The sequence below is a fragment of the Micromonospora sp. NPDC048947 genome (assembly GCF_040649495.1).
Taxonomy (GTDB): domain Bacteria; phylum Actinomycetota; class Actinomycetes; order Mycobacteriales; family Micromonosporaceae; genus Micromonospora; species Micromonospora alfalfae.
The window spans coordinates 56079-108852 of sequence record NZ_JBEZFO010000024.1; the positions used below are offsets into that span (position 1 = coordinate 56079).

Annotated in this window: 57 protein-coding genes and 1 riboswitch; of the genes, 7 read left to right on the top strand and 50 right to left on the bottom strand. The window is 69.5% G+C overall.

What is annotated here, in order from left to right; all coding sequences use genetic code 11:
* Positions 1 to 171: 171 nt before the first annotated feature.
* The 4 genes from AB0B98_RS28430 (at position 172) to AB0B98_RS28445 (ending at position 5423) form a co-directional block, all read left to right on the top strand.
* The gene (locus AB0B98_RS28430; protein ID WP_357366605.1) at positions 172 to 957 is read left to right on the top strand and encodes an ABC transporter ATP-binding protein; all 786 of its coding nucleotides are present in this window, start codon (positions 172 to 174) and stop codon (positions 955 to 957) included.
* Positions 958 to 959: 2 nt separating this feature from the next.
* Positions 960 to 1910: an LLM class F420-dependent oxidoreductase gene (locus AB0B98_RS28435; RefSeq protein WP_357279082.1), complete on the top strand. Its 951-nt coding sequence runs from the start codon at positions 960 to 962 to the stop codon at positions 1908 to 1910.
* Positions 1907 to 2215: a cupin gene (locus tag AB0B98_RS28440; RefSeq protein ID WP_088987605.1), complete on the top strand. Its 309-nt coding sequence runs from the start codon at positions 1907 to 1909 to the stop codon at positions 2213 to 2215. The genes AB0B98_RS28435 and AB0B98_RS28440 overlap by 4 nt, the downstream gene beginning before the upstream one ends.
* A 76-nt stretch (positions 2216 to 2291) precedes the next feature.
* Entirely contained in the window at positions 2292 to 5423 is a 3132-nt protein-coding gene (locus AB0B98_RS28445; RefSeq protein WP_357366607.1) for a hypothetical protein, read from the top strand.
* A gap of 286 nt (positions 5424 to 5709) precedes the next feature.
* Here the strand turns inward: AB0B98_RS28445 and thiC are convergent, their stop codons facing one another.
* The 7 genes from thiC to thiE all read right to left on the bottom strand — a co-directional run bounded on the left by thiC (position 5710) and on the right by thiE (position 11595).
* Positions 5710 to 7302: a phosphomethylpyrimidine synthase ThiC gene (thiC, locus tag AB0B98_RS28450; RefSeq protein WP_145790332.1), complete on the bottom strand. Its 1593-nt coding sequence runs from the start codon at positions 7300 to 7302 to the stop codon at positions 5710 to 5712.
* Positions 7303 to 7319: 17 nt separating this feature from the next.
* Positions 7320 to 8105, bottom strand: coding sequence for a bifunctional hydroxymethylpyrimidine kinase/phosphomethylpyrimidine kinase (gene thiD / locus AB0B98_RS28455; protein ID WP_357366609.1), 786 nt, complete (start codon positions 8103 to 8105; stop codon positions 7320 to 7322).
* A complete protein-coding gene (locus AB0B98_RS28460; RefSeq protein ID WP_357366611.1) occupies positions 8102 to 8842 on the bottom strand; it encodes a thiamine phosphate synthase in 741 nt (246 codons plus the stop codon). Before AB0B98_RS28460 ends, thiD begins: the two co-directional genes overlap by 4 nt.
* Positions 8839 to 9618, bottom strand: a complete 780-nt coding sequence (locus tag AB0B98_RS28465) for a thiazole synthase (protein WP_238667544.1) — start codon at positions 9616 to 9618, stop codon at positions 8839 to 8841. The genes AB0B98_RS28460 and AB0B98_RS28465 overlap by 4 nt, the downstream gene beginning before the upstream one ends.
* On the bottom strand, positions 9615 to 9815 hold the full coding sequence (gene thiS / locus AB0B98_RS28470) for a sulfur carrier protein ThiS (RefSeq protein WP_238667543.1): 201 nt from the start codon (positions 9813 to 9815) through the stop codon (positions 9615 to 9617). Before thiS ends, AB0B98_RS28465 begins: the two co-directional genes overlap by 4 nt.
* Positions 9806 to 10972 (bottom strand): glycine oxidase ThiO, encoded by a 1167-nt coding sequence (gene thiO, locus AB0B98_RS28475; RefSeq protein ID WP_357366638.1) that lies wholly within the window; start codon positions 10970 to 10972, stop codon positions 9806 to 9808. The genes thiS and thiO overlap by 10 nt, the downstream gene beginning before the upstream one ends.
* Positions 10969 to 11595: a thiamine phosphate synthase gene (gene thiE / locus AB0B98_RS28480; protein ID WP_357366613.1), complete on the bottom strand. Its 627-nt coding sequence runs from the start codon at positions 11593 to 11595 to the stop codon at positions 10969 to 10971. The genes thiO and thiE overlap by 4 nt, the downstream gene beginning before the upstream one ends.
* Positions 11590 to 11699, bottom strand: a riboswitch (TPP riboswitch). Its footprint overlaps the gene before it by 6 nt.
* A gap of 313 nt (positions 11700 to 12012) precedes the next feature.
* On the opposite strand from thiE, the gene AB0B98_RS28485 reads away from it, so the two are divergent.
* Entirely contained in the window at positions 12013 to 17844 is a 5832-nt protein-coding gene (locus AB0B98_RS28485) for a ThuA domain-containing protein (protein ID WP_357366614.1), read from the top strand.
* 72 nt (positions 17845 to 17916) lie between these two features.
* Positions 17917 to 18471, top strand: coding sequence for a hypothetical protein (locus tag AB0B98_RS28490; protein WP_357366616.1), 555 nt, complete (start codon positions 17917 to 17919; stop codon positions 18469 to 18471).
* 176 nt (positions 18472 to 18647) lie between these two features.
* Here the strand turns inward: AB0B98_RS28490 and AB0B98_RS28495 are convergent, their stop codons facing one another.
* From AB0B98_RS28495 to AB0B98_RS28505, 3 genes are all read right to left on the bottom strand, one after another.
* On the bottom strand, positions 18648 to 19610 hold the full coding sequence (locus tag AB0B98_RS28495; RefSeq protein WP_357366618.1) for an aldo/keto reductase: 963 nt from the start codon (positions 19608 to 19610) through the stop codon (positions 18648 to 18650).
* A 142-nt stretch (positions 19611 to 19752) separates the two neighbouring features.
* Positions 19753 to 21432 carry an ATP-binding cassette domain-containing protein gene (locus AB0B98_RS28500; protein WP_357366619.1) on the bottom strand — a complete coding sequence of 560 codons (1680 nt, stop codon included), beginning with the start codon at positions 21430 to 21432 and terminating at the stop codon, positions 19753 to 19755.
* Positions 21433 to 21473: 41 nt separating this feature from the next.
* On the bottom strand, positions 21474 to 22079 hold the full coding sequence (locus AB0B98_RS28505; protein WP_357366621.1) for a methyltransferase: 606 nt from the start codon (positions 22077 to 22079) through the stop codon (positions 21474 to 21476).
* 102 nt (positions 22080 to 22181) lie between these two features.
* Here AB0B98_RS28505 and AB0B98_RS28510 point away from each other — a divergent pair, with 102 nt between their 5' ends.
* Positions 22182 to 23282, top strand: coding sequence for a hypothetical protein (locus AB0B98_RS28510; RefSeq protein ID WP_357366623.1), 1101 nt, complete (start codon positions 22182 to 22184; stop codon positions 23280 to 23282).
* A 12-nt stretch (positions 23283 to 23294) separates the two neighbouring features.
* Here the strand turns inward: AB0B98_RS28510 and truA are convergent, their stop codons facing one another.
* The 40 genes from truA to AB0B98_RS28710 form a co-directional block, all read right to left on the bottom strand.
* Positions 23295 to 24125 carry a tRNA pseudouridine(38-40) synthase TruA gene (gene truA, locus AB0B98_RS28515; RefSeq protein WP_238667535.1) on the bottom strand — a complete coding sequence of 277 codons (831 nt, stop codon included), beginning with the start codon at positions 24123 to 24125 and terminating at the stop codon, positions 23295 to 23297.
* A gap of 68 nt (positions 24126 to 24193) precedes the next feature.
* On the bottom strand, positions 24194 to 24751 hold the full coding sequence (gene rplQ, locus AB0B98_RS28520; protein ID WP_091402374.1) for a 50S ribosomal protein L17: 558 nt from the start codon (positions 24749 to 24751) through the stop codon (positions 24194 to 24196).
* Between the two features lie 34 nt (positions 24752 to 24785).
* Positions 24786 to 25808, bottom strand: a complete 1023-nt coding sequence (locus AB0B98_RS28525; protein WP_053653923.1) for a DNA-directed RNA polymerase subunit alpha — start codon at positions 25806 to 25808, stop codon at positions 24786 to 24788.
* A gap of 98 nt (positions 25809 to 25906) precedes the next feature.
* Positions 25907 to 26533, bottom strand: coding sequence for a 30S ribosomal protein S4 (gene rpsD / locus AB0B98_RS28530; RefSeq protein WP_030489600.1), 627 nt, complete (start codon positions 26531 to 26533; stop codon positions 25907 to 25909).
* A 13-nt stretch (positions 26534 to 26546) separates the two neighbouring features.
* On the bottom strand, positions 26547 to 26954 hold the full coding sequence (gene rpsK, locus AB0B98_RS28535) for a 30S ribosomal protein S11 (protein ID WP_030329919.1): 408 nt from the start codon (positions 26952 to 26954) through the stop codon (positions 26547 to 26549).
* Between the two features lie 87 nt (positions 26955 to 27041).
* Entirely contained in the window at positions 27042 to 27422 is a 381-nt protein-coding gene (gene rpsM / locus AB0B98_RS28540) for a 30S ribosomal protein S13 (RefSeq protein WP_030329917.1), read from the bottom strand.
* A gap of 267 nt (positions 27423 to 27689) precedes the next feature.
* Positions 27690 to 27803, bottom strand: a complete 114-nt coding sequence (gene rpmJ / locus AB0B98_RS28545; RefSeq protein ID WP_043965539.1) for a 50S ribosomal protein L36 — start codon at positions 27801 to 27803, stop codon at positions 27690 to 27692.
* A gap of 91 nt (positions 27804 to 27894) precedes the next feature.
* Complete coding sequence (gene infA / locus AB0B98_RS28550) at positions 27895 to 28116, bottom strand: translation initiation factor IF-1 (protein ID WP_007073013.1); 222 nt, start codon at positions 28114 to 28116, stop codon at positions 27895 to 27897.
* Between the two features lie 329 nt (positions 28117 to 28445).
* Positions 28446 to 28988 (bottom strand): DUF1707 domain-containing protein, encoded by a 543-nt coding sequence (locus tag AB0B98_RS28555; RefSeq protein WP_357366640.1) that lies wholly within the window; start codon positions 28986 to 28988, stop codon positions 28446 to 28448.
* A gap of 145 nt (positions 28989 to 29133) precedes the next feature.
* Positions 29134 to 29985, bottom strand: coding sequence for a type I methionyl aminopeptidase (gene map, locus AB0B98_RS28560; protein WP_357366626.1), 852 nt, complete (start codon positions 29983 to 29985; stop codon positions 29134 to 29136).
* Positions 29986 to 30072: 87 nt separating this feature from the next.
* Positions 30073 to 30726 (bottom strand): adenylate kinase, encoded by a 654-nt coding sequence (locus AB0B98_RS28565; protein ID WP_088950228.1) that lies wholly within the window; start codon positions 30724 to 30726, stop codon positions 30073 to 30075.
* The gene (gene secY, locus AB0B98_RS28570) at positions 30727 to 32055 is read right to left on the bottom strand and encodes a preprotein translocase subunit SecY (RefSeq protein ID WP_357366628.1); all 1329 of its coding nucleotides are present in this window, start codon (positions 32053 to 32055) and stop codon (positions 30727 to 30729) included.
* A 232-nt stretch (positions 32056 to 32287) separates the two neighbouring features.
* A complete protein-coding gene (gene rplO / locus AB0B98_RS28575; protein ID WP_030329906.1) occupies positions 32288 to 32731 on the bottom strand; it encodes a 50S ribosomal protein L15 in 444 nt (147 codons plus the stop codon).
* On the bottom strand, positions 32731 to 32913 hold the full coding sequence (gene rpmD, locus AB0B98_RS28580) for a 50S ribosomal protein L30 (RefSeq protein ID WP_007465262.1): 183 nt from the start codon (positions 32911 to 32913) through the stop codon (positions 32731 to 32733). The genes rplO and rpmD overlap by 1 nt, the downstream gene beginning before the upstream one ends.
* Entirely contained in the window at positions 32913 to 33527 is a 615-nt protein-coding gene (gene rpsE / locus AB0B98_RS28585; protein WP_074314587.1) for a 30S ribosomal protein S5, read from the bottom strand. The genes rpmD and rpsE overlap by 1 nt, the downstream gene beginning before the upstream one ends.
* Positions 33528 to 33560: 33 nt before the next feature.
* Positions 33561 to 33950: a 50S ribosomal protein L18 gene (rplR, locus tag AB0B98_RS28590; RefSeq protein WP_030329901.1), complete on the bottom strand. Its 390-nt coding sequence runs from the start codon at positions 33948 to 33950 to the stop codon at positions 33561 to 33563.
* Positions 33947 to 34489, bottom strand: coding sequence for a 50S ribosomal protein L6 (gene rplF / locus AB0B98_RS28595; protein ID WP_124860508.1), 543 nt, complete (start codon positions 34487 to 34489; stop codon positions 33947 to 33949). Before rplF ends, rplR begins: the two co-directional genes overlap by 4 nt.
* Positions 34490 to 34505: 16 nt before the next feature.
* Complete coding sequence (gene rpsH, locus AB0B98_RS28600) at positions 34506 to 34913, bottom strand: 30S ribosomal protein S8 (protein ID WP_007465270.1); 408 nt, start codon at positions 34911 to 34913, stop codon at positions 34506 to 34508.
* A gap of 116 nt (positions 34914 to 35029) precedes the next feature.
* A complete protein-coding gene (locus AB0B98_RS28605; protein ID WP_007465272.1) occupies positions 35030 to 35215 on the bottom strand; it encodes a type Z 30S ribosomal protein S14 in 186 nt (61 codons plus the stop codon).
* Position 35216: 1 nt separating this feature from the next.
* Positions 35217 to 35783, bottom strand: a complete 567-nt coding sequence (gene rplE / locus AB0B98_RS28610; RefSeq protein WP_091402385.1) for a 50S ribosomal protein L5 — start codon at positions 35781 to 35783, stop codon at positions 35217 to 35219.
* Complete coding sequence (gene rplX / locus AB0B98_RS28615) at positions 35783 to 36103, bottom strand: 50S ribosomal protein L24 (protein WP_172899047.1); 321 nt, start codon at positions 36101 to 36103, stop codon at positions 35783 to 35785. Before rplX ends, rplE begins: the two co-directional genes overlap by 1 nt.
* Entirely contained in the window at positions 36100 to 36468 is a 369-nt protein-coding gene (gene rplN, locus AB0B98_RS28620) for a 50S ribosomal protein L14 (protein WP_007465279.1), read from the bottom strand. Before rplN ends, rplX begins: the two co-directional genes overlap by 4 nt.
* Before the next feature lie 97 nt (positions 36469 to 36565).
* Positions 36566 to 36844 carry a 30S ribosomal protein S17 gene (gene rpsQ / locus AB0B98_RS28625; protein WP_030489590.1) on the bottom strand — a complete coding sequence of 93 codons (279 nt, stop codon included), beginning with the start codon at positions 36842 to 36844 and terminating at the stop codon, positions 36566 to 36568.
* Positions 36841 to 37077, bottom strand: a complete 237-nt coding sequence (rpmC, locus tag AB0B98_RS28630) for a 50S ribosomal protein L29 (protein ID WP_007465283.1) — start codon at positions 37075 to 37077, stop codon at positions 36841 to 36843. Before rpmC ends, rpsQ begins: the two co-directional genes overlap by 4 nt.
* Positions 37077 to 37502, bottom strand: coding sequence for a 50S ribosomal protein L16 (gene rplP, locus AB0B98_RS28635; protein ID WP_053653940.1), 426 nt, complete (start codon positions 37500 to 37502; stop codon positions 37077 to 37079). The genes rpmC and rplP overlap by 1 nt, the downstream gene beginning before the upstream one ends.
* 3 nt (positions 37503 to 37505) lie before the next feature.
* Positions 37506 to 38375, bottom strand: coding sequence for a 30S ribosomal protein S3 (rpsC, locus tag AB0B98_RS28640; protein WP_091402401.1), 870 nt, complete (start codon positions 38373 to 38375; stop codon positions 37506 to 37508).
* Entirely contained in the window at positions 38375 to 38833 is a 459-nt protein-coding gene (rplV, locus tag AB0B98_RS28645) for a 50S ribosomal protein L22 (protein ID WP_007465297.1), read from the bottom strand. The genes rpsC and rplV overlap by 1 nt, the downstream gene beginning before the upstream one ends.
* Positions 38834 to 38874: 41 nt before the next feature.
* Entirely contained in the window at positions 38875 to 39156 is a 282-nt protein-coding gene (rpsS, locus tag AB0B98_RS28650) for a 30S ribosomal protein S19 (protein WP_007465299.1), read from the bottom strand.
* A 12-nt stretch (positions 39157 to 39168) separates the two neighbouring features.
* Positions 39169 to 40008, bottom strand: a complete 840-nt coding sequence (gene rplB / locus AB0B98_RS28655) for a 50S ribosomal protein L2 (protein ID WP_053653944.1) — start codon at positions 40006 to 40008, stop codon at positions 39169 to 39171.
* 12 nt (positions 40009 to 40020) lie between these two features.
* A complete protein-coding gene (rplW, locus tag AB0B98_RS28660; RefSeq protein ID WP_007465304.1) occupies positions 40021 to 40323 on the bottom strand; it encodes a 50S ribosomal protein L23 in 303 nt (100 codons plus the stop codon).
* Complete coding sequence (gene rplD / locus AB0B98_RS28665; protein ID WP_030489587.1) at positions 40320 to 40970, bottom strand: 50S ribosomal protein L4; 651 nt, start codon at positions 40968 to 40970, stop codon at positions 40320 to 40322. The genes rplW and rplD overlap by 4 nt, the downstream gene beginning before the upstream one ends.
* Positions 40967 to 41632 (bottom strand): 50S ribosomal protein L3, encoded by a 666-nt coding sequence (gene rplC / locus AB0B98_RS28670; protein WP_091402403.1) that lies wholly within the window; start codon positions 41630 to 41632, stop codon positions 40967 to 40969. Before rplC ends, rplD begins: the two co-directional genes overlap by 4 nt.
* An 11-nt stretch (positions 41633 to 41643) precedes the next feature.
* A complete protein-coding gene (gene rpsJ / locus AB0B98_RS28675; protein ID WP_007073037.1) occupies positions 41644 to 41952 on the bottom strand; it encodes a 30S ribosomal protein S10 in 309 nt (102 codons plus the stop codon).
* Positions 41953 to 42302: 350 nt separating this feature from the next.
* Entirely contained in the window at positions 42303 to 43496 is a 1194-nt protein-coding gene (tuf, locus tag AB0B98_RS28680) for an elongation factor Tu (RefSeq protein ID WP_030489585.1), read from the bottom strand.
* A 212-nt stretch (positions 43497 to 43708) separates the two neighbouring features.
* Positions 43709 to 45805, bottom strand: a complete 2097-nt coding sequence (gene fusA / locus AB0B98_RS28685; RefSeq protein ID WP_357366629.1) for an elongation factor G — start codon at positions 45803 to 45805, stop codon at positions 43709 to 43711.
* 74 nt (positions 45806 to 45879) lie between these two features.
* Positions 45880 to 46350: a 30S ribosomal protein S7 gene (gene rpsG, locus AB0B98_RS28690; RefSeq protein WP_007465317.1), complete on the bottom strand. Its 471-nt coding sequence runs from the start codon at positions 46348 to 46350 to the stop codon at positions 45880 to 45882.
* A 1-nt stretch (position 46351) separates the two neighbouring features.
* Positions 46352 to 46726, bottom strand: coding sequence for a 30S ribosomal protein S12 (rpsL, locus tag AB0B98_RS28695; RefSeq protein ID WP_007465318.1), 375 nt, complete (start codon positions 46724 to 46726; stop codon positions 46352 to 46354).
* 508 nt (positions 46727 to 47234) lie between these two features.
* Complete coding sequence (locus AB0B98_RS28700; RefSeq protein WP_357366631.1) at positions 47235 to 47615, bottom strand: hypothetical protein; 381 nt, start codon at positions 47613 to 47615, stop codon at positions 47235 to 47237.
* 679 nt (positions 47616 to 48294) lie between these two features.
* Positions 48295 to 48663 (bottom strand): hypothetical protein, encoded by a 369-nt coding sequence (locus tag AB0B98_RS28705; RefSeq protein WP_357366632.1) that lies wholly within the window; start codon positions 48661 to 48663, stop codon positions 48295 to 48297.
* Between the two features lie 94 nt (positions 48664 to 48757).
* Positions 48758 to 52645, bottom strand: coding sequence for a DNA-directed RNA polymerase subunit beta' (locus tag AB0B98_RS28710; RefSeq protein WP_124858781.1), 3888 nt, complete (start codon positions 52643 to 52645; stop codon positions 48758 to 48760).
* Between the last annotated feature and the right edge of the window lie 129 nt (positions 52646 to 52774).

Here is a 52774-nt window from a genome sequence, read left to right on the forward strand (position 1 = left end):
GGGGGACTCTTCGCGGGCACAGCGTACGAGAAACCCACACTCCCGACGCCAGGCGCATCGGGTTGCGGAACGGGAACAACCTGACGACCACCCCAGCCGGTCCCATACCTCGACAGGGCGGTTAGCCTTTGTCGGATTCCTGACCGTCCACTCAGCGGAGGTGCGCCGGAGATGATCCGACTGTCCGGGGTGTCCCGTACCTTCGAGGGCCGATCCGGCCGGGTGGAGGCGCTGCGCGGCATCGACCTCGACGTCGCCGAGGGCGAGTTCGTCGCGGTGCTCGGCCGCTCCGGCTGCGGCAAGTCCACACTGCTGCGGCTGATCGCCGGGCTGCTCCCGCTGAGCGCCGGGGAGATCACCGTCGCCGGTACGCCGATCGCCCGCCCCCGCCAGGACATCGCCATGCTGTTCCAGAAGCCGGCGCTGCTGCCCTGGCGCACCGTGCTGGACAACGTCCTGCTGCCCGTGGAGATCTTCGGCTGGAGCCGCGCCAAGCACCGTGAGCGGGCCCAGCAACTGCTCGACGTCGCCGGGTTGGCCGGCTTCGAGAAGCGGCTGCCCCACGAGCTCTCCGGCGGCATGCAGCAGCGGGTGTCGCTGTGCCGGTCGTTGATCGGTGAGCCCCGGGTGATGCTGATGGACGAGCCGTTCTCCGCACTTGACGCGCTCACCCGCGAGGAACTGTCCGGCGAACTCCAGCGTGTGCACATGGAGAACAAGCCGACAATCGTCTTCGTCACCCACTCGATCGACGAGGCGGTGCTGCTCGCCGACCGGGTGGTCGTGCTGAGCCCCCGCCCCGGCCGGATCCGCAAGGTCGTCGACGTGACCATCCCCCGACCCCGCACCCTGGGCCGCAACGCCCACCTGGCCGACGTCGCCCAGGTCAGCGCCGACCTGCACGAACTGTTGATGGAACGCGAACAGCCGGCCACCGCCGGCGCGGAAGGACACTGACAATGCGGGTGTCGGTCTTCACCGAGCCGAACCGTGGCGCCAGCTACGACACCCAGCTCCGGTTCGCCCGGCTGGTCGAGGCCTGCGGCTACGAGGGCTTCCTCCGCGCCGACCACTACCAGTCGATGGGCGCCGATCCGGGCCTGCCCGGCCCCACCGACGCCTGGCTGACCCTCGCCGCGCTGGCCCGGGAGACCGAGCGGATCCGACTCGGCACCCTGGTGACATCGGCCACGTTCCGCCTGCCCGGCCCGCTCGCGGTGATGGTCGCGCAGGTCGATCAGATGAGCGGTGGTCGGGTCGACCTCGGCATCGGCGCCGGCTGGTACGAGCGCGAGCACACCTCGTACGGAATCCCGTTCCCGGCTGTCGGCGAGCGCTTCGACCGGCTGGCAGAGCAGCTTGAGGTGATCACCGGATTGTGGGGAACCCCGCCCGGCGAGACCTACAGCTTCACCGGCGACCACTACCGGCTGGTGGACGCTCCCGCCCTGCCCAAGCCGGTGCAGGTGCCCGGCCCGCCGATCATCGTGGGCGGGCGTGGCCCCAAGCGCACTCCCGAACTGGCCGCCCGGTACGCCGACGAGTTCAACATGCCGTTCAAGTCCGTGGCCGCCACCGCCGAGGCGTACGACCGGGTGCGCGAGACGTGTGAGCGCACCGGACGGACGGAGTCCGGGCGTGCGCCGTTGGTGCTCTCCGCCGGGATCGTCGTCGCCATCGGCCGGACCGACGCGGAGGCCCAGCGTCGGGCCGCGCCTCTGCACGAGAAGAGCGCGCTGCCACCGGAGGACCCGGTGGTCGGCTCCCCCGCGCAGCTCGCGCAGCGGCTCGGTGAGTTCGCCGCGATCGGCACCACCCGGGTCCACCTGCGCCTGATCGACTTCGACGATCTCGACCACCTCGAGCTGATCGCCGCCGAGGTGCTGCCCCAACTGGACGGAGCACTATGACCGACGTGATCGACGGAACCGAACTCGGGCCGGTCGGCCAGGAGATCGTCTTCGAGAACGACAGGGTCCGGGTCTGGCACATCCGCCTTGAGCCGGGCGAGCGGCAGCCGCTGCACCGGCACGACCACCCCTACCTGGTGGTGGCGATCGAGGGCGCAAAGAACGTCGTACAGACCATCGACGGCACCCGGATCGACGCCGACGAGCCCACCGGCGGAGTGGTCTACCGGGACCCGGGCGCTGTGCACATGCTGACCAATGTCGGGGATACGACTTACCTGGCACGGCTGGTCGAACTCAAGTAGACCCGCCGATCGCCACCGGCGTGCCTCGCGGCGCGCCGGTGGCGATCGGGTGTACCAGGTGCGTAACGTGCCGGACATGGCCTTTCGGACCTGGGGCAGACTGCTGCTCACGGCGCTCGGGGTGAGCGTGCTGGCCGGAGCCGGCCAGCTCGGCGTCGCGTACGGTTTCGGCATCGTCCGCCTGACCGGCGCATTCACCGGTACGACAGTCAACCAGTGGCCGGCCCAGCTCGTCTGGGTGGGCTGGTTCGCCGCTAACGCAGCAGTCGCTGGCGCCGTCCTGACCGGACGCCTCGCTCGCCGCGACGCCCCGGCGGTCAGCACCGGCCGACAGTTGGCGGTCGGCGGCGCGGCAGCGCTCGGCGCCACAGTCATCGCCCCGCTCTGCATGCAGCCCGCCCGTGCCGCGGAGCTGATCTCCGTTGACCCGGTCTGGGCGGTGGGCATCTGCGCCATCGTCGGTGCGGTGATCGGGGCGGGCGCGGCGATCGCCGTCCTGTTCCGGCCCGAGCTGGGATGGAACATGGCGGCAGTGGCCGGCGCGGTCTGGCTGCTGGCGCTGATCTCCGTCCTACCGTCGCTCGGCACGGCCGGCCCACTGCCGAGCGTCCGGCTCGGCGTACTGGAGCCGAGCTGGCTCGACGACGCCGCCGCGCAGCGGCTTGCGCTGCTCCTGCTGCCCATCGTGGCGCTGCTGGCCGGCGCGGCGACCGCCGGGCTGGCTCGCTGGCGGGGCCAGGCTCCACTGGTCAGCGGGGCCACCGGGGTGGCCGGTCCGGTGCTGCTGGCGTTCGCCTACCTGACGGCCGGTCCGGGTGACGCTGTGGACCGCTACCAGGCCGCCCCCTACTACGGCTCGTTGATCGCGATCCTCGCCGGAGCGCTCGGCGCGGCCGCCGCCGCGCTGCTGCGCTGGCCGACGGGCACCCGTACCGCCGATCCGCAGGCGATCGAGCCCACCGCCATCCTGCGCCCGCTGCCGGCCGGCCCGGCGCTGCCCAGCGCGGCGAACGACCGGGACGGCGCGGCGCCCGACCGGGACGGCGCGGCGAACGACAGAGACGGCGCCGAGACGACAAACGCCGAGCTGGCCACCAGCACGAAGCCCGCCGGCGTCGTCGCGGGTCCGTGGGCGACGGGCGACCCCGATGCCGTACGCACCGTCCCGGCCCACTGGGACTGGCCGGAGACCACAGCGAGCGGGCAGCACGGTCCGGGGCCCGCCACCGCGACTCCCGCCGCCCCGAAGCCCGCCGCCCCGACTCAGCCCGCAGCCTGGCTGACCGCGCCGACCGGTGAGTTCACCGCCGCCGGGCAGACGTCCCCGCGCCAGGATGATGTCCTGGCCATTACCGAGCCCTCGGCCGGCACCGACGTCAGCATCGACACCGACGCCACAGCGACCGGCACAGCGGCCGGACGCGTCGACGCCGCGACCCCGACGGGCGGCCGAGCGGTCGACGAGCCGACCAGCAGCACAGCGACTGACACGAGCGGCAGCACGGCGACCGGTGGCAGGCCGACCGGTGGGCGTGCCACCGGCAAGTCCGTCGACACTCCACGAGGCACTGGCACACCCGGTTCCGGCACGACCAGCGCGGCCGCGACCAGTACGGGCAGCGGCACCGAGGCGACCAGCACAGCACCGACTGGCACTGATACTCCCCGTCCCGCAGCCATGGCCTCGACGGGCACGGGGTCAGGCACGAACACGGAGGCGAGCAGTGCGGGCACGGCCGACCACGGCACGCCCGAGGCGCCCCTGACGATCAAGCCGCGACGCGGCCGGAAGTCCAAAGCCAAGCCGGACGCCACCGCCTCCGACGTGGCTGACGACATCTCCCCTGCCGGCCCGGCAACCACAGGCGAGACGACCACCGACGCAACGCCCACTGGCCTCGTCGCGAAGGGCACCCGGCCGGGCAGGTCCGCCGACACCACCGCCTCGGACGCGGGCACCGACACTCCGGCGCCCAGCCGGGGAGGCGTGGGTGAACTGTCGAGTTCGACCTCCGAGGTCACCTCGGCTGCCACCTCCGGCGCGGCAGCATCCCGGACCACCGCTACCGGTGCGAAGCGAACACCGGCCACCCCCGCCACCGCCGCGAAGCAAGCACCGGCCGCCTCGACGACCGCCGAAACCGGCACGACGCAGGTGCCGGTCGACAGGGAGCCCTCGACCACGGCAACCGACGCCGCACAGACCCCGACCAGCGGGAGTGGGGCGACACCAGCGCCGACAACCGCGGCCAGCCAGGTTGGCGCGGACGCCAATTCGCGCGCCCCGAAGGCCGGCACGGGCAGCACTGCGGCACCGGCCGACGCGACCTCTGCGACCTCCGCGACCTCCGCGACCTCCGCGACCTCCGCGACCTCCGCGACCTCCGCGACCAGTGATTCTGCAATCGCCGACGCTCGTGGCACCGACGGCGAGCGGGCCGCCGCCCAGGACGTTCCCGTCGCCGGGTTGTTCGGAGCCACCGCCGCCAATGACCCGGACGGCGACCGGTGGACGCCAGCGCCGTCGGCCTGGCCCGTCACCGCGACGTGGACGGTGCCACCGCAGGCCGCCGAGCCGGAGGCAACGGCATCGGAGGGGTCGAGCAGGCCCGACGCGCCCACCGGGCCGATGCCCAGGCCCCGGCATCGGGCACCGTTGCCGGACCTGAGCCGGGCCGGCACCTGGAACGCGTTCGACACCTCTCGGCGCCGCGGGTCGGCGGGATCGCAGGACAGCTCGACGGCACGGACAGCGCCGACCGGAGCCGGCGAGACGACCGCTCCGGCCGAATCCCAGGACCGGCCGGAGTTCCCCGGCACGGTGGGCGCGTTCTCCGCCGCCGCCGCCAGTGCCACCACCGACAGCACCACCGATACCACCGGCACCGACACCGACACCGGCACCGGCACCGGCACCGGCACCGGCGATGTGGCGGCTACCGACGCCACGTCGGCAACTCCGACGCACCCGAAGGTGGCAGAGCAGCCCTCCCGGCGAGGGCGCCTCGGTGGGCTGTTCCGCCGCAACCGGGCCCGAGCCGACGAGGAGAGCCCGAAGACGTCGGACGCAACCGAGCCGCTGGCGTCCCAGGACGAGGAATTCGTCGACTGGGTCGCCGGTCTGAGCAAGCCGGTGTCGGACAACGAGCCCGAACAGGAGAACGGCCGCCGGTCGTTGCGCTCCACCGGTCGACACCACCGCGACTGACCCACAGCGGCTGACCCGCACCACCAGCGCACAGAAGCACCAACCGGTCGCTTGATCGACTCGGGTTCACTGATATCGGGCTGTCCCACGCGGCCGGACACCCCGACATCAATGAACCCGAGTCGATCACCCGCGCACCGCCCACGCCGGCCGACCCCGCGACACCCCACGCACCAGGCCACGCCAGCCGACCCCGCGAAGCCATGCGCACCAGGCCACGCCGGCCGTCCCGGCGTCGCCCCCGCAACACCGGGACCCCACCGGGACAGCCCCGCCTGGGCAGGGGTCAGGCGAGCGGCAGGTAGACCCGGCTTCCGCCGGAGACGAACTCCTCCGACTTGTCCTTCATGCCGCGCGCCGCGTACTCCTTGAGCTCTTGGGTGATCTTCATGGAGCAGAACTTCGGGCCACACATCGAGCAGAAGTGCGCTGTCTTCGCCGGCTCCGCGGGCAGTGTCGCGTCGTGGTACGAGCGCGCCGTCTCCGGGTCCAGCGAAAGGTTGAACTGATCCTCCCAGCGGAACTCGAACCGCGCCTTCGACAGGGCGTCGTCCCAGGCCTGCGCGCCGGGGTGCCCCTTGGCCAGGTCCGCCGCGTGTGCCGCGATCTTGTACGCGATCACGCCCGCCTTCACGTCGTCCCGGTCCGGCAGGCCGAGGTGCTCCTTCGGCGTGACGTAGCAGAGCATCGCGGTGCCGAACATGCCGATCATCGCGGCGCCGATCGCCGAGGTGATGTGGTCGTACGCGGGCGCGATGTCGGTGGTCAGCGGACCGAGCGTGTAGAAGGGCGCCTCGTGGCACCACTCCTGCTGAAGGTCCACGTTCTCCTTGATCTTGTGCATCGGTACGTGACCGGGGCCCTCGATCATCACCTGGACGTCGTACGCCCAGGCGATCTTCGTCAGCTCACCGAGGGTGCGCAGCTCGGCAAATTGCGCCTCGTCGTTGGCGTCGGCGATCGACCCGGGGCGCAGCCCGTCGCCGAGGGAGAACGTCACGTCGTAGCGCGCGAGCAGCGCGCACAGCTCCTCGAAGTTGGTGTAGAGGAAGTTCTCCTCGTGGTGCGCCAGGCACCACGCCGCCATGATCGAACCGCCGCGGGACACGATCCCGGTGACCCGGTCCACCGCCAGCGGCACGTACGGCAGGAGCACCCCGGCGTGCACTGTCATGTAGTCCACGCCCTGCTCGGCCTGCTCGATCACGGTCTCCCGGAACACCTCCCAGCTCAACTTCACCGGGTCGCCGCCGACCTTCTCCAACGCCTGGTAGATCGGCACCGTCCCGATCGGCACCGGCGAGTTCCGCACGATCGCCTCACGGGTCTCGTGGATCCGCTTACCAGTGGACAGGTCCATCACCGTGTCCGCGCCCCACCGGGTGGCCCAGGTCAGCTTCTCCACCTCCTCCGCGACCGACGAGCTGACCGCCGAGGTGCCGATGTTGGCGTTCACCTTGACCAGGAACGCCTTGCCGATGATCGCCGGCTCGCACTCCGGGTGGTTGACGTTGAGCGGGAGCACCGCCCGACCGGCGGCGATCTCGGCCCGCACCAGTTCCGGGTCGACGTTCTCCCGGATCGCCACGAACTCCATCTCCGGTGTCACCACACCGGCCCGCGCGTACGCGAGCTGGGTGGGCCGACGGCCGTCCACCCCGGCGAGTGGCGTGCCCGCACCCCGTACCGGGGCCACGTCACCCCGCTCGGCGATCCACGGCCCGCGCAGCGGCGGCAGCCCCACCTCCGGGTCCGAACCAGGTCCGGACGTGTCGTAGAGCCGCACCGGCGGCAGGTCCCCGGTCAGCCCCACCTCCGCGAACGGCACCCGGACATCCGGCCGCGAACCCTCGACGTACACCTTGCCTCGTGCGTGCATGACAGCCTCCCTGGTGATCAAGCGGACCAGCCGAAGTGGTTCAGCGGTCCGCGCCCCGCGCCCAGCTCCCAGCCCCGCGCGCCGGTCAGCGCACGGAGCACGTACTCCTTGGCGGCCCCCACGGCGGCCGGCACCGCATCGCCCAGACCGAGCCGCACCGCGATCGCCGCCGAGAACGAGCACCCGGTGCCGTGGGTGTGCCGGGTGGCCACCCGGGGTGCGCGCAACACTGTGGTGACGCCGCCGCCGTGCAGCACGTCGACCGCCTCGCCCCCGTCCAGGTCACCGCCCGTGACCACCACGTACTCCGGGCCGCCGGCCACCAGGGCCTCGGCGGCCACGACCATCGCGGCCACGTCGTCCACCGGGCGTCCGGTGATCGCGGCGGCCTCCGCGCAGTTCGGGGTCGCCACAGTGGCGTACGGCAGCAGCCGCTCCACAGCGCCCACCACGCCGAGCCGGTGACCACTCGTGGCGACCAGCACCGGGTCGACGACGAGGTGAGGTAGCCGACCGTCCCGGGCGGCCTCGGCCACCACGTCCGCGATCGCCGGGGTGCCGAGCATCCCCGTCTTCACGGCGCAGACTGTGAAGTCGGTGAGCACGCTGTCCAACTGCTCGGTGACAGTGCGCGGGGGCAGCGGCAGCACCGCGTCGACACCGCGGGTGTTCTGCGCGGTGACCGCCGTGAGGACGCTGGTGCCGTACGCGCCCAGCGCGGCGAAGACCTTGAGGTCGGCCTGGATGCCTGCGCCGCCGCCGGAGTCCGAGCCGGCGATGGTCAGCAGTGTTCGCGGGGTCATCTTTCCTCTTTGGTTGCGGTTGGGGGCTGCGGCCGACAGTGCCCACTCCGGGCGGTCAGGCTTGATCCCTGCGTGGGCACGGTCGGCCGCAGCCCCCGTCGTGGAGACCTGGACGACCCCGCGCCGGGTTTTGAGAGCTTGGGGGTGACCGCCTTGGCATAGGCGCTCGTGAGGGTGGCGGCTATCGCACACGGGTCTTTGGCTCGCATTAGTGCGCCTAGTACTGCTACTCCGGTGGCTCCCGCCTCGACGCAGGCGGTTACCTGTTCTGGGGTTTCGATGCCGCCGAGGGCGAGCAGGGGCACCGGGCTGGAGCGGACCAGGCTGCCCAGCCCGGCAACATCCACTGGTGGGCCGTAGCCCGGTTTTGTCTTTGTGGGCCAGACCGGGGAGATGGTGGCGTAGTGCTCGGTGGTCAGGCGGTCCAGCTCGGGTTGGTGGTGGCAGGAGCGGCCGACCAGGCCGACGGTTGGCGGTGGGTACGGGCCGGCGGCGGGCAGGTGCACTGCGTCGCCGCCGAGCGGGTCGGGGCCGGCCACGATGAGGGTTCCGCCGACGTCGGCGAGGATCGCGCGCAGGTCGGCGGCGAGGGCGGCGCGTTCGGCGCGCGGCAGGTCCTTCTCCCGCAGCACCACCCAGCGCACTCCCCCGGCCACGGCCCCCGCCACCACCCGGTCGAGCCCGCCCCGCGCGACGAGCCGGTCGGTCAACACGACAACCCCGGACGGCGGGGTCACAGCTCGGGTCTTCCCTCGTCAGGGGTGGAGGCGAGCGCGTGGAAGCGGCGCTCGATCCGACCGGCCCGGGCCGCCAGTCGGCCCGCCTCGACCGCGTACCGCATCGCGGTGGCCATCGCCACCGGGTCGGCCGCCCTGGTGACAGCACTCGCCAGCAGCACCCCGTCACAGCCCAGCTCCATTGCCAGCGCCGCGTCGGACGCGGTGCCGATGCCGGCGTCGAGGATCACCGGCACGTCCACACCCTGCCTGATGAGTCGAATGTGGTGCGGGTTGCCGATGCCGAGCCCGGAGCCGATCGGCGACCCGGCCGGCATCACCGCGGCGCACCCGACGTCGGCGAGACGACGGGCGAGCACCGGGTCGTCGCTGGTGTACGGCAGCACCGTGAAGCCATCGGCGACCAGCTCCTCGGCGGCGCGGAGCAGTTCCACCCCGTCGGGCAGCAGCGTCCGCTCGTCGCCGATCACCTCCAGCTTGACCCAGTCGGTGTCGAACGCGTCCCGGGCCAACCGGGCCACTGTCACCGCCTCGGTGGCGGTGTGGCAGCCGGCGGTGTTCGGCAGCAGGCGTACGCCGCACCGGTCCAGCAACTCCAGCAGCCCACCGGTGGAGCCCGGCGCGGTGCCCACCCGGCGCAGCGCCAGCGTGACCAGCTCGGTGCCGGACGCCCGGATCGCCTGCTCCAGGACGTGCAGGTTCGCGGCGCCGCCGGTGCCGAGGATCAGCCGTGAGGTGAAGGTCTTCCCACCCAGTTCGAGGGGCACGCCGCTCACCCGCCCTGCGCCGCGGTGAGCACCTCGACCCGGTCACCGTCGCGCAGTGCTCGGGCCGGCCAGCCGGTCCGGGGCACCACCTCGCCGTTGACCGCGACCGCCACCCCACGTGGGTGCGCCACGATGTCGCGGACCAGGTCCGCCACTGACGCGCCGGCGGCGACGCTGCGCCCGGCCCCGTTCACAGTCAACTCCACAGGTCCCCCTCCAACGTCGGTTCAGGGCCGCCCGACGCGGCCACCGCGGCGGCAGCGCCGAAGCGGTCGGCCCGGAAGGGCGCGAGCAGCGGGTCGGGTACGCCGCCGAGCACCAGGTCGGCGATCAGGTCGGCGGTGATCGGGGTGAGCACGATGCCGTGCCGGTGGTGCCCGGTGGCGGCCAGGACGTCCGGTCGGCCGGGCAGCGGCCCGAGGATCGGCGCGTTGTCCGGGGTGCCCGGGCGCAGCCCGGCGACCGCCTCGACCAGGTCGTACTCGGCCAGTTCGGGAAGCAGGTCGACCCCGGCACGCAGCAGCCGTTGCACGGCACCGGCGGTGACAGTGGTGTCCGAGCGCTCCTCGACGGTCGCGCCGAGCACCACCTCACCGTCGGCGCGGGGCACCAGGTAGACGTGCTCACCGTCGGCGTACCCCCGGATCACGTGCCGGAAGCCCGGCGCGACGCCGTCGGGCGCGCGGAGCCGGAGGATCTGGCCCTTCACCGGCCGCACGGGCAGGCCGGTGAGCGCGGCCGCCCCGCAGCCGGCGGCGACCACAGTGACCGAGGCGTCCACATCGGACAGCGAGCGGACCGGCTGCGGCACGAGCACCGCGCCGGCCCGCTGCGCGGCAGTGCGCAGTGCCGGCACCAGCAACCGGGGGTCGACCTGGTGGTCGGTGGGCGCGAACGCGCCGCCGCGCACCCGCGGGGCGAGCGCCGGTTCGCGGTCGCGCAGCTCGCTGGGGCGCAACGGCGTCACGGGCAGACCCAACCCCTGCTGGTACGCCCACAGCCGGCGCGCCTCGGCCAGGTCGTCGCCGGTGAGCCCGACCATCACTGTGCCCTCGGTCCGGTAGCCGATCTCGACTCCCGTCGTCCCGGTCAACTCGGCGGCGAACGCCGGCCAGCGGGCGGCGGACGCCAGCAGCAACCCGGTCAGCTCCCGCTCACCGAAGTACGCCTCGGCGACCGGGGAGAGCATGCCGGCGGCCACCGCCGACGCACCCGAGCCGGGCGCCGGATCGTGCACCACCACCCGCAGCCCGCGGGCGGCGCAACGCCAGGCGATCGCCAGCCCGATCGGCCCCGCCCCCACCACTGCCACGTCCGGCCGGACCCGGTCGCGCGACGGCGGTGACGGGGACCGGCCGGTCAGCACGTCAGGGCCTCGATCAGTTCGGCGGTTGCCAGTGCCGGGTCGGCGGCGGCGGAGACGGCACCGACCACCGCCACCCCGTACGCCCCGGCGGCCCGCAGCGCCGGCACCCGGGCGGCTGTCACTCCGCCGATCGCGATGACCGGGACGTCGACGGCGTCGACGACGGCGCGTACTCCGGCGGGCCCGATGGGGTCCGGTAGGCCGGTCTTGGTGCTCGTGGTGTGACACGGCCCGACGCCCAGGTAACTGGCGCCCGCCGCGACGGCCTCGCGCGCCGGGCCCGGCGCGCGAGCGGTGGCGCCCAGCACACCGGCGGGGCCGAGCACCCGGCGGGCGGCGGCGACCGGCAGGTCGTCGGCGCCGACGTGCCCACCGGCGGCGCCGACCGCCAGCGCCACGTGCAACCGGTCGTTGACCAGGCAGGTCGCCTGGTACGGCGCGCAGAGCGCCAGCACCCGCCGGGTCAGGTCGTACGCCTCGCGGTCGGTGGCGGAATCCTCGACCCGCACCTGCACCACCAGGTCAGCGTGGGCCACTGTGAGGGCGGCGCGAACCACTGCGAGTGGGTCGCGACCCGGTCGGGTGTCGGTGATGAGATGCAATCGCCCCAGGGACGGCACGGCAACGCTCCTCCCTGCGCCGGCATTACCCGGATCAGGTTCGACGGTCGGGGGCTGTCAGCCCCCCTCTCAGCCCGGTACACCGGGCTCCCGTGGGTTACTTGCGTGTCACCGTACGACAGATCCGCCGGCCTGCCAAGGCGTGGGGTCGGCGGTGGCCGGCCGGCCGGGCCACGTCAAAACAAGCGAGATCCAATGGGGCACTTCATACAGTCCTGTTCGGAATGTCGCCCCCCGTTGCAGAACCGTTACCCGTCCGCATCTTGCCCGACATCGAGCCAGCCGAATTAATTTGTTCAGCGATTCGACAAAATGTCGGTGGGGGCACCCTGGCACGGTGTGACCACCGGCTCCATCAGGGAGGGCCTTCGGCGAGCCGACTCCCTCGAGCTCTGTCACTACGACACAGGAGGCGGCGTGTCCCGTTCTCGTCGTGCCCGCGTACCCATCACCGCAACCCTGATCTCCCTGGCCATGGCCTCGACCACCCTGTTCGGCGCGCCCGCGCAGGCGGCCGCCCAGGTTCCCCCACGGGATGCGAAAGCCGCAGCCCCGGTCAGCCAGGTGGCGCCGAAGGCGCCAAAGGCCGCAGCCGATCCCTTCTCCGTCCTGATCTTCTCCAAGACCGCCGGCTTCCGGCACGACTCCATCCCCACCGGCATCGCCGCCATCCAGCAGCTCGGCGTCGACAACGGATTCACCGCTGACAACTCCGAGGACGGCGCCGCATTCAACGACGCCAACCTGGCGAAGTACAAGGCCGTGATCTGGCTCTCCACCACCGGTGACGTGCTCAACGCCGACCAGCAGGCGGCGTTCGAGCGCTACGTGAAGGCCGGCGGCGGTTACGTCGGCATCCACGCCGCGTCGGACACCGAGTACAGCTGGGCCTGGTACGGCGATCTGGTCGGCGCGTACTTCGCCAACCACCCGCAGAACCAGACGGCGACGGTCAAGGTGGAGGATCACGCCCACCCGTCCACTGCCGGATTGCCGGACCGGTGGTCCCGGTTCGACGAGTGGTACAACTACCAGAGCAACCCCCGGCCGGACGTGCACGTGCTGGCCAGCCTGGACGAGAAGAGCTACACCCCCGGCGCCGGCGCGATGGGCGCGGACCACCCGGTCGCCTGGTGTCAGGACTACGACGGTGGCCGGTCCTGGTACACGGGCCTGGGGCACACCCGGGAGTCGTACGCCGAGCCCCAGTTCCTCTCCCACCTGCTCGGCGGCATCCGTACCGCGGCCGGCGTCGAGAACGCCGACTGCGGCGCCTCGAAGACCTCGAACTTCGAGAAGGTCACGCTGGACAGCAACACCAGCAACCCGATGGAGCTGGACATCGCCCCCGACGGGCGGGTCTTCTACATCGAGCGCGACGGTCGGGTGCAGATCGTGAAGCCGGACACCGGCAACACCGTCACCGCCGTCGACCTGGACGTCTTCACCGGTAACGAGGACGGCCTCATCGGCATCCGGCTCGACCCGGACTTCGCCACGAACAACTGGGTGTACCTGTACTACGCCCCGAACGACGGGGTCACCCGCAACCTGCTGTCCCGGTTCACAGTGACCGGCGACACCATCAGCCTGGCCAGCGAAAAGCAGGTGCTGCGGGTCGACACCCAACGCAACACCTGCTGCCACGCCGGCGGCAGCATGACCTTCGACGGCGACGGCAACCTCTACCTGGCCACCGGTGACAACACCAACCCGTTCGAGTCGAACTCGTACTCGCCGCTGGACGAGCGGTCGGGCCGCCAGGACTACGACGCGCAGCGCACCTCCGCCAACACCAACGACCTGCGCGGCAAGGTGATCCGGATCCACCCGGAGGACGACGGGACGTACACCGTTCCGACCGGCAACCTCTTCGCGCCGGGCACCGAGAAGACCCGTCCCGAGATCTACGCGATGGGCTTCCGCAACCCGTTCCGGATCGGCACCGACCCGAAGACCAACACGCTGTACGTGGGCGACTACGGGCCGGACGCCAACACGGACAACCCGAACCGGGGCCCCCGCGGTCTGGTCGAGTGGAACATCGTCACCCCGGGCAACTACGGCTGGCCGTACTGCACCGGAACGAACGAGGCGTACAACGACTACACGTTCCCGTCCGGCCCGAGCGGCGCGAAGTTCGACTGCGCGGCGCCGGTGAACAACTCGCCGAACAACACCGGCCTGACCAACCTCCCGCCGGTGGTCCCGGCGACTGTCGACTACGGGTACGCCGGTGACGCGCGTTACCCGGAGATCGGTGGCGGTGGCGCTCCGATGGGCGGCCCGGTCTACCGCTACGACGCCGACGTGAACTCGAACCGCAAGTGGCCGGCGTACTACGACGGCAAGGCTCTGCTCGGCGAGTGGAACCAGAACAAGATGTACACCATGCAGGTGACCCCCGACGGCAAGTCGCTTGTGGACATCAACCAGCTGCTCACCGGCATGAGCATGATCCGACCGATGGACTTCGAGTTCGGCCCGGACGGGGCGCTGTACCTGATCGAGTGGGGCAGCGGCTTCGGCGGCAACAACGACAACTCGGGCGTCTACCGGATCGACTACACCGCCGGTGACCGCGCCCCGATCGCCGCGGCGTCCGCCAACCCGACCTCGGGTCCGGCGCCGTTGACGGTGACCTTCTCCAGCGCCGGCTCCCGGGACCCGGACGGTGGCACGCTCACCTACGCCTGGACGTTCGGCGACGGGCAGACCTCGACCGAGGCCAACCCGACCCACACGTACGCCACGGCGGGCAACTACACCGCCCAGCTCACCGTCACCAACCCCAAGGGTCGGACCGCTGTGGCCAACGTGCCGGTCACAGTGGGCAACACCGCGCCGACGGTCTCCATCGAGTTCCCACCGGACGGCGGTTTCTTCAACTGGGGTGACCAGGTCCGCTACTCGATCAAGGTGACCGACCCCGAGGACGGGCAGATCGACTGTGCCAAGGTGGGGCTTCAGGTGCTGCTCGGTCACGACGAGCACGCCCACCCGCTGGAGCAGCACACCGGCTGCACCGGCACCGTCCAGACGTCGCTCGCCTCCGGGCACGGCGCCGAGGCGAACGTCTTCGCGGTCTTCGAGGCCACCTACACCGACGGGGGTGGTGCCGGCGGGTCCGGTGCCCTGACCGGCCGGCAGATCGAGGTTCTCCAGCCGAAGCAGAAGCAGGCCGAGTTCTTCACCGCCACCGGGCGTGCCCCGGTGAGCACCGGCGGCGGCGACGCCGGCGTGCAGAGGGAAGCGGCCACCGACTCCGCTGGTGGCGGTCAGAGCATCGCGTTCATCGAGGACGGTGACTGGTGGTCGGTCGCTCCGGCGGACCTGACCAACATCACCGAGATCCGCTTCCGGGCCGCCTCGGCCGCCGCAGGTGGTCGGATCGAGGTTCGCGCGGGTGCCGTCGACGGACCGGTGGTCGCCACTGCCGTCGTACCGTCGACCGGCGCGTGGCAGACGTACACGGACGTGAGCGCACCGGTCACCGGCGCCGCGAGCGGCTCGCTGTACTTCGTGGCCCGCGATCCGAACGGCGGAACGGGTTCGCTGTTCAACGTCAACTGGATGGACTTCGTCGGCCGCGGTGTCACCGAGAACGGGCCGCCGGTGGTCAGCGCCACGGCCACCCCGGCCACCGGCACCGCACCGGTCACCGTCGCCTTCGACGGCACTGCCACCGACGCCGAGGGCGACACCCCGTTGACGTACGCCTGGGACTTCGGTGACGGAGGCTCGGCGACCACACTGGACGCCAGCCACACCTACACCAGTCCGGGCACCTTCACGGCCACCCTCACGGTGACCGACAGCAAGGGCGCCAAGTCGTACGCCACGGTGCCGGTAAGGGTCGACGCACCTGACACGTCCTGCTTCGGGGCGCGTTCGGACGACTTCAACGGCAACAGCCTCGACAAGGAGCGCTGGACCAGCATCGTCCGGGAGAACCAGCTCTACTCGCTCAGTGGCGGTGCGCTGCGGCTGCCCACCGGCGTGGGTGACCTCTACGGTGCTCGCAACGACGCCACCAACCTGGTGCTCCAGGCGGCCCCGACCGGCGCGTGGGAGATGACCACCAAGGTCACCCTGCCGGTGACGGCCAACTACCAGCAGGCCGGCCTGCTGGTGTACGGCGACGACGACAACTACGCCAAGGTTGACCTGCTGTACAACGGCAGCCGTCGGGTGGAGTTCATCCGGGAGACGGCGGCGACGCCTCGCAACGAGGCCGCCGACGCCACCGCCGCACCTGCCGGTGACACCGTGTACCTGCGGATCACCAGCGACGGGACGAACCTGACCGCGTCCGCCTCGGGCGACGGGCAGACCTTCACCCCGGTCGGCCGTTCGGCAGCGCTCGCCGGCATCACCAACCCGCGGATCGGGGTCTTCGCCCTCAACGGAGGCACCGAGGCGCCGGTTGTCGACGCCGCGTTCGACTCCTTCCAGGTCACGCCGGACGCCCCGGCCGGCCCGGTCGACCCGTCGGACGAGTTCACCGGCAGCACGCTGGACAAGTGCCGGTGGGACGCCGTGACGCGGGAGGACCCGAGCGGTTACCGGGTCACCGATGGCGCGCTGCGGATCGACGTGCCCAACGGTGACATCTACGGCACCGACAACACCGGGCCGAAGAACTTCATCCTCCAGACCGCGCCGTCCGGCGACTGGACCCTGGAGACGAAGGTCGACGGCAGCCTGCTGAACGAGCAGTACCAGCAGGCCGGTCTGCTCGTGCAGGCGGACGACGACAACTACCTGAAGCTCGACTTCATCGCGGACAACCAGGCCGGCCAGGCGGTGACGCGGCGGATCGAGTTCCGCAGCGAGATCGCCGGGGTGGTCCAGAACCCGCAGCCCGAGGCGGGCAACCTGACCTCGGCGGTGTGGCACCTGCGGCTGGCCCGCACGGGCGACACGTTCACCGCGTCGTACTCGGCCGACGGGACGACCTGGACCGCGTTGACGGCGCTGACCAACAGCGCGGTCGGGGCAACCCCGAAGGTCGGGCTGTTCACCCTCGGCGCCAACCAGACGGCGTCGAAGACCGCCTCGTTCGACTACTTCCGGCTCAGCACGAAGGTGGCCGACGAGACGGCACCGGTGACCACCTCGGCGGTTTCCGGCACCCCGACCGACGGGTGGCACACCGGGCCTGTGACGATCACGCTCACCGGTGCCGACGAGGCCGGCGGTAGCGGGCTCGCCGGTACGGAGTACCAGTTGGACGGGGCCACCACCTGGACGGCGTACACCGCTCCGGTGGCGGTCAGCGGGGACGGCGAGCACGAGCTCCGGTTCCGCTCGACGGACAAGGCCGGCAACGTGGAGGCGACCAAGACCGTCTCGGTCAAAATCGATGCCACGGCGCCGGTGACCTCGGCGACGTTCGCTCCGGCGAACGACGCCGGTTGGCACAACGGGACCATCCCGGTCGTGCTGGCCGCCACCGACGCCGGTTCCGGCGTCAAGACGGTGGAGTGGTCGCTGGACGGTGGTGCGTGGGCGCCGTACTCGACGCCGATCGAGGTGACCGGTGACGGGCAGCACGAGCTGCTGTTCCGCTCGGCGGACAAGGCGGGCAACGTCGAGACGCTGAAGTCGGCGGTGCTGCGCATCGACGGCACCAAGCCGACGCTGCTGGTGTCCGGGCTGGCCGACGGCCAGCTCTACGGCGACAGCCAGGACGTCCGGGTGGCCTGGCAGGCCGTCGACCCGTCCTCGGGTATCGCTAGCGTGGTCGGTCAGCTCGACGGCCAGGCGTACACCAGTGGCACCCTGCAGGCCATGTACGACCTGTCACTCGGCCTGCACGAGCTGACGGTGACCGCAACCGACAAGGCGGGCAACAAGACCACCTCGACGGTCCGGTTCTTCGTCACCACCTCGTTCCGGGACATGCAGAGTCTGCTGGACCGGTTCAAGGCGACGGGGCGGCTCTCGACCAAGGCGCACAAGCAGCTGTCGAACAAGCTCGACGCTGTTCGCGCGTCCGAGGCGGCCGGCGACGACAAGGCTGCCGTCCGGCAGCTGACCGCGTTCCGGACGCTCGCCAGCGACGCCACGCTGGTGCCCGAGGCGGAGGTTCGGGACGTCCTGATCCGGGACGCCGACGCCATGATCGTTCGGCTCGGCGGCGCGGCCAGCAAGGCCGGGGTCAAGGCGAACGACGGTGACTCGGTCAAGGGCACCGGGCGGCTCGGTGGCGACGCCACCCGGCTGGCTCCCGGTCGTCAGCTCTGATCCGACGAGGCCCCTCCCCGACGCTGCGGCGTCGGGGAGGGGCTTCCCTCATTCGGTAGGGAGGGGATGTCCGTGACGGGTATCCGCAAGGTGTTTGCCGCCGTCCTCGTCGGACTGGCAGTGACAGTGTCCGCCGCCGCCCCGGCGGCGGCGCGGGCCGCTCAGGCCGCCCCGGCGGCTCAGGCCGACAAGCTCAAGCTCGCTGTGGCCGGCGACGGGGCTCAGGGCGTCACCATCCAGGCCAGCTACGCCGATGGTCGCCGGCTGGAGCAGGTGGTACGACTGGTCCTCACCGCCACCGGCCCCGACGGGCAGAAGGTCGGGCCTGTGCAGTTGGAACCGCAGCCCGAGGGGCACGGTTTCTACAGCAGCGGTCCGGTGCTGTCCACTGGCACCTGGAAGGTGACTGTGAACTCCCCCGCCCCGTTGCAGAGCAAGGCCACCGCCACGGTGCAGGCCCGCGCGGCGCAGTCGCCGCCGGTGCCCGAGCCGGTCGCGGTGAACAAGGCGACGGACGGGGCGGGCGGGGCGGGCGCCGGTTGGTGGCCGTTCGCGGCGGCCGGTCTCGTCCTGGTGGCCGCGGCGATGGGGGTGGCCATGCTGTTCGGCCGCCGCCGCACCGACTGATCAACCAACGCGCGTTCAACGACCGGGCCGGGCCGCGACGAGCGGCCCGGCCCGTTGTCGTCTGACCTGGGCGTGATCGACTCGACATTCATGAAGCCGCGCCTTCCCGGCCCCCGGGTCACCCCGACTTTCGGGAACACGAGTGGATCAAGGCGCCGAGCCCCGTCCCGCCGCGCTCAGAGGATGGCGCGCAGCGCCGCCAGGTCGTCGTCGCTGGGCTCCCAGGTGCCGGCGGCGGCGTTGGCACGCACCTGCTCGGGCGTGGTGGCACCGGCGATCACCGAGGTCACCGCCGGCTGAGCGGCCAGCCCACCGATCGCCACCTGGAGCATCGTCAGCCCCCGCTCGGCCGCGTACGCCTCGATCGCCTCGATGGTGTCCCAGTCGGCCGCGGCGAGCCGCTCCGCGTACCGGCCACCGCCGGAGAGCCGGCTGCCGGCCGGCGGCTGGGCCTCACGCCTGTACTTGCCGGTGAGCAGACCGTTGGCGAGCGGGAAGAACGGCAGCATGCCGAGGCCGAACCGCTCACACGCCGGGATCACCTCGGCCTCCACCGAGCGCTCCACCAGGCTGTAGTGGTTCTGCGCGCTGATGAAGCGGGACCGGCCGTTGGACGAGGCGACCCAGTCCGCGTCGGCGATCTGCCAGCCGGTGAAGTTGGAGTTGCCCAGGTAGCGCACCTTGCCGTCGCGGACCAGGTCGTCCAGGGCGGCGAGGGTCTCGTCGATCGGGGTGCCCGGGTCGGGCTCGTGCATCTGGTACAGGTCGATGTGGTCGGTGCCGAGCCGGCGCAGCGACGCCTCCACAGCGCGGGCGATGTAACGCCGCGCGCCACGAGCGCCGTAGTCCGGCCCGTTGAGGCCGTTCATGTCCATGCCGAACTTGGTGGCCACCACCACGTCGTCCCGGCGACCCTTGAGCGCCTGCCCGAGCAGTTCCTCGGAGCTGCCCTGCGGCTCACCGTAGATGTCGGCGGTGTCGAAGAGGGTGATCCCGGCGTCCAGGGCGGCGTCCACCACCGCCCGGGTGCCGTCGAGGTCGAGCTTGCGGCCGAAGTTGTTGCAGCCGATGCCGACCACGGACACCACGAGCCCGGAGTCGCCCAGCCGGCGATAGGTCATCTCAGTCACGAGATCCACCCTATGCCGGCCCGGCGCGGGCCACTGCGGCGGCGGCTCAGCCGACCACCTCGGTGACCAGCTGACGGGCAGCGTTGATGGTCGCGGCCAGCTCGGCCGGACTGCTGCCGACGCCACGGAGCAACGCCTGCGCCGGTGGGGATCACCCGACGTCCCAGACCGGTTCCGGGGTCTCCACCACCTCGCTGTCGCCTCGGAACAGCACGAACCGGTCGAACGAGCGGGTGAACCAACGGTCGTGGGTGACAGCGATCACCGTCCCCTCGAAGGCGTTCAGGCCCGCTTCGAGCGCTTCCGCGCTGGCCAGGTCGAGGTTGTCGGTGGGCTCGTCGAGCAGCAGCAGAGTCGCCCCGGAGAGCTCCAACAGCAGCACCAGGAACCGGGCCTGCTGCCCGCCGGAGAGCGTGCCGAAGCGCTGGTCGCCCTGCGCGGCCAGCTCGTAGCGACTGAGCACACCCATCGCCGCGTGCCGGTCCATCCCGGTGCGGTGCTCGTCGCCCCGCCAGAGGATCTCGACGAGTGTCTTCGACATCAGCTCCGGCCGGTCGTGGGTCTGGGAGAAGTGGCCGGGACGGACCCGGGCACCGAGGCGGGCCGTGCCCTCGTGCGCCACCGGGGCGAGCGCGCCCGCGCCGTCGACCGGCCCGTTCGCCGGGTCCGGGTCGGTGCCGCCGCGGGCCAACAGCCGCAGGAAGTGCGACTTGCCGGTGCCGTTGGCGCCGAGCACCGCCACCCGGTCGCCGTACCAGATCTCCAGGTCGAAGGGGAACGTCAGGCCGTCGAGCTCCAGCTGCTCGCAGACGACAGCGCGCTTGCCGGTCCGTCCGCCGGCCAGCCGCATCCGGATGTCCTGGTCCTTCGGCGGTACGGGCGGCGGCCCGGCCTCCTCGAACTTGCGCAACCGGGTCTGCGCGGCCTGGTAACGCGAGGCCAACCCGTCGTTGTACGCGGCCTTCTGCTTGTACATCAGCATCAGCTCGCGCAGCTTCTGGTGCTCCTCGTCCCAGCGCCGGCGCAGCTCGTCGAGGCGGGCGTGCCGAGCCACCCGAGCCTCGTGCCAGCTGGCGAAGCCGCCGGGGTGCACCCAGGCACTGCCACCCTCGACGGCGACCACCCGGTCGGCGCTCTGGGCCAGCAGTTCGCGGTCGTGCGAGACGTAGAGCACCGACTTCGTCGACTCGCGCAGTCGCGCCTCCAGCCAGCGTTTGCCGGGCACGTCGAGGAAGTTGTCCGGTTCGTCGAGCAGCAGCACCTCGTCCGGGCCGCGCAGCAGCAACTCCAGGGCGAAGCGCTTCTGCTGGCCGCCGGAGAGGGTACGCACCGGACGGTCCCGTACGGCGTCCCACGGTTGGCCGAGCACGATGGTCGCGACGGTGTCGAAGAGCACCTCGGCGTCGTACCCGCCGGCCTCACCCCAGGCGCCGAGCGCGTCGGCGTACGCCAGCTGGGCCTTGCCGGCGGCGTTGCTGAACTTGCCGTGGGCCTCGGCCGCCCGCATGGCCGCCTCGGTGTCGCCGAGCCGTCGGCCGGCATCGCGAAGCGCCGGCGGGGCCAGCGACAACGCCAGGTCGGCGAGGGTGGACTCGTCACCGATCATGCCGATGAACTGGCGCATCACACCAAGCCCGCCGGCCCGCGCGACGACGCCGCTGCGCACCGGCAGGTCGCCGGCGACCATCCTCAGCAGCGTCGTCTTTCCCGCGCCGTTCGGCCCGACCAGGGCGACCTTGCTGCCCTCCCCGACCCGGAACGACACGTCGGCGAAGAGTCCCCGACCGTCGGGCAGGATGTGCCCGACCGCTGCCACGTCCACGTATCCCACGCCGGGATCCTGCCCCAGTGAGGGCCGGGGGGTATATCCAATTACCGGGTGACGCGCAGCACCCGGAAGCCCTTTTGGCTGGCGTACCGCTCGACCTGCCAGCTCTGTTCGGTGAGCCAGCGTTGCAGCGAGTCGCCGCCGAGGTGCCGGGCGACGACCAACCAGCCGACGCCGTCCGGGGCGAGTCGGGGCAGCCAGCGCAGCAACAGGTCGTGCAGCCCGTCCTTGCCGATCCGGATGGGCGGGTTCGACCAGATCTGGGCGAAGCGGACGCTGTCCGGAACGTCGTCCGGCGCGCTGACCCGGACCCGGTCGGCGGCGCCGACCCGAGCCGCGTTGGCTGCGGTCAGCTCGCGGGCCCGGGCGTTGACGTCGACGGCCCAGACGGTGCTGGTGGGCGCGAGGTCGGCCAGCACGCAGCTGATCGGCCCGAACCCGCAGCCCAGGTCGAGCAGGTCGCCGGTGGTGTCGACGGCGGGCAGCTCGGCCTTGCGCAGCAGCACCGCGGTGCCGGGGTCGAGGCGGCTGGCGGAGAAGACCCCGCCGGCCGAGGTGAGCCGGTAGTCGCGGTCGGCGACGGAGAACTCGACCTCGCGCGCCGGGGCGTCGCTGGTGGGCTGAGCGGTGAAGTAGTGGTCGCCGGTCACCCGGCAATTCTCGCACCGGTCCGGGGCGGACCTGACACGGCCCACACGTACATTTCCCCGATATTACCCCCTAAAGGGACATTGACTCCTACTCTGGGCGACATGGTGTATCGGTACCAGTCCGATGAGGACGCTTTCGAGGAGTACCCGGAGCCCGGGTCCGACCTGTCGGTGCTCGGCGCCGGTCCGCCCCCAGCGGCCGGGCCCTCTCCGTCGCGCTTCCCCACGCCGTCGCTGCCCCGACCGAACCAGCTTTCGCTGCCCTCGTCGCAGCCGGCGCCGGCTCGTCCGCAGCTCGGGCCGGCCGCCCGCGCCGATGCGCCGCAGCCACTGCCGACGCGTGCCGACATCCCGCCCGCCCCGCCGCGCAGCCAGATCTACACCTCGGCCACGTCGGCGGAGCCGCCCACCCGGCGCGGCGGCGGCCGGCTGTGGCAGGTACTGATCGGCGGCGCAGCCGTCCTGGTGCTGCTCGCCCTCTGCGGCCTCGGCGCCGCCGCGCTGCTCATCAACCGCGACGAGCAGCCGCAGAGCAACCCGACGTACCAGCCGAACGCCGCCCCCACGTCGGCAGCGGCGGAACGGCTGGCCCTCGACTCCCGGGACACCGACCAGGCCCCGCTCACCGCCAAGGAACTCTTTCCCGGCAAGGAGCTGAAGCTCACCGACGGCCAGCCGAGCTACCAGGTGCTCAAGACACAGTCCAGCGGCAGTTGCGCCGTCGCCGCCACCGACGAGGTCGCCGACCTGCTGGTCCGGCTCGGCTGCAACCAGATCGTCCGGGCCACGCTGAGTACGCCCGACGACAGCCACCTGGTCACCACCGGCCTGTTCAACCTCACCGACAAGGTCAGCGCGGAACGAGCCCGAGACCGGCTCCGGCAACTGCTCGACGAGCGGCAGGGCCGTTTCCGTGGCCTCACCGCCGACGACGGCGACGGCACCGACGTCCTGGCCAACGCTCCGGCACGCGTCGGCTGGCAGGTCCGTGGCCACTACCTGGCGTACGCGCTGGTGGTCCGCAAGGACGGGGCGGCGGTCAAGGCGGGTGACGCCAAGGTCCGCGAGATCCTGTTCGACATGATCGAGCTGCACCTCAGCCGGGGCGTGCTGCAGAGCCGGGCCGACGGTGGCACCGCCGCACAACCGACGACGGCACCTACCGGCAGCAACGCCGACCAGGGCGATCTGCCGGGCGACTGACCCCGCCGACGGTCAACCCTCGATCGGGACCCGCAACCGGCGGGTGAGGGTGGCGCGGTGGGCGTACTCGGCCGGATCTGCCGGGTAGCCGACGGCGACCAGCGTCAGCCCGCGTGCGGGGGCCACAGTCACCTCGCTGGACCGCTCCCGCTGGGTGAGCAGAGTTCCCGGCCACTCGACCGGGCGGCGGCCGTCCCCGGCCACCAGCATCGCACCCACCAGGCTGCGCACCATCGCCTGACAGAACGCGTCGGCCTGCACGGTCGCGACCAGGATGCCGTCCGGGTCGCGACGCCAGTCCAGCCGGGTCACCTCGCGCAGCGTGGTGGCGTGCTCCTTGCGCCGGCAGTACGCGGCGAAGTCGTGCTCCCCCACCAGCCCGGCCGCGGCGGCGTTCAGCGCGGCCAACTCCAACGGCTTCGGCCAGGCCAGCACCTCGTGGCGGCGCAACGGCTCGGCGCCGAACGGCGCATCGGTGACCCGGTACTCGTAGCGCCGGAAGGTGGCCGAGAACCGGGCGTCGAAGTCGGCCGGCACCTCGGTCATCGCCCGTACCCGCACGTCGGTGGGGAGCAGCCGGGCCAGGCGACGCAGCAGCCGTCCCTCGTGCTGCCGCCACACGTCCACCGGCAGGTCCACATGGCACACCTGCCCAGTGGCGTGCACTCCCGCGTCGGTCCGCCCGGCCACCGTCAGCCCGGTGGCCGTACCGACGCCGAGGACCAGGTCCAGGGTCTCGACGAGCACCCCCGCGACGGTGCGCCTGGTCGGCTGGGCTGCCCAGCCGGAAAAGTCGGTGCCGTCGTACGAGACGTCCAGCCGCAGCCGGATCCGCTCGTCCACCTCGTACCTCCCGTTACGGGTCGGGCCCGACACCCCGATGGGGTGCCGGGCCCGACAATGCCCTTTGATCAGGCCTTGTTCTCGGTGGCCTCGTCGCTGTCCTCGCGGGCGGCGTCGGTGTCACCGGACGCCGACACCGGCGCCTCGGAGTCCTGGTCGGCCGGAGCCGACTTCGGGGCCTCGTCGGCCGGGGCGAGCGCCTCGACCTTGTCCTGCTGCGCGGCCTTGCGGGCGGCGGTCTTCTTGTTCGCCTTCGGCTCGGCGACCTGAAGCTCCTCCACCAGCTCGATGATGGCCATCGGCGCGTTGTCACCCTTGCGCGGACCGGTCTTCACGATCCGGGTGTAACCGCCGGGGCGGTTGGAGTACCGGGGCGCGATCTGGTCGAACAGGGCGTAGACCACGTCCTTGTCCTTGACGACACCCAGCACCCGACGCCGCGAGGCGAGGTCACCGCGCTTGGCCTTCGTGATGAGCTGCTCGGCCAGCGGGCGCAGCCGCCGGGCCTTCGTCTCGGTGGTCTGGATCTTCCCGTGCTGGAACAGCGCGGTCGCCAGGTTGGCCAGCATCAGCCGCTCGTGCGAGGGGCTGCCGCCGAGGCGGGGGCCCTTGGTGGGCGTGGGCATTTTTGGTGCTCCTCAGTTGTGGCGGCAGCGCGGACTAGAGCTGCTCGGTCTCGCGGTAGTCGTCGGTGTCGTAGTCGGCCTCGCCGAAGGTGTCCACGACGTTCGCCGGGTCGAAGTTCGGAGCCGAGTCCTTCAGCCCGAGACCCATCCCGGCGAGCTTCATCTTGACCTCGTCGATCGACTTCTGACCGAAGTTGCGAATGTCGAGGAGGTCGGCCTCGGTACGCCCGATGAGCTCACCAACGGAGTTGATGCCCTCGCGCTTGAGGCAGTTGTAGGAGCGGACGGTGAGGTCCAGCTCCTCGATCGGCAGAGCGAGGTCCGCCGCCAGCTGGGCGTCCTGCGGGGACGGCCCGATGTCGATGCCCTCGGCGGTCTCGTCCAGCTCCCGGGCGAGCCCGAACAGCTCCACCAGCGTCGAACCGGCGGAGGCCAGCGCGGTACGCGGACCCATCGACGGCTTGGTCTCGACGTCGATGATCAGCCGGTCGAAGTCGGTGCGCTGCTCGACACGGGTTGCCTCGACGCGGTAGGTCACCTTCAGCACCGGCGAGTAGATCGAGTCGACCGGGATCCGGCCGATCTCGGCGCCGGACTGCTTGTTCTGCGCAGCCGTCACGTAGCCCCGGCCCCGCTCGACGGTCAGCTCCATGTCGAGCCGGCCCTTGCCGTTCAGGGTGGCGAGCTTGAGATCCGGGTTGTGCACCGAGACGCCGGCCGGGGGCTGGATGTCGCCCGCGGTCACGTCGCCCGGACCCTGCTTGCGCAGGTACATGCTGACCGGCTCGTCGTGCTCGGAGCTGACGCACAGCTCCTTGATGTTCATGACGAGCTCGACCACGTCCTCCTTGACACCGGGGATCGTGGTGAACTCGTGCAGCACACCGTCGATCTTGATCGAGGTGACGGCCGCGCCCGGGATCGACGACAGCAACGTACGCCGCAGCGAGTTACCCAGGGTGTAGCCGAAGCCCGGCTCCAGCGGCTCGATGGCGAACCGGGACCGGGTCTCGTTGATCGACTCCTCGGAGAGGGAGGGTCGCTGGCTGATGAGCATCTTTTCTCTTCTCTTCCGGGGCGCCCGCTATTTGACGCCCACGACACAAACTGTTCCGGTGGCCCGCCCCGAAGGGCGGGCCACCGAACGAGCTCGGACTACTTGGAGTAGAGCTCGACGATCAACTGCTCCTGGACCTGCGTGTCGATGACCTGCCGGGCCGGGAGGGAGTGCACGAGCACCTTCATCTGGCTCGGGATGGCCTCAAGCCACGCCGGAACCGTCTTCGAGCCGGCCTGAGCCTGCGCGACGATGAACGGGGTGAGCTCCTTGCTCTTGCCCCGAACCTCGATGATGTCGTGCTCCTTGACGCGGTACGACGGGATGTCGACCTTCTTGCCGTTCACAGTGAAGTGACCGTGCTTGACCAGCTGGCGGGCCATGTCCCGCGAGTGGGCGTAGCCGGCCCGGTAAACGACGTTGTCCAGCCGCGACTCGAGGATCTGCAGGAGGACCTCACCGGTCTTGGCCTGCTTGCCAACGGCTTCCTCGTAGTAACCGCGGAACTGCTTCTCCAGCACGCCGTAAACCCGACGGGCCTTCTGCTTCTCGCGGAGCTGGAGCAGGTACTCCGTCTCCTTGGTGCGGCCGCGGCCGTGCTGCCCGGGCGGGAACGGCCGGGACTCGAACGGGCACTTCGGACCATCGCACTTGCTGCCCTTGAGGAACAGCTTCATCTTCTCCCGCCGGCAACGGCGGCAGTCTGCACCGGTGTAACGAGCCATCTCTCTCTACCTCTCAGACCCGGCGACGCTTCGGCGGACGGCACCCGTTGTGCGGCTGCGGGGTGACGTCGGCGATCTGCCCGACCTCAAGGCCCACTGCCTGCAGCGAACGGATGGCGGTTTCCCGACCGGAGCCGGGGCCCTTGACGAACACGTCGACCTTGCGCATGCCGTGCTCCATGGCGCGACGCGCGGCAGCCTCGGCGGCCAGCTGCGCAGCGAACGGAGTCGACTTGCGGGAGCCCTTGAAGCCGACCTGGCCAGCGGAGGCCCAGGAGATGACCGCACCGGTCGGGTCCGTGATGGACACGATGGTGTTGTTGAACGTGCTCTTGATGTGCGCCTGCCCGTGGGCGACGTTCTTGCGTTCCTTGCGCCGGACCTTCTTTACAGCGGCTCCGGCACGAGCCTTCGGTGGCATAAGTCTGTGCGCTCCTAGTTGACTTTCCGGATTGGGTTGCGGCCTGACCCACCTCGGCGGCGGCCGACCCCGTCATCCGGTCAAGAACTACTTCTTGCCGGGCTTCTTCTTGCCGGCGACGGTCCGCTTCGGGCCCTTGCGGGTCCGTGCGTTGGTCTTGGTCCGCTGGCCACGCACGGGCAGGCCCCGGCGGTGCCGGATGCCGGCGTAGCAGCCGATCTCAACCTTGCGGCGGATGTCAGCGGCGACCTCGCGGCGCAGGTCGCCTTCAACCTTGTAGTTGCCCTCGATGTGGTCGCGGAGCTGCACGAGCTCCTCGTCCGTGAGGTCCCGAGCGCGCTTGTCCGGCGAGATGCCGGTAGCGGCGAGTGTCTCCAGGGCGCGGGTGCGACCGACCCCGAAGATGTAGGTGAGCGCGATCTCCAACCGCTTTTCGCGGGGGAGATCCACGCCGACTAGACGTGCCATGTGCGGGCGTACTCCTCGTGATGTGTGGCGGAGGTGTGGACCCGTCCCACCCCGCTACCGGCCGTCCCGTCTTTCCGACGCGGTGAGCGCCGGCGACCGGGATCGGTCGCTGCCCGAGCGGGCCCCGGCCTCCGACCGGGGGTCAACCACGCAGAGGTACGTCTGGCGTACCGCTCGCGGCTGGGACGAGCATGTGTGATGTGTGTGTCGCTGGGGATCTGCCTGGACCAACGCCACCCGGCCTTTGCTCCGGCCGGACGGGCTGAGTCAGCCCTGGCGCTGCTTGTGGCGCGGGTCGCTGCAGATGACCATGACCCGGCCGTGCCGGCGGATAACCCGGCACTTGTTGCAGATCCTCTTGACGCTCGGCTTGACCTTCACGGTTGCCTTACTTCCCATCTGGCCCGGCTACGCGCTCAGCGCGACGCCGGACGTCGAAGACGGACACGGGACTTCCCGGCCGTCGTCAGGACTACTTGTAGCGGTAGACGATGCGCCCGCGGGTCAGGTCGTACGGCGAAAGTTCGACGACGACCCGGTCCTCCGGAAGAATGCGGATGTAGTGCTGCCGCATCTTGCCGCTGATGTGAGCCAACACCTTGTGGCCGTTCGCGAGCTCCACCCGGAACATGGCGTTCGGCAGGGGCTCGATGACCCGACCCTCGATCTCAATGGCTCCGTCTTTTTTCGGCATGTCCTCCGCTGTCCTGACGTCGATTGCTCCGGGCGGCCCACAACGTCTTACACGGAAATCTGATCAGAATCAGAAGCCCGCGCCAGCCGCGGCTCCAGCTCCCACCGAAGCGCAGGGTGGGCATGCCGGAGTGGACGCTGTGCGCCGATCTGAAAGTGTACGCCGGCCTGCAGTCCCCCGCCAAACCGACCACCCACCAACCCGCGCGTCACCCCGACCGACCGCACCTCCAGCCCTGTTGATCATGAAGTTGTTGCCACCAACCCCGGCGTGTCATGGCAATAACTTCATGATCAACGAAAGGGGGGCGGCAGGGCCCCGGGGGGGGGTTATTGGGGGTTGTCTGGGTTGATGGCGCGCTTTGCCTGTTTGCGTTCTCGGCGGCGCTGGCGCTTGATGGCCTGGCGCTGGGGCTCGCGCCCGGCCAGCCCGGTAACCGTGCGGACCACCAGCACCGCACCCCACGGCCCGGCCACCCAGGCCGGCCAGAAGTAGAGCAGATCCTGGCTGAGCACCGACGCCACCGCCCAGATGGTCACCACGATGGCGATCACCCGCAGGTACGGGAACCACACCTCAGCCAGCCAACGGGCGGTGGCGCCCCGGGTGAGGGCCTGACCGAGCGGGTCACCCAGCGGGCTCACCGTCGGCCCGGTGGTCGGAGCCAGGCCGGACCACTGCGTCGGCGTCACCGGCGGCAGGTCGGTGAGCAGGGCTCCAAGATCGGCATACGTGCGTGCCGCATAGGCCCGCTGCAACCGCTCGTCATACTCGTGCAGGTCCAGTCGGCCCTCGTCGAGGGCGACCCGCAATCGGTCGGCCACCGCCGCACGGTCCGAGTCTGCGGCCCGCAACCCGTCGCGCCCGTCCATCCCGTCGCGCCCGTCCATGCCGGCAAGCATGCCACCGTCGCGCCAGCCCATCCGACCCCGCACTTCGGTCGATCATGAAGTTATTGCCAGCCTCACCGGCGTGTCAGGGCAATAACTTCATGATCAACGAGGGTGGGGGTGGGGGTTAGGGTGTTTTGGTGGCTGCGGGTTGGCGGGCGGTCACCAGGTCGCCCAGGCGGGCGCGGCCGCCGTCGAACGCGGTGAGCACCCAGACGCCGTCCGGCAACAGCGCCATCGAATGCTCGACGTGCGCGGCCACCGAGCCGTCCCGGGTGACGACCGTCCACCCGTCGGCCAACTCGACGGTACGCGGAGACGCCATGGTGATCATCGGCTCGATGGCCAGGGCCATACCGGGGACCAGTCGCGGACCCTTGCCCGGCCGACCGTGGTTGAGCACGTGTGGGTCCTGGTGCATCTCGGTGCCGATGCCATGCCCGCCGTAGCCGTCGACGATGCCGTACCGGCCGCCCTTGCGGACAGCGGTCTCCACCGCGTGCGAGATGTCGGTGAGGCGGCCCTTGCCGCTGGCCGCACCACGCGCGGCGGCGGCGATGCCGGCCCACATCGCGTCCTCGGCGACCTCAGCCATCTTCAGCAGCGCCGGGTCGACGTCACCGACCCCGACCGTGATCGCGGAGTCGCCGTGCCACCCGTCCAGCACCGCGCCGCAGTCGATGGAGACTAGGTCACCGGCCTGGAGCACCTGCTTCGGCGACGGGATGGCGTGCACGATCTGCTCGTTGACCGAGGAACAGATCGACGCCGGAAAACCGTGGTAGCCCTTGAACGACGGAACGCCGCCCGCCTCGCGGATGGTCGCCTCGGCGATGGCGTCCAGATCGGCGGTGCTCACACCGGGGGCGACAGCCTCCCGCATCCGGCGCAACGCCTCGGCCACCACCAGCCCGGCGGCCCGCATCTTCTCGATCTGGTCAGGGGTCTTCAGCTGGATGTCCAGCTGGGGACGACGCATGGAGCGGTTACCTTTCGTTGCCGAACAGCGGGGCACATAACGCGTACCCCGCTGTTCGCACTCTATCCGCCGTGGCCCGGCCGGACCTCAGCCGCCGTACGACCGCAACGCGTCGATGGCCCGGGTGGTGACGTCCTCCACCGGCCCGGTGGCGTCGATCCCGACCAGCTTGCCCTGAGCGCCGTAGTAGTCGACCAGGGGTGCGGTCTTCTCGCTGTATTCGCGGAGCCGCGTGGCGATGGTCTCCGGCTTGTCGTCGTCGCGCTGGAACAGCTCGGCGCCGCACCGGTCACAGATGCCGGGCCGGGTGGTGGCATCGAACTCCACGTGCCAGATCTTGCCGCAGCCCCGGCAGGTACGCCTGCCGGAGAGCCGCCGGATCACCTCGTCGTCGTCGACCACCAGCTCCAGGACCAGATCCAGGGCGGTGCCCAGATCGGCCAGGAGCTTGTCCAGAGCGGCCGCCTGCGGAGTCGTCCGCGGGAAGCCGTCGAGCAGGAAACCCTCGCTGGCGTCGGGCTCGGCCAGCCGGTCCCGGACCATGTTGATGGTGACCTCGTCCGGAACCAGCTCGCCCGCATCCATGTACCGCTTCGCCTCGACACCGAGCGGCGTGCCCTGGGTGACGTTCGACCGGAAGATGTCTCCGGTCGAAATCTTCGGCACCGAGAGGTGCGCGGCGATGAACTCGGCCTGCGTGCCCTTGCCCGCGCCCGGCGGGCCAACCAGAACGAGTCTCATCTACCGCAGGAACCCTTCGTAGTTCCGCTGCATGAGTTGGCTCTCGATCTGCTTCACGGTCTCCAGACCGACGCCGACCATGATGAGCACAGCGGTGCCGCCGAACGGGAAGTTCTGGTACTGCTGGTTGTCCAGCCAGATGAAGAAGAAGTTCGGCAGGATCGAGATGACGCCGAGGTAGAGCGCGCCCGGGAGGGTGATCCGGCTGAGGATGAAGTCCAGGTAGTCGGCGGTCGGCTTGCCCGGGCGGATGCCCGGCACGAACCCGCCGTACTTCTTCATGTTGTCAGCGACCTCGGTCGGGTTGAACGTGATCGAGACGTAGAAGTACGTGAAGAAGATGATCAGCAGGAAGTAGACCGAGATGTAGATCGGGCTGCTCGGGTTGACCAGGTTGTCCCGGATCCAACTCACGGTCTTGCCCGGGTCGTTCTGGTCGAAGAACTGCAGCGCCAACTGCGGCAGGTAGAGCAGCGACGAGCCGAAGATGACCGGGATCACACCCGCCTGGTTGACCTTGAGCGGGATGTAGGTCGAGGTGCCGCCGTACATCCGCCGGCCGATCATCCGCTTGGCGTACTGCACCGGGATCCGGCGCTGCGCCTGCTCGATGAAGGTGACCGCCGTGATGACCACCAGGACCAGCGCGATGACCAGGGCGAACATGTCCCAGCCCTTGCTGGTCTTGATCTGCCAGCCCTCGCTGGGCAGCCGCGCCGCGATCGAGGTGAAGATCAGGACGGACATGCCGTTGCCGACGCCGCGGTCGGTGATCAGCTCACCGAGCCACATGACCATGCCGGTGCCGGCGGTCATCGTCATCACCAGGATGGCCAGGGTCAGCCAGTCCGGGATGCCGGTGCCGGTGGGGATGATCGGGAACTGGTCGCACTTGTTCTGGAACAGCTGGCCCGAGCGGGCCAGGGCCACGAACGCGGACGCCTGCAGCACACCGAGACCAAGAGTCAGGTAGCGGGTGTACTGGGTGATCTTCGCCTGACCGGCCTGGCCCTCCTTGCGGAGCTGCTCCAGGCGGGGGATCACGACGGTCAGCAGCTGCAGGATGATCGACGCGGTGATGTAGGGCATGATGCCCAGCGCGAAGACCGAGAGCTGTAGCAGCGCTCCGCCGGAGAAGAGGTTGAGAAGGTTCACCACCCCGGTGGTGTCACCCTGGATGGTGTCGAGGCACTTCTGCACGTTGCCGTACGAGACGCCCGGGCTGGGGAGCGTTGCACCCAGCCGGTAGACCGCGATGATGCCTACTGTGAACAGCAGCTTCTTGCGCAGGTCAGGCGTACGGAACGCACTGAGAAAGGCGGACAGCAACTTCTTCCTCCTGCGCGAGGCGGGCCGCCGGTGATCCCTGGCGGGTCGGGGTGGATCACGAGCGAGTGCCCGCAATCCATGGCTGGGATGGGACTCTAACAGCCTCACCCCGGTCCGGGCAGATGCGCCCGACTACATAAATCGATTCCGATGTTACCGGGCGCTCAGGCCCCAGGCAGACCACGGCGCCCGCCAGTTGCTCTCAACTGGACGGGCGCCATGGTCGTAGGCCTTACAGCTCGGTGACGGAGCCACCGGCAGCAGCGATCTTCTCCTTGGCCGACGCACTGAACGCGTGCGCGGACACCTGGAGCGCCACACCGCCGAGATCCCCGGTGCCGAGGACCTTGACCGGGTGACCCTTGCGGACCGCGCCGGACTCAACGAGCTCCAGCGGGCCGACCTGACCACCATTCGGGAACAGCTCAGCGAGTCGGTCCAGGTTGACCACCTGGAAGACCACCTTGAACTTGTTCTTGAAGCCCTTCATCTTCGGCAGGCGCATGTGGATGGGCATCTGCCCACCCTCGAACGCCGCCGAGATGTTCTTGCGGGCCTTGGAGCCCTTGGTACCGCGACCAGCGGTCTTGCCCTTGGAACCCTCACCGCGACCCACACGGGTCTTCGCGGTCTTGGAACCGGGTGCCGGGCGCAGGTGATGCACCTTGATCGTCATTACTCGACCTCCTCGACCTTCACGAGGTGGCTCACAGTGAAGATCATGCCGCGGATCTCGGGCCGGTCCTCCTTGACCACCACGTCGTTGATCCGCTTGAGACCGAGCGAACGCAGCGACTCACGCTGGTTGTGCTTGGTCCCGATACCGGACCGGAGCTGGGTGACCTTCAGGCGTGCCATCAGTGCGCCACCCCCGCACGCGACGCCAGCATGGCGGCCGGCGCGACGTCCTCCACCGGCAGACCACGACGCGCCGCGACCTGCTCGGGGGACTCAAGCCCCTTCAGGGCCGCCACCGTGGCGTGCACGATGTTGATCGGGTTCGACGAACCGAGGCTCTTGGAGAGCACGTCGTGGATCCCAGCGCACTCCAGCACGGCACGCACCGGTCCACCGGCGATGACACCCGTACCGGCCGAGGCCGGCTTGAGCAGCACCACACCAGCGGCGTCCTCACCCGTCACCGGGTGCGGGATCGACTGACCGATCCGCGGGACCTTGAAGAAGTGCTTCTTGGCCTCCTCGACGCCCTTGGCGATGGCCGCGGGCACCTCCTTGGCCTTTCCGTAGCCCACGCCGACCGTGCCGTCGCCGTCGCCCACGATCACCAGGGCGGTGAAGCTGAAGCGACGACCACCCTTCACGACCTTGGCGACGCGGTTGATCGCGACGACCCGCTCAAGGTGCGGGGTCTTCTCGACGGGCGCGTTTCCGCGGCCGCCCTCACGGCGGTTGTCGCGGCGACCACCCTCGTTGCCACCGGACCCGCCGCCACGGCGCTGTTGACCTGGCATCAGCAGCCTTCCTTCTCTCTCGTGACGGGGTTGTTAGAACTCGAGCCCGGCTTCGCGGGCGGCGTCGGCAAGCGCGGCGACTCGCCCCGCGTACCGGTTGCCGCCGCGGTCGAAGACGACCTTGGAGACGCCGGCGGCCTTGGCCCGCTCGGCGAGCAGCGCGCCCACCTTGCCAGCCAGGGCGCTCTTGTCGCCCTCCGCACCGCGCAGCGAGGCGTCCAGGGTCGACGCCGACGCCAGGGTGTGACCCTTGGTGTCGTCGACGATCTGGGCGACCATGTGCCGCAGCGAGCGGGTGACGACCAGGCGCGGACGCTCGGCCGTACCGCTGACGTTCTTGCGGACGCGGAAGTGTCGACGCGCACGCCCAACGGCGCGCTTGGCGGCGACACCGCGGCGGCGCTTGAGCAGCGTGGCGCTCACTTCTTACCTGCCTTTCCAGCCTTGCGGCGGATGACCTCGCCCTGGTACTTGACGCCCTTGCCCTTGTAGGGCTCCGGCGGGCGGATCTTCCGGATGTTGGCGGCGACCTCACCGACCTGCTGCTTGTCGATGCCAGCCACGTGGAACAGGGTCGGCCGCTCCACCGTGAAGGTGATGCCCGCCGGGGCGGGGACGACCACCGGGTGCGAGAACCCGAGCGCGAACTCGAGGTCCGAACCCTTGGCGGTGACCCGGTAACCGGTGCCGGCGATCTCCAGGCTCTTGCGGTAGCCCTCGGTGACCCCGACGATCATGTTGGCAACCAGCGTACGGCTCAGGCCGTGGAGTTCCTTGGCCTTGCGCTCGTCGTTCGGCCGGTTGACGCTCAGCTGCCCATCCTCGGCCCGCTCGATCGTGATCGGCTCGGCGAGGGTGTGCTGGAGCTGGCCCTTGGGGCCCTTGACCTTGACGGTCTGCCCGTCGATCGTGATGTCGACGCCGGCTGGCACCGGGATCGACTTACGTCCAATTCGCGACATTTCTACCTGTCTCCCGTTACCAGACGAAGGCGAGGACTTCCCCGCCAACACTCCGCTTGCGGGCCTGCCGGTCGGTCAGCAGCCCCTGGGACGTCGAAATGATCGCCACGCCCAGCCCACCGAGCACCCGCGGGAGCCCGTCCGACTTGGCGTACACCCGGAGACCGGGCTTGGACACGCGCTTGATGCCGGCCAGGCTCCGCTCGCGGTTCTGGCCGTACTTCAGCTCGACGACCAGTCGCTTGCCGACGGCGCCCTCCTCGGGCTCCTCGACCGACCAGGTGGCGATGTAACCCTCGGCCTTCAGGACCTCGGCGATGTTCGCCTTGATCTTGGAGTAGGGCATCTTCACCTGATCGTGGTACGCCTGGTTGGCGTTACGCAGACGCGTGAGCATGTCTGCGATCGGGTCGGTCATCGTCATGGATTTCGTCAGCCTTTCTCGCCGGGGTTCCCGGGGCATCAGCCCCGGGCCTACGGCGAAGAGCAATACCTAATCGGTGCAGGAGTTCCCGGCCGACGGCCGGGACGCGGTCGCCCTTACCAGGAAGCCTTGGACACGCCCGGCAGCTCACCGCGGTGAGCCATCTCCCGGATGCAGACCCGGCAGAGCCCGAACTTGCGGTAGACCGCCTTCGGACGCCCGCACCGCTGGCAGCGGGTGTACGCGCGAACCGAGAACTTCGGCTTCGCGGCCGCCTTGATGATCAGCGCCTTCTTGGCCATCTCAGTTCTCCTTGAACGGGAAGCCCAGGAGCTTGAGCAGCGCCCGGCCCTCGTCGTCGGTCGTGGCGGTCGTGACCACCGTGATGTCCATGCCCCGCTGGCGATCGATCCGGTCCTGGTCGATCTCGTGGAACACCGACTGCTCGGTCAGACCGAACGTGTAGTTGCCGTGCCCGTCCAGCTTGCGCCCGTCCAGGCCGCGGAAGTCGCGGATACGCGGCAGCGCGATGGAGAGCAGCCGGTCCATGAACTCCCACATCCGGTCGCCGCGAAGGGTGACCTTCGCGCCGATCGGCATGCCCTCGCGGAGCTTGAACTGCGCGATGGACTTGGTCGCCCGACGCACCTGCGGCTTCTGGCCGGTGATCGTGGCGAGGTCGCGGACCGCGCCGTCGATCAGCTTGGCGTCGCGAGCAGCCTCGCCGACACCCATGTTGACGACGATCTTGACCAGCCGCGGCACCTGCATGGGGTTGCCGTAGCTGCGCTGCTCACGCAGCTGGGCCACGATCTCGTTGCGGTACCGCTCCTTGAGGCGCGGCAGGGTCTTTTCGGTAGCCGTGGTCATCACAGGTCCTTACCGGTGCTACGCGCGATGCGGACCTTCTGGCCGTTGTCGTCGATCCGGTAACCGACGCGGGTCGGCTTGCCGTCGGAGTCCAGGACCTGCACGTTCGAGACGTGGATCGGGGCCTCCTGAGTGACGATGCCGCCGGTCTTGGCGCCACGCTGGGTGGTGCTGATGCGGGTGTGCTTCTTGACCCGGTTCACGCCCTCGACAAGGACCTTGTCCTGCCGCGGGTAGGCCTGAATGACCTTGCCCTTGGCACCCTTGTCCTTGCCGGCGATGACGACGACCGTGTCGCCCTTCTTGACCTTCACGGTCACAACACCTCCGGCGCGAGGGAAATAATCTTCATGAACCGCTTGTCCCGCAGCTCCCGGCCCACCGGGCCGAAGATACGGGTTCCACGCGGGTCCCCGCCGTCCTTGATGATGACGGCGGCGTTCTCGTCGAAGCGGATGTACGAGCCGTCCGGACGACGCCTCTCCTTGGCCGTGCGAACGACGACAGCCTTGACGACGTCGCCCTTCTTCACACCGGCACCCGGGATCGCGTCCTTGACCGTGGCCACGATGACGTCGCCGATGCTCGCGTAGCGCCGACCCGAGCCACCGAGAACCCGGATGCACAGGATCTCCCGAGCACCCGTGTTGTCGGCGACGCGCAGTCGCGACTCCTGCTGAATCACGTCTATCTCCTATGTCTGCCGGTTCTCCGGCCGCCGTAGCGGCCGGAGCCTGGCGGAACCTACGCCCGACGCAACGCCGGGCGAGCTCGAGCCTTCGCTACTTGGCCTTTTCCAGGATTTCCACGATCCGCCAACGCTTGGTGGCGCTCAGCGGCCGGGTCTCCATGATGAGAACCCGGTCACCGGTGCCAGCGGCGTTCTGCTCGTCGTGCACCTTCAGCTTGGCCGTGCGGCGCATGATCTTGCCGTACAGCGCGTGCCGAACCCGGTCCTCGACCTCGACCACGACGGTCTTGTCCATCTTGTCGCTGATCACCAGGCCCTCGCGGACCTTGCGGCGCGACCGCGCGGCGGCGGTGGCGGTCTCTTCGGTCATGATGCAGTCACCTCAGTCGGCGCGGCCGAGAGCCCCAGCTCGCGCTCACGCATGATCGTGTAGATCCGGGCGATCTCCCGACGGATGACCTGCAACCGCCGGTTGTTGTCCAGCTGCCCGGTTGCGGCCTGCACGCGGAGGTTGAACAGCTCCGCCTTGGCCTCCCGCAGCTTCGTGACCAGCTCCTCTTCGGAGAGCTCACGCAGCTCGGTCGCCTTAACGCCCGCTGCCATCAGGATTCACCCACTTCGCGCGTAACAATGCGGCACTTCATCGGGAGCTTGTGGATCGCGCGACGCATGGCCTCTCGCGCGGTCTGCTCGTTGGGGAAGGACATCTCGAAGAGAACCCGCCCCGGCTTGACGTTGGCAACCCACCACTCGGGCGAACCCTTACCGGAACCCATCCGGGTCTCGGCAGGCTTCTTGGTGAGGGCCTGGTCCGGGAAGATCGTGATCCAGACCTTGCCACCACGCTTGATGTGGCGAGTCATCGCGATACGTGCCGACTCGATCTGCCGGTTCGTCACGTACGCCGGCTCGAGAGCCTGGATCCCGAACTCGCCGAACACCACCCGGTTACCACCCTTGGACGCGCCACTGCGGTCCGGGTGGTGCGGCTTGCGGAAGCCCTTCGGGGGCTTGCGCGGCATCAGCATCTGTCAGCCCTCCTGCTGCGTTTCTGCCGGAGCAGCAGTGGCGGCGACAGCTGCGCTGTCCACCGGCTCGCCGCTCGGCGTCTCGGCCTGCTGCGCGATGGTGGTCGCAGCAGCCCGACCGGCCTCGGTGCCACCAGCCGTGGTGCCGGACGAACCCGACCGGCCACGGCGCGGACGCTCGGGACGGTCGCCGCGCTCACCACGACGCGGGCGGGACGGACCGGCCTCGGCCGGAGCTTCCCGGCCCGGGACGGCGTCGCCCTTGTAGATCCAGACCTTCACACCGATCCGACCGAACGTGGTACGGGCCTCGAAGAAGCCGTACTCGATGTTGGCCCGCAGCGTGTGCAGCGGAACCCGGCCCTCACGGTAGAACTCGGTCCGGCTCATCTCAGCGCCGCCGAGGCGACCCGAGACCTGAACCCGGATGCCCTTGCAGACCGGGTTCTTCATCGCCGACTGCATGGCCTTGCGCATCGCCCGACGGAAGCTGACCCGGCTGGACAGCTGCTCGGCCACGCCCTGCGCGACCAGCTGAGCGTCCGACTCGGGGTTCTTCACCTCGATGATGTTCAGCTGAACCTGCTTGCCGGTGAGCTTCTCAAGCTCGCCGCGGATCCGGTCGGCCTCCGCACCCTTACGGCCGATGACGATGCCCGGCCGGGCGGTGTGGATGTCGACCCGGACCCGGTCGCGGGTGCGCTCGATGTCGACCTTGGAAATCCCGGCACGCTCGAGGCCCTTGGACATCATGCGGCGGATCTTGACATCCTCGCCGATGTAGTCCTTGTAGAGCTTGTCCGCGAACCAGCGGGATTTCCAGTCGGTCGAGATGCCGAGCCGGAACCCAGTGGGGTGAACCTTCTGACCCATTACTCGGCGTCCTCCGTCTTGCTCTGCGCTTCGGCCGGTGCGGCCTCCGTGGCCGGGGCGGCCTTCTTCGCCGCGGCCTTCCTCGGCGCTGCCGGCGCGACCGCTTCGACCGCCACAGTGATGTGGCAGGTGCGCTTGCGGATTCGGTACGCCCGACCCTGCGCCCGCGGCTGGAACCGCTTCATCGTCGGGCCCTCGTCCACGAAGGCCTCGCTGACGAGCAGCGCGTCGGGGTCCAGCCGCTCGTTGTTCTCCGCGTTGGCGATCGCGCTAGCGAGCACCTTGTACACCTGCTCGCTCGCAGCCTGCGGCGCGAACTGCAGCACCGTGAGCGCCTCCTTCGCGGGCAGGCCGCGGACGAGGTTGACCACCCGGCGCGCCTTCATCGGCGAGATGCGCACGTGCCGCGCAACCGCCCGCGCGCCCGGAAGCACCGGAGCGTCGCCCTTTCCTGGCATCGCTGTAACCCCTTGTTCCCTCTATCCGTATGCCCGCGGCGTCAGCGCCGACGGCTCTTCCGGTCGTCCTTCTCGTGACCCTTGAACGTGCGGGTCAGCGCGAACTCGCCGAGCTTGTGCCCGACCATCGCCTCGGTCACGAACACCGGGACGTGCTTGCGTCCGTCATGCACGGCGATCGTGTGCCCCAGCATCTCGGGGATGATCGTCGAGCGCCGCGACCAGGTCTTGATCACGTTCTTGGAACCCTTGTCGTTCTGAACTTCCACCTTCTTGAGCAGGTGGTCGTCTACGAACGGGCCCTTCTTCAGGCTGCGAGGCATGTCTTATCTCCCTCAGCCGCGCTTACGCGTGGCGTAGCGGCGGCGGACGATCAGCCGGTCACTCGGCTGGCCCTTACGGCGGGTGCGGCCCTCGGGCTTACCCTGCGGGTTGACCGGGTGGCGACCACCGGAGGTCTTACCCTCACCACCACCGTGCGGGTGGTCGACCGGGTTCATGGCGACACCACGGACGGTCGGGCGCTTGCCCTTCCACCGCATCCGGCCAGCCTTACCCCAGTTGATGTTCGACTGGTCGGCGTTGCCGATCTCGCCGACGCTGGCGCGGCAGCGCACGTCCACCCGCCGGATCTCGCCGGACGGCATACGCAGGGTCGCGTACGCGCCCTCGCGGCCGAGCAGCTGGATGCCGACGCCGGCGGAACGGGCCAGCTTGGCCCCGCCACCCGGACGCAGCTCCACGTTGTGGATCGTGGTACCGACCGGGATGTTGCGCAGCGGCAGGTTGTTACCCGGCTTGATGTCGGCGCCCGGGCCGGACTCGACGCGGTCGCCCTGCTTCATGTCCTTCGGCGCGAGGATGTACCGCTTCTCGCCGTCGGCGTAGTGCAGCAGCGCGATGCGCGCCGTGCGGTTCGGGTCGTACTCGATGTGAGCGACCTTCGCCGGCACGCCGTCCTTGTCGACCCGCTTGAAGTCGATCAGACGGTACTGACGCTTGTGACCGCCACCGTGGTGCCGCGTGGTGATCCGGCCGTGGGCGTTACGCCCGCCCTTCTTCGGCAACGGAGCCAGCAGCGACTTTTCCGGCGTGGACCGGGTGATCTCGGCGAAGTCAGCGACACTGGAGCCACGTCGGCCCGGCGTCGTCGGCTTGTACTTACGGATAGCCATTGTCTACACCCCTCAGCTGACCGGGCCGCCGAAGGCCTCGATGCGGTCACCGTCAGCCAGCTTCACGATCGCCCGCTTGGTCGCCTTGCGCTGACCGAAACCGGTCTTGGTGCGCTTGCGCTTACCCTGGCGGTTGAGCGTGTTGACCGTCAGGACGCGGACGTTGAAGATCTGCTGGATAGCGATCTTGATCTCGGTCTTGTTCGCGTCCGGGTGCACCAGGAAGGTGTACCAGTTCCGGTTCAGCTCGCTGTAGCTCTTCTCCGAGACGACCGGCGCCACGATGATGTCGCGCGGGTCGGCGATCGTGCTCACTTGCCACCCTCCTCGGTGGTCTCGGCGGGCACGCCCAGGAACTCGTCCAGGGCGTCCTTGGTGAAGACCACGTCGTCGGCCACGAGCACGTCGTACGTGTTCAGCTGGCCGGACTCGATCAGGTGCACCCGCGGCTCATTGCGCAGCGACACCCAGTTCAGTTCGTCGGTGCTGCTCAGCACGACCAGGACCCGACGGGCCTCGGTGAGCTTGGTCAGCGTGGCCAGGGCCGCCTTGGTCGACGGCTTCTCGCCCGAGACGAACGCCTCGACGACGTGCACCTGCCCGGCGCGGGCCCGGTCGGAGAGGGCACCCCGCAGAGCGGCGGCCTTCATCTTCTTCGGGGTCCGCTGGCTGTAGTCGCGCGGCACGGGACCGTGCACGACGCCACCGCCGGCGAACTGCGGCGCGCGGATCGAGCCCTGCCGGGCGCGACCGGTGCCCTTCTGCTTGTACGGCTTCTTGCCGCCACCGGCGACCTCGCCGCGGGTCTTGGCCTTGTGCGTGCCCTGTCGGGCCGCCGCGAGCTGGGCCACCACGACCTGGTGCATCAGCGCGACGTTGGCCTGCACGTCGAAGATGTCCTCCGGCAGCTCGACGGAGCCGCTGGTGGTGCCTTCGACGGTGCGCACGTCAACGGTGGTCACTTGGCCGCACCGCCCTTCTTCACCTTGCTCTTGGCCGCGGTACGGACCAGAACGAGCGCGCCCTTGGGACCAGGAATGGCACCCCGGACGAGCAGCAGGTTGTTCTCGGTGTCGACCGCCTGGACGGTGAGGTTCTGCACGGTGTACCGCACGCCACCCATACGACCGGCCATCCGGGTGCCCTTGAAGACACGACCCGGAGTGGCGCAGGCGCCGATGGAGCCGGGCGAGCGGTGCTTGCGCTCGACGCCGTGCCCGGCGCCCAGACCGTGGAAGCCGTGCCGCTTCATCGGGCCGGCGTAGCCCTTGCCCTTGGTCTTGCCGGTGACGTCGATGGTGACGCCGGCCGGGAACTCCTCGACAGTGACTTCCTGGCCGAGCGAGTATTCCCCAGCGTCAGTGGTGCGCAGCTCGACGATGTGCCGGCGCGGCGCCACGTCCGCCTTGGCGTAGTGCCCGCTGATCGGCTTCTTGACCTTGCGCGGGTCGATGGTGCCGTACGCGAGCTGGACCGCGGAGTAACCGTCCTTCTCGGCGCTACGAACCTGGCTGATGACGCACGGGCCGGCCTCGACCACGGTCACGGGAACAACACGGTTGTTCTCCCAGACCTGGGTCATGCCGAGCTTGGCGCCCAGGATCCCCTTGACTTGCCTGTCCATTTGTCCGGTCCCTACAGCTTGATCTCGATGTCGACGCCAGCCGGCAGGTCGAGGCGCATGAGCGAGTCGACCGTCTTCGGGGTCGGGTCGATGATGTCGATCAGCCGCTTGTGCGTGCGCATCTCGAAGTGCTCGCGCGAGTCCTTGTACTTGTGCGGCGAGCGGATAACGCAGAAACGGTTGATCTCCGTGGGCAGCGGCACCGGGCCCGCGACCTGCGCCCCGGTGCGCGTCACCGTCTCGACGATCTTCCGAGCCGAGGAGTCGACGACCTCGTGGTCATAGGCCTTGAGCCGGATGCGGATCTTCTGTCCCGCCATGGTGGCTTCTGTTCCTTCTCTCGATGCCGCTGTGTTGCGGGCGCCTGTACCGGCTGGCACAGGCCCACTTCGCCGACCCCCGCGGTCGGGCGTGTCGCGCCCTCGGGCCGAGCTCCGCCCCTAGGTACCGGAGTGGTGCTGACCGCACGGGGGGTCAAGGCGCCGATCGCATTACCGCGACCTGAACGCCGTACGAGGGTGGTTGGCGACTGGGCCGCCAACCACCCTACGCTCGACTGCCTCGCCACCCGGAGGTTCAGCGAAAGCCGAACACAGGCGACGAACTGTCGTTACGCAACCTGACTAGTATGCCGCACGACCGGCGGCGGGTCTAATCGGGGTTACCTAGTTCACTTGTTAATCTTGGTGACGAACCCGGCGCCGACGGTGCGGCCACCCTCGCGGATCGCGAACTTGAGGTTCTCCTCCATGGCGATGGGCTGGATCAGCTTCACCGACATGGAGGTGTTGTCACCCGGCATGACCATCTCGGTGCCCTCGGGGAGGGTGACGACACCGGTGACGTCAGTGGTCCGGAAGTAGAACTGCGGACGGTAGTTCTGGAAGAACGGGGTGTGACGGCCACCCTCCTCCTTGGAGAGGATGTAGACCGTCGCCTCGAACTCCGTGTGCGGGGTGTTCGAGCCCGGCTTCACGACGACCATGCCGCGCTCGACCTCGTCGCGCTTGGTACCACGCAGCAGCAGGCCGACGTTCTCGCCTGCGCGGGCGTCGTCCAGGGTCTTCCGGAACATCTCGATCGCGGTGACCTTGGTCTTGAAGCTCTTCTCCTTGATACCGACGAGCTCAACATCCTCGTTCGGCAGGAGAACGCCGCGCTCCACGCGACCGGTGACGACGGTGCCACGACCAGTGATCGTGAAGACGTCCTCAACCGGCATCAGGAACGGCTTGTCAACCTCGCGCTCCGGCTGCGGGATCGAGGTGTCGACAGCGGTCATCAGGTCCAGCAGCTTGCCGGTCCACTCGGGGTCACCCTCGAGGGCCTTCAGCGCCGAGACCCGAACGACCGGCAGGTCGTCACCCGGGTACTCCTGCGAGGAGAGCAGCTCACGGACCTCGAGCTCGACGAGCTCCAGGAGCTCCTCGTCATCGACCATGTCGCTCTTGTTGAGCGCCACGACGATGTACGGCACACCGACCTGACGGGCCAGCAGCACGTGCTCGCGGGTCTGCGGCATCGGGCCGTCGGTCGCCGCGACCACCAGGATCGCGCCGTCCATCTGCGCGGCACCGGTGATCATGTTCTTGATGTAGTCGGCGTGCCCAGGGCAGTCGACGTGCGCGTAGTGCCGCGACTCGGTCTGGTACTCGACGTGCGCGATCGAGATCGTGATGCCGCGGGCCTTCTCCTCCGGCGCCTTGTCGATCTCGTCGAACGGCGTGTAGGGGTTCAGGTCCGGGTACTGGTCGTGCAGGACCTTGGTGATGGCCGCCGTCAGCGTCGTCTTACCGTGGTCGATGTGACCAATGGTGCCGATGTTGACGTGCGGCTTAGTCCGCTCGAACTTAGCCTTCGCCACTGGTGTCCTCCTGTGGACTTCTTGGTTCGTACGCCCGGCGCGCCGGTCGGCGCTTAGGACTCTGTCGACAGCCTTTCCGGCCTGACGGCCGGAGAGCCTTTGTGGGTTCTGCGGCGATGAAGCCTACAGGCCCGGTCTCACGCGATCCGATCGTGGTGGCCGCGGGCGGGTGAACCCTCCCGCGACCAACCACGAATCACCTGCTCAGAGCGTTACTCGCCCGTTGCCTTGGCGATGATCTCCTTCGCGACGCTCTGCGGAACCTCGGCGTAGGAGTCGAACTGCATGCTGTAGCTAGCCCGGCCCTGGGTCTTCGACCGCAGGTCGCCGACGTAGCCGAACATCTCCGACAACGGCACCAGAGCCCGGACGATGCGGGCGCCGCTGCGCTCCTCCATCGCCTGGATGATGCCGCGGCGGGAGTTGAGGTCACCGATGACGTCACCCATGTTCTCCTCAGGAGTGGTGACTTCAACGGCCATCATCGGCTCGAGCAGTGCCGGATCGGCCTTGCGGGCCGCGTCCTTCATCACCATCGAGCCGGCGATCTTGAATGCCATTTCCGACGAGTCGACCTCGTGGTACTGGCCGTCCAGCAGGGTCAGCTTCACGCCGACCAGCGGGAAGCCCGCCAGGATGCCGTACTGCAGCGCGTCCTGCGCACCGGCGTCCACCGAGGGGATGAACTCCCGGGGGATGCGGCCGCCGCTGACGGCGTTGGCGAACTCGTAGGTCGGCGAGTCGTTGTCCAGCGGAAGCGGCTCGACGCTCACGATCACGCGGGCGTACTGGCCGGAACCACCGGTCTGCTTCTTGTGGGTGTACTCGACCTTGTCCACCTTGCGGCGGATGGTCTCGCGGTACGCCACCTGCGGCTTGCCGACGTTCGCCTCGACGTTGAACTCGCGGCGCATACGGTCGACCAGGATGTCCAGGTGCAGCTCACCCATGCCGGAGATGACCGTCTGACCGGTCTCCTCGTCCAACTGGACGCGGAAGGTCGGGTCCTCCTCGGCCAGGCGCTGGATGGCAGTGCCCAGCTTCTCCTGGTCGGACTTGGTCTTCGGCTCGATCGCCACCGAGATGACCGGCTCCGGGAAGGTCATCGACTCCAGGATCACCGGGTTCGCCGGGTCGGAGAGAGTGTCGCCGGTGGTGGTCTGCTTGAGACCCTGCACGGCGATGATGTCGCCGGCCTGCGCCGACGGACGCTCTTCCCGCTTGTTGGCGTGCATCTGGTAGATCTTGCCGATCCGCTCCTTGCGGTCCTTCGTGGAGTTGACCACCTGGGAACCGGAATCGAGCGTGCCGGAGTAGACCCGCACGTAGGTGAGCTTGCCCAGGTGCTTGTCCGTCTGGATCTTGAAGGCCAGGCCGGAGAAGGGCTCCGAGTTGGACGGCTTACGCAGCAGCGGGGTCTCGCCGTCGGTGGCCGTACCCTCGATCGCCGGAACGTCCAGCGGCGACGGCAGGAAGTCGACAACGGCGTCGAGCATGGGCTGAACGCCCTTGTTCTTGAACGCCGAGCCGCAGAGCACCGGGTTGGCCTTGCCGGCGATGGTGGCACGCCGGATGGCGGCCTTGACCTCCTCGACGGAGATCTCGTCGCCCTCCAGGTACTTCTCCATCACCGCGTCGTCGACGTCGGCGAGGGTCTCCATCAGCTTCTCGCGCCACTCGGCCGCGGAGTCGGCCAGCTCGGCCGGGATCTCCTCAACCGCGTAGTCCTCACCCTTCTGGGTCTCCCCACGCCAGGTGAGCGCGCGCATGCCGATCAGGTCGACGACACCGATGTGGTCACCCTCGAGCCCGATCGGGATCTGGAGCACCAGCGGGGTGGCGTTCAACCGGTCGATCATCATCTGCACGCAGCGGAAGAAGTCGGCGCCGGTCCGGTCGAGCTTGTTGACGAAGCACATACGCGGGACGTTGTACTTGTCGGCCTGCCGCCAGACGTTCTCCGTCTGCGGTTCCACGCCGGCGACACCGTCGTAAACCGCTACCGCACCATCCAGGACCCGCAACGACCGCTCGACCTCGACCGTGAAGTCGACGTGGCCAGGCGTGTCGATGATCTGGATCGTGTGGTCTTTCCACTCACACTTGGTAGCAGCGGAGGTGATGGTGATACCACGCTCCTGCTCCTGCTCCATCCAGTCCATGACGGCAGCGCCCTCGTGGACCTCACCGATCTTGTACGTGATGCCGGTGTAGAACAGGATTCGCTCGGTGGTCGTGGTCTTACCGGCATCGATGTGCGCCATGATGCCGATGTTGCGTACCTTGGCGAGCGCGTCTGCGGCGGCCACTTCAATCCCTACTTATCGTCGTCTCGACTCAACTGGTGGCGGTTCCGGCGCCCGGAGGCGCCGGAACCAGGGTGTTACCAGCGGTAGTGCGCGAAGGCCTTGTTCGACTCGGCCATCTTGTGCGTGTCCTCGCGCCGCTTGACGGCGGCACCGAGGCCGTTGCTCGCGTCCAGCAGCTCGTTCATCAGCCGCTCGACCATGGTCTTCTCGCGCCGGGCGCGGGAGTACGTGACCAGCCAGCGCAGGCCCAGGGTGGTCGCCCGGGTCGGGCGGACCTCGACCGGAACCTGGTAGGTGGCGCCACCGACACGACGGCTGCGCACCTCGAGGGTCGGCTTGACGTTGTCCATCGCCCGCTTGAGGGTGACGACCGGGTCGGTGCCGGACTTCTCGCGGCAGCCCTCGAGGGCCGCGTACACGATGGACTCGGCGAGCTGACGCTTGCCGCGGAGCAGGATCTTGTTCACCAGCTGGGTGACCAGCGGCGAGTTGTACACCGGGTCAGCGACCAGTGGCCGCCGCGGAGCGGGTCCCTTACGCGGCATGTCAGCTCTTCTCCTTCTTCGCGCCGTACCGGCTGCGCGCCTGCTTGCGGTTGCGGACACCCTGGGTGTCCAGCGAGCCGCGAACGATCTTGTAACGCACGCCGGGGAGGTCCTTCACCCGACCGCCGCGAACGAGCACGATCGAGTGCTCCTGCAGGTTGTGACCGACGCCGGGGATGTAGGCGGTCACCTCGATCTGGCTGCTGAGCTTCACGCGAGCGACCTTGCGCAGCGCCGAGTTCGGCTTCTTCGGGGTGGTGGTGTACACGCGGGTGCACACGCCGCGCCGCTGAGGGGAACCCTTCAGCGCCGGGGTCTTGGTCTTGGTCGTCTTCGCCTGGCGGCCCTTTCGGACCAGCTGCTGGATCGTGGGCACCGGGTTTCTCCGCTCCCTTCGGCCGCATCCGCGGCCGCGCCGTCTGCTCGTTAGCCGGCCTGATGACCGGCTCTCCTACATTCCGACCAGGGTCGCCTTGCGGAGACCCCGGCACCCGCGGTCGGGCGTGTCGCCCTCGTCACGGCCCCGTTGCGACGCTCTCGCGTTCGTACCGGGTTTTGTCACCGGCACGCGGGTCGCCCCGCCCCGGATCTTTGGCTTGTCGTGCCGCCGCCCGTAAGCCGGAAACAGCGCACGCACGAGTTGCCCGGGCATGCCCGGGCACAAGGGGAAAGAGTACCTACCACAACCGCCCAGGTCAAAACGGAATGGCCCGGCGACTGTCTCACACCCGCCGGCCGGATCTCGTCCTGCCCCGTCGCCCGCGATGGGCACCTACGAATACAAGTGTACCGGCTTCCCCGCAGAAGCACCCATCGCCCCCGGGGTGACCGGAAGCCTTCCGCGGAAAACCCCCGTCAGGTGCCGGATCTCTCGGTGACGACCCTCACGTCAGTGTGAGAAGCAGGGCAAGACCCAGGCCCAGCAGGCTGAGCAGTGCCCCCGCCGCGCCGCAGCTGATTCCAGCCATCGCCAACCCGCGGCCGGTGAACTGGACCGCGGAGGGCGCTGTGGGCCGCCCGATCTGCCGCCGGCCGAGCAGCCCGATGACGACCGCCGCCCCGCCGGCCAGCACACCCAGCGCGGCGAACGCCCCGGAGGCCCAGGCCCCGCCGTCGTTCTTGAAGGCCACTCCGAAGCAGATCACCAGCAGTGAGACCAGAAGTGAGGCGATCCCCGCCACCAGCGCCCCGATGGCCAGCCCGGAGGTGACCGGCGCCACGTCCAGGTGCACGACGCCGAACGGCGTACCCGAAACCGCCTCCACCCGCTTCGGCGGCCGACGCTGGTCGTCGGTGGGCGGCGGTACCGAACGCCCCGGTGTGCCACCCCACCCCGGGCCGTGCCCCGGCGGCGGTGGACCCCAGCCGTACGGCGCCCCGGGCCCTGACGACGGCGGACCCCATCCGGGCGGCGTCCCGGGCCCTGACGACGGCGGACCCCATCCGGGCGGCGTCCCGGGCCCAGACGACGGCGGACCCCAGCCGGGCGGCGTCCCAGGCCCTGACGACGACGGACCCCAGCCGTACGGCACAGCCGGCGCAGAAGACGACGGACCCCAGCCGGGCGGCGCAGAAGACGACGGACCCCAGCCCTGCGGCGTCGAGGTCGGTGCGCTGGAGACCGGGTACGGCTGGTCGGAGCCAGGCGTCGCGGTGGTGCCCCAGCCGTTCGGACCCCAACCGGGGTGCGGCGCCGCAGGGGGCGGTGGGCCCGGGTTGGAGACCGGTTGGTGCGTCTCGCCGCTCGGGCCGGGTCGCGCCCAGTCGCTCGGCTCGGATGGCGGAGCCGGGGGGTCCGGCGGGCCGGCCGGTTCGTCCGCAGGGGGCCGCGCCGGTTCCGTCACGAGGTCCTCCTGTCGAAAGGCCGCCACCGCCACTCGGCGGACACCGGCCAGGCTACCGCCGCGAGCACCGCCGTCCGCGCCGGGCGCGGCCACCGGTGGCTCAGTCCATGTTCGCCGGGTAGTCGTGGCCGAACGGGGTGCCGGCCAACCGGACCACCCCGATGACCACCGCGGCCACCACGCTGACCGCCACCAGCACCAGGCCGGTCCAGGCCATCCACTCCCCCCGTCGCAGCCAGACGCCGCCGGTCAGGAAACCCCCGGAGGCGTACGCCTCCCGGCGCGCCTGCCGGGCCAGTTGCAGGGCCACCGTGGCCGGCACCACGCCACCGATGAACAGCCCGGTCAACATGCCGAGCAGGCCCAGCGCGAAGACCGCCCGTGCCTTCGTGGCGCGGGCCGGGTCCGGGTCCAGCGGGTGGCGCATGCCCTGCTGGGCGACGGACACCTGCCCGGGTGCTGTCGTCATCTCCCCATCATGCCGAACCCGGCGCAGGGGTGGGTGGGCACGGACACGACGAGGCCCCCGGCTTTCACCGGGGGCCTCGTCGTGTGACTGGTGCTTAGCGGTACGACCCGAAGTCGAAGTCGTCCAGCGGCACTGCCTGCCCGCTGGCCGGCCCGAACCCGTAGTCGGTCTCCGGGTAACCGGTCATCGAGTAGACCTTGGCCTTGGCCTCCTCGGTCGGCTCGACCCGGACGTTGCGGTACTTGCTGATGCCCGTACCGGCCGGGATGAGCTTTCCGATGATCACGTTCTCCTTGAGGCCGACCAGCGAGTCGCTGCGCGAGTTGATCGCAGCGTCGGTCAGCACCCGGGTGGTCTCCTGGAAGGAGGCCGCCGAGAGCCAGGAGTCGGTGGCCAGCGAGGCCTTGGTGATACCCATCAGCACCGGACGACCGGCGGCGGGCTCGCCGCCCTCCGAGACGAGCCGGCGGTTCTCCGACTCGAACAGCGCCCGGTCGACGAGCACACCCGGCAGGAACTCGGTCGAGCCGGAGTCGATGACCGTCACCCGCTTGAGCATCTGGCGGATGATGATCTCGATGTGCTTGTCGTGGATGAGCACACCCTGCGAGCGGTAGACCTCCTGGACCTCACTGGTCAGGTGGACCTGGACCGCCCGCGGACCCATGATCCGCAGCAGCTCGTGCGGGTCGATGGTGCCCTCGGTCAGCTTCTCGCCGACAGCGACGTGACCGCCGTCGTGGGTACGGAGCTTGACCCGCTTCGAGATCTTGTCGTAGACAATCTCTTCGCTGCCGTCGTCCGGCACCACGATGATCTTGCGCGAGCGCTCGCCATCCTCGATCCGGATCCGACCGGGGGTGTCGGCGATGGGCGCCTTACCCTTCGGGACCCGAGCCTCGAAGATTTCCTGAACACGCGGCAGACCCTGGGTGATGTCCTCACCCGCGACACCACCGGTGTGGAAGGTACGCATCGTCAGCTGCGTACCGGGCTCACCGATGGACTGGGCGGCGATGATGCCGACCGCCTCGCCGATGTCGACCGACTTACCGGTCGGCAGCGACCGGCCGTAGCAGGCTGCGCAGACGCCCAGCTTCGACTCGCAGGTGAGCACGCTGCGCACCCGGACCGTCTCCACACCAGCGGCGACGATCTTGTCGACCCCGATGGAGTTGATGTCCTGACCGCGCTCGGCCACCACGGTGCCGTCCGGCCCCTTGATGTCGTCGGCGAGGGTCCGGGCGTGCACGCTGGTCTCGGCGTGGGTGTGGACGACGAGCTTGCCGTCCAGCTTCTCGCCGATCTGCATCGGGATCGCCCGGTCGGTGCCGCAGTCCTCTTCGCGGATGATGACGTCCTGCGAGACGTCCACCAGACGACGGGTCAGGTAACCCGAGTCGGCGGTACGCAGCGCGGTGTCGGCAAGACCCTTACGGGCACCGTGCGTGGAGATGAAGTACTCCAGCACGGACAGACCCTCCCGGTAGCTGGCCTTGATCGGCCGCGGGATGATCTCGCCCTTGGGGTTGGCCACCAGACCACGGATCGCCGCGATCTGCCGGAGCTGGAGCAGGTTACCGCGAGCACCCGAGTTGATCATCTTCCACAGTGGGTTCTCCTGCGGCAGCGCGGTGTCCATCTCCTTGGCGACCTCGTTGGTCGCCTTGGTCCAGATCTCGATGAGCTCGCCGCGACGCTCCTCGGCGGTCATCAGACCACGCTGGTACTGCTTGTCGATCTGGTCGGCGTCCTTCTCGTACCGCGCCAGGATCTCCGCCTTGCGCGGCGGAGCGATGACGTCCTCCATGCCGATCGTCACGCCGGACCAGGTGGCCCAGTGGAAACCGGCCTCCTTGAGCCCGTCCAGGGTGGCGGCAAGCGCCACCTTGGGGAAGCGCTCGGCGAGGTCGTTGACGATCGCGGAGAGCTGACCCTTGCGGATCTCGTAGTTCACGAAGCGGTAGCCCTGCGGCAGCGTCTCGTTGAACAGCACCCGACCCAGCGTGGTCTCCACGGTCAGCGGGTCACCCTCGACCCAGCCCTCCGGGGCGCTCCACGCCTCGGAGCCGTTGCCGTTGTCGACACCGACCACGCCGCGCAGGCGGATCTTCACCGGCGCCTGGAGGTGCAGCTCGCCGTTGTCGAAGGCCATCCGCGCCTCGGCGTCCGAGCTGAACGCCCGGCCCTCGCCCTTCTCACCGGCGGTGAGGTGGGTGAGGTGGTACAGACCGATGACCATGTCCTGGGTAGGCATGGTGACCGGCTTACCGTCGGCCGGCTTGAGGATGTTGTTCGACGACAGCATCAGGATCCGCGCCTCGGCCTGAGCCTCGGCGGACAGCGGCACGTGCACCGCCATCTGGTCACCATCGAAGTCGGCGTTGAACGCGGTGCAGACCAGCGGGTGGATCTGGATCGCCTTGCCCTCGACCAGCTGCGGCTCGAAGGCCTGGATGCCCAGGCGGTGCAGGGTCGGCGCCCGGTTGAGCAGCACCGGGTGCTCGCCGATGACCTCTTCCAGCACGTCCCACACGACCGGGCGCTGACGCTCGACCATCCGCTTGGCGGACTTGATGTTCTGCGCGTGGTTGAGGTCGACCAGCCGCTTCATCACGAAGGGCTTGAACAGCTCCAGCGCCATCTGCTTGGGCAGACCGCACTGGTGCAGCTTGAGCTTCGGGCCGACCACGATGACCGAACGGCCGGAGTAGTCGACGCGCTTGCCCAGCAGGTTCTGGCGGAACCGGCCCTGCTTGCCCTTGAGCATGTCGGACAGCGACTTCAGCGGGCGGTTACCCGGGCCGGTGACCGGCCGGCCGCGACGGCCGTTGTCGAACAGCGCGTCGACGGCCTCCTGGAGCATCCGCTTCTCGTTGTTGACGATGATCTCGGGCGCGCCGAGGTCGATCAGCCGCTTGAGGCGGTTGTTCCGGTTGATCACGCGGCGGTACAGGTCGTTCAGGTCGGAGGTCGCGAAGCGGCCACCGTCGAGCTGCACCATCGGGCGCAGGTCCGGCGGGATGACCGGGACGCAGTCCAGCACCATGCCGAGCGGCGAGTTGCGGGTGTTCAGGAACGCCGCGACGACCTTGAGTCGCTTGAGCGCCCGGATCTTCCGCTGGCCCTTGCCGGACCGGATGGTCTCCCGCAGGCTCTCGGCCTCGGCGTCGAGGTCCATGTTCTGGACCAGCGCCTTGATCGCCTCGGCGCCCATGGAACCGGTGAAGTACTCACCGAACCGGTCGCGCAGCTCGCGGTAGAGCAGCTCGTCGGTGACCAGCTGCTTCGGCTCCAGCTTGCGGAAGGTGTCCAGCACCTCGTCCAGGCGGTCGATCTCGCGCTGGGCCCGGTCGCGGATCTGGCGCATCTCGCGCTCTCCGCCCTCCTTGACCTTGCGCCGGACGTCCGCCTTGGCACCCTCGGCCTCCAGCTCGGCCAGGTCGGCCTCGAGCTTGGCGGCCCGCTTCTCGATCTCCGAGTCGCGGCTGTTCTCGGACTGCCGCTTCTCGGCCAGGATCTCGTTCTCGATCGTCGAGAGGTCGCGGTGACGCGACTCCGCGTCCACGCTCGTCACGACGTACGAGGCGAAGTAGATGATCTTCTCGAGGTCCTTGGGAGCGAGGTCCAGCAGGTAACCCAGCCGGCTCGGAACGCCCTTGAAGTACCAGATGTGGGTCACCGGAGCGGCGAGCTCGATGTGCCCCATCCGCTCACGGCGGACCTTGGAGCGAGTCACCTCGACGCCGCAGCGCTCACAGATGATGCCCTTGAACCGGACGCGCTTGTACTTACCGCAGTAGCACTCCCAGTCCCGCTGCGGACCGAAGATCTTCTCGCAGAAGAGCCCGTCCTTTTCCGGCTTCAGGGTGCGGTAGTTGATCGTCTCAGGCTTCTTGACCTCGCCGTGCGACCACTGACGGATGTCGTCGGCGGTGGCGAGACCAATGCGCAGCTCGTCGAAGAAGTTGACGTCGAGCACTATGTCCCCTATGTCGTCGTCTGTACTGCTAATTCTCGGGTGGGGTCGGGGGCCGCTCGGTAGTTACCGCCGCCGACGTCCACCGACTGGCCGGCCGTGACCACTGCGGCGGCGGCGCTGATGGTGCAG

Coding starts and splice junctions, on each gene's coding strand:
- rplV (WP_007465297.1), bottom strand. CDS start 38,833: ATGCCAGGAAAGGGCGACGCTCCGGTGCTTCCGGGCGCGCGGGCGGTT.
- rplQ (WP_091402374.1), bottom strand. CDS start 24,751: ATGCCCACGCCCACCAAGGGCCCCCGCCTCGGCGGCAGCCCCTCGCAC.
- rpsG (WP_007465317.1), bottom strand. CDS start 46,350: ATGCCGCGTAAGGGACCCGCTCCGCGGCGGCCACTGGTCGCTGACCCG.
- rpsQ (WP_030489590.1), bottom strand. CDS start 36,844: ATGACCGAAGAGACCGCCACCGCCGCCGCGCGGTCGCGCCGCAAGGTC.
- thiC (WP_145790332.1), bottom strand. CDS start 7,302: ATGCACGCACGAGGCAAGGTGTACGTCGAGGGTTCGCGGCCGGATGTC.
- infA (WP_007073013.1), bottom strand. CDS start 28,116: ATGCCGAAAAAAGACGGAGCCATTGAGATCGAGGGTCGGGTCATCGAG.
- rplO (WP_030329906.1), bottom strand. CDS start 32,731: ATGACGATCAAGGTGCATCACCTGCGCCCGGCACCCGGTTCCAAGACC.
- AB0B98_RS28445 (WP_357366607.1), top strand. CDS start 2,292: ATGGCCTTTCGGACCTGGGGCAGACTGCTGCTCACGGCGCTCGGGGTG.
- AB0B98_RS28555 (WP_357366640.1), bottom strand. CDS start 28,988: ATGGACGGGCGCGACGGGTTGCGGGCCGCAGACTCGGACCGTGCGGCG.
- rplF (WP_124860508.1), bottom strand. CDS start 34,489: ATGTCGCGAATTGGACGTAAGTCGATCCCGGTGCCAGCCGGCGTCGAC.
- AB0B98_RS28565 (WP_088950228.1), bottom strand. CDS start 30,726: ATGAGACTCGTTCTGGTTGGCCCGCCGGGCGCGGGCAAGGGCACGCAG.
- AB0B98_RS28440 (WP_088987605.1), top strand. CDS start 1,907: ATGACCGACGTGATCGACGGAACCGAACTCGGGCCGGTCGGCCAGGAG.
- AB0B98_RS28435 (WP_357279082.1), top strand. CDS start 960: ATGCGGGTGTCGGTCTTCACCGAGCCGAACCGTGGCGCCAGCTACGAC.
- map (WP_357366626.1), bottom strand. CDS start 29,985: ATGCGTCGTCCCCAGCTGGACATCCAGCTGAAGACCCCTGACCAGATC.
- AB0B98_RS28705 (WP_357366632.1), bottom strand. CDS start 48,663: ATGACGACAGCACCCGGGCAGGTGTCCGTCGCCCAGCAGGGCATGCGC.
- AB0B98_RS28430 (WP_357366605.1), top strand. CDS start 172: ATGATCCGACTGTCCGGGGTGTCCCGTACCTTCGAGGGCCGATCCGGC.
- rpmC (WP_007465283.1), bottom strand. CDS start 37,077: ATGGCAGCGGGCGTTAAGGCGACCGAGCTGCGTGAGCTCTCCGAAGAG.
- rpsD (WP_030489600.1), bottom strand. CDS start 26,533: ATGGCTCGTTACACCGGTGCAGACTGCCGCCGTTGCCGGCGGGAGAAG.
- rplC (WP_091402403.1), bottom strand. CDS start 41,632: ATGGACAGGCAAGTCAAGGGGATCCTGGGCGCCAAGCTCGGCATGACC.
- rpsK (WP_030329919.1), bottom strand. CDS start 26,954: ATGCCACCGAAGGCTCGTGCCGGAGCCGCTGTAAAGAAGGTCCGGCGC.
- rpsE (WP_074314587.1), bottom strand. CDS start 33,527: ATGCCAGGTCAACAGCGCCGTGGCGGCGGGTCCGGTGGCAACGAGGGT.
- AB0B98_RS28510 (WP_357366623.1), top strand. CDS start 22,182: ATGGTGTATCGGTACCAGTCCGATGAGGACGCTTTCGAGGAGTACCCG.
- rpsC (WP_091402401.1), bottom strand. CDS start 38,375: ATGGGTCAGAAGGTTCACCCCACTGGGTTCCGGCTCGGCATCTCGACC.
- rpsH (WP_007465270.1), bottom strand. CDS start 34,913: ATGACGATGACCGACCCGATCGCAGACATGCTCACGCGTCTGCGTAAC.
- rplP (WP_053653940.1), bottom strand. CDS start 37,502: ATGCTGATGCCGCGCAAGCCCCCGAAGGGCTTCCGCAAGCCGCACCAC.
- rplE (WP_091402385.1), bottom strand. CDS start 35,783: ATGACCACGGCTACCGAAAAGACCCTGCCGCGCCTCAAGGAGCGGTAC.
- AB0B98_RS28605 (WP_007465272.1), bottom strand. CDS start 35,215: ATGGCCAAGAAGGCGCTGATCATCAAGGCGGCCGCGAAGCCGAAGTTC.
- rplB (WP_053653944.1), bottom strand. CDS start 40,008: ATGGCTATCCGTAAGTACAAGCCGACGACGCCGGGCCGACGTGGCTCC.
- rpmD (WP_007465262.1), bottom strand. CDS start 32,913: ATGGCACGCCTGAAGGTCACCCAGCTCCGGTCCGGTATCGGGACCAAG.
- thiD (WP_357366609.1), bottom strand. CDS start 8,105: ATGACCCCGCGAACACTGCTGACCATCGCCGGCTCGGACTCCGGCGGC.
- rpsS (WP_007465299.1), bottom strand. CDS start 39,156: ATGCCTCGCAGCCTGAAGAAGGGCCCGTTCGTAGACGACCACCTGCTC.
- rpsJ (WP_007073037.1), bottom strand. CDS start 41,952: ATGGCGGGACAGAAGATCCGCATCCGGCTCAAGGCCTATGACCACGAG.
- rpsM (WP_030329917.1), bottom strand. CDS start 27,422: ATGGCACGTCTAGTCGGCGTGGATCTCCCCCGCGAAAAGCGGTTGGAG.
- AB0B98_RS28525 (WP_053653923.1), bottom strand. CDS start 25,808: ATGCTCATCAGCCAGCGACCCTCCCTCTCCGAGGAGTCGATCAACGAG.